This is a genomic window from Streptomyces sp. NPDC090119 (assembly GCF_044747085.1).
In the GTDB taxonomy this organism is placed as follows: domain Bacteria; phylum Actinomycetota; class Actinomycetes; order Streptomycetales; family Streptomycetaceae; genus Streptomyces.
The window spans coordinates 1,007,672-1,063,902 of sequence record NZ_JBIVDK010000002.1 but is presented as its reverse complement, the minus strand read 5'-3'; the positions used below and the strand labels follow the sequence as shown (position 1 = coordinate 1,063,902).

Here is a 56,231-nt window from a genome sequence, read left to right as displayed (position 1 = left end):
GTTCTCGTCCACGCGGGGAATCGTGCGCGGGCCCTGACCCGGCTGCGGAATCTCGGCCTGTGGTCGGTCTACCTGCGGGGAAACGCCGCCCCGCCCACCCCGGACGAGGTGACCGCCGTCCTCCACCACCCCGACGGGCTCATATGGCGCACGGCACCGGCGGAGGGGGCGGGACTGTGGCGGCCCATCCGGGCGCTGCGCTCGGCTCCGGTCCAGCGGTAGTCCTTCGGGCGCGGGTCCGCCGTGGCTGGTCGCGCCGTTCCCCGCGCCCCTGGTAGGCGGCGTGCGAGCATCTTCGGATGAGTGAGGGGAATTCCGCCTGGCGGCTGGGGATGGTGCGCGGGGCGCTGCTGGTGGTGGCGGCTTCTGCCGAGGAGCAGGTGGCGTGGGTGCGGCGGCATCGGGTGGGGCCCGACGAGATCGCGCTCACCTTCGACGACGCCTGGCGGGCCCCGCGGGGGGCGCTGGCCGCGGAGACCCTGGCCGGGCTGCGGGCCATCGACGCGGTCTTCGAGGAGATGAGTGCCGATTGTGCGGTGGACCGCTGGAGCGAGGTGGCTCTCGCCGAGGACGAGGGGTGGTGCCGGGCCCGGATGCTCGCGCGGGAGATCCTCGACCGTGAGGGTGTCGCTTTGGGCCCCTTGCCCGAGATCCGCGTCATCCGTTAGCGGTCGGGTGCGGGCCCGTCGTGGCTTGTCGCGCAGTTCCCCGCGCCCCTGAGGTAGCTGACCTGGGCCGGAACCCCCCAGCGGCCCCCGGGCCACGCATCGGACACCGACCAGCCCGGCCGACCCAGGGGCGAGGGCCACGCGCCGGACACCGGCCAGGCGGGCCAACCCACGGGCCCGGCCACGCACAGAACACCGCCCAGGTGGGCCGACCCAGGGGCGCGGGGAACTGCGCGACAAGCCACAGCGGGCCCGCAGGCCGAACGTCTGCACCGGCCATAGCAGGGGCGCGGGGAACTGCGCGACCGGTCACGGCGGGCCCGCGGGCTGGGGCTAGGCGTTCACCACCGGCTTGCCGGTCAGCTGGACGCCCGCCTCGCGGAGGGTGTCCAGGGCGCGGGCCGTGGTCTCCTGGGCGACGCCCGCCGTCAGCTCCAGCAGGACGTGCGTGCGGAAGCCCTCGGAGGCCGCGTCCAGGGCGGTGGCCCGTACGCAGTGGTCCGTGGCGATGCCGACCACGTCGACCTCCTCGACGTCCCGCGCGCGGAGCCAGTCCGCGAGGGACTGCCCGTTCTCGTCCGTGCCCTCGAAACCGCTGTACGCGGCCGAGTAGGCGCCCTTGTCGAAGACCGCGTCGACCGCGCCGGAGGCGACGGCGGGGGCGAAGTTGGGATGGAAGCCCACCCCTTCCGTGCCCGCGACGCAGTGCGCGGGCCAGGAGTTGACGTAGTCCGGGTTGTCGGCGAAGTGGCCGCCGGGCGCGATGTGGTGGTCACGGGTGGCCACCACGTGCCGGTAGCCGGAACCGGCCGCCTGCCCGATCAGCTCCGTGATCGCGGCGGCCACGTCCGCCCCACCGGCCACCGCGAGGCTGCCCCCCTCGCAGAAGTCGTTCTGCACATCTACGACGATCAAGGCGCGGCGCATGATGGTGTCCTTCGAGTGGGGTCCAAGGAATCGAGCCTAGAGACTTCCGGCCTCTTGCGGGAGGGGGCATGGCGGGGGCGTACGGCGGTCCCGCTCTAGCTACCCGAGCCCAGGTGCAGGTACTCCGTCGGAAGGACGGGTTCCCCGCGCGAGAGCTGGGTCGCGGACAGCGGGAGGTTCGCCCGCGCCGCGATGTGCCGCTCGCGCGCCGCGTCCAGCGGCTCACGCGCGACGACCTCGCCGCCCTTGACCAGCTCGACCAGCAGCTGCCGGTCGGCCAACTCGTCCGGCACCGGCCCGGTGCCCACGACCTCGGCCTCCGCGACCCCGTACCGGTCCAGCCGCCGGGCCGCCCACTTGCGGCCGCCGATGGAGGTCTTGCCGCCGCTGGACTTCTTCGCCACCGGCACCAGCTCCGCGGCGGGGTCGGCGGACTCCGCGCGGGCGACCAGCTTGTAGACCATCGAGCAGGTCGGGTGCCCGGAGCCGGTGACCAGCTGGGTGCCCACCCCGTACGCGTCCACCGGCGCCGCCGCCAGCGAGGCGATGGCGTACTCGTCCAGGTCGGAGGTGACCACGATCCGGGTGTCCGTCGCGCCCAGCTCGTCCAGCTGCTGGCGCACCCGGTGCGCGACCAGCAGCAGGTCGCCGGAGTCGATGCGCACCGCGCCCAGCTCGGGCCCGGCCACCTCCACCGCCGTACGGACGGCCTCCGCGACGTCATAGGTGTCCACCAGCAGGGTGGTGTCCGCGCCGAGGGCGTCGACCTGGGCGCGGAAGGCGTCCCGCTCCTGGTCGTGCAGCAGGGTGAAGGCGTGCGCGGAGGTGCCCACGGTCGGGATGCCGTACCGGAAGCCCGCCGCGAGGTCGGAGGTGGTGGCGAAGCCGCCGACGTAGGCGGCGCGCGCGGCGGCGACGGCGGCCAGCTCGTGGGTGCGGCGGGCGCCCATCTCGATCAGCGGGCGGTCGCCCGCGGCGGAGGACATCCGGGAGGCGGCGGCCGCGATGGCCGAGTCGTGGTTGAGGATGGAGAGGATCACCGTCTCCAGCAGCACGCACTCCGCGAAGCTGCCCTCGACCCGCAGCAGCGGCGAGCCGGGGAAGTAGACCTCGCCCTCCGGGTAGCCCCAGATGTCGCCCTGGAAGCGGTAGTCCGCCAGCCACTTCAGGGTCGGCTCGTCGACGATGCCCCGCTCGCCCAGGAAGGCGAGCATCTGCGCGTCGAAACGGAAGTTGGCCACCGCGTCCAGCACCCGGCCGGTGCCCGCGACCACGCCGTAGCGGCGGCCGTGCGGCAGGCGGCGGGTGAAGACCTCGAACACGCTGCGCCGCTCGGCCGTCCCGGCCTTCAGAGCGGCTTGCAGCATGGTCAGCTCGTACTGGTCCGTGAAGAGCGCCGTCGACGGGACTTCGACCGGCAGCCCAAGGTCCGCTGTGTTCATGACGACGGATGGTACTCCCATTTCGTCAGTGTGACGATTTCTGGGGTGCGTGGCAGCATGGCTGTGTGACGTCACCCGCGCCCGTAGAGATCGAACGCACCGAATCGGCGGAAGAGGTCTTCGCTGTACCCGAGCCGGACGTCCCCTGGATCACGATCGTCCACAATGATCCGGTCAACCTCATGAGCTACGTGACCTACGTCTTCCAGAGCTACTTCGGCTACTCGAAGGACAAGGCCACCGAACTCATGCTCGACGTCCACCACAAGGGCCGGGCGGTCGTCTCCAGCGGGAGCCGCGAGGAGATGGAGCGCGACGTGCAGGCGATGCACGGCTACGGACTGTGGGCCACCCTCCAGCAGGACCGGAAGTAAACCGACACAGATGCCCGGACACTTCGAACCGCTCCCCGGCGGCGGCGCGACCGTCGCGCTCGACGACGTCGAGATCTCCATCATCCGCTCGCTGTCCGTCCAGCTCCTGGAGCTGATCGGCCCCGGCCCCGCCGAGGACGCGGGCGGCGACCCGCTCGCCGAGCTGTTCGCCGAGGGCCCCAGCGAGCCGCCCGCCGACCCGGTGCTGCGCAGGCTGTTCCCGGACGCCTACACCGACCCCGAGCAGGAGCCGACCGACCCGGCCGAGGCCGAGGAACGGCACGCGCACTCCGCCGAGTTCCGCCGCTACACCGAGAACGACCTGCGCGCCGGGAAGCGGGAGAACGCCCTCGCGGTGATCCGCACCCTGGACCAGATCGCGTCCTCGGCCGAGGGCGGCGAGGCGGTGCTCAAGCTCTCCCCGGAGCAGTCCCGGCAGTGGCTCGGCGCGCTGAACGACCTGCGTCTGGCCATCGGCTCCCGGCTGGAGATCTCCGACGAGGAGGACACGGACCCGCTGTACCGCCTCCCGGACCAGGACCCGCGCAAGCCCATGGTGCTGGCCTACCTCTGGCTCGGCGGTCTTCAGGAGACCCTCGTCTCGACTCTGCTGCCGTAGACGCGGTTTTCGCGTTCGCTCAGAGGACGCTCAACTCCGGATAACGATCGCGTTACCGTTGCGGCCACTTTTGGTGCATTTGAGCGTACTTTGTCCGGTTCTTCCTGTGCGGTGTGCCACAGGACGCCCTCGGACCCCTCTTTGCTCAATATTGCGGCCGTGATAAATCTTCACGATCGCCCGGCGAACACCACCCATGTTCGGCCGGGTGCGCCACCGAGCCGGCGACCGCCGGCCAGGCACGAGCGGGTCGCTGACCTGCTCACTCCATCAGTTCCGGGGGGATCGAGACCCGATCCGAGGCCGAGTGAAGGCCACGGGTCGGCATGGAGAAAGGCGCACCACCATGGCCTCTGAGAAGGTCACCGAAGCCCCTGAAGAGGGTTACGAGCGAGGGCTCGGCAGCCGTCAGGTCCAGATGATCGCCATTGGTGGCGCCGTCGGAGTCGGTCTGTTCCTGGGAGCCGGGGCGAACATCGCCAAGGCCGGTCCCAGCCTCATCCTCATGTACGCGCTCGCGGGCGCGATCATCTTCTTCATCATGCGAGCCCTGGGCGAGCTGCTGCTCTACCGCCCGGTGTCGGGTTCGTTCGCCGAGTACTCGCGTGAGTTCCTCGGCGACTTCTTCGGTTACTTCACCGGCTGGACGTACTGGCTGATGTGGGTCGTGACCGGCATGGCCGAGCTGACGGCCGCCGCCATCTACGTCAACTACTGGTTCCCGGCCGTCCCGCAGTGGGTCACGGCGCTGGTCTTCCTGGTGGTCCTGTTCGGCGTCAACCTGATCTCCGTGAAGCTCTTCGGTGAGCTGGAGTTCTGGTTCTCGATGGTCAAGGTCACCGCCCTGATCGGCATGATCGTCATCGGCCTCGGCGTGCTGACCTTCGGCTTCAGCGCCGCCGGTGACACCGCCTCGGTGGCGAACCTGTACCAGTTCGACGGCTTCTTCCCCAAGGGCGTCGGCTCCTCGCTGATGACCCTCCAGGGCGTCATGTTCGCCTACCTCGCGGTCGAGCTGGTCGGCGTCACCGCGGGCGAGTCGGAGGACCCGGAGAAGACGCTGCCCAAGGCGATCAACACCCTGCCCTGGCGCATCGCCCTCTTCTACGTCGGTGCCCTCACCGTCATCCTCTGCGTGGTCAAGTGGACCGAGTTCGCGCCGGGCGTCAGCCCGTTCGTGAAGGCGTTCGCCATGATCGGCATCCCGGCCGGCGCGGGCATCGTGAACTTCGTCGTCCTCACCGCCGCCCTGTCCTCCTGCAACTCCGGCATGTACTCCACGGGCCGCATGCTGCGCACCCTGGCGGACAACGGCGAGGCCCCGCGCATGTTCGCCAAGCTGTCCTCCACCAAGACCCCGGCGCTCGGCATCACCGTCTCGGTGCTGTTCATGGGCATCGGCGTGGTGCTGAACTACGTGGTCCCGGAGAAGGCGTTCGGCTACGTCACCTCGGTCGCCACCGCCGCGGGCATCTGGACCTGGCTGATGATCCTGATCAGCCACGTCGTCTACCGCCGCAAGGTCGTCGCGGGCAAGCTGCCCGCCTCGTCCTTCCCGGCCCCCGGCGGCTCGGTCTTCTCCTACGTCGCCATCGTCTTCCTGCTCTTCGTCACCGGCATCATCGCGTACGATGCCGACTCCCGCGTCTGCCTGTACGTGATGGCCGTCTGGGCCGTCGCGCTGGGCATCGGCTGGAAGATCATGAAGTCCCGCACGCCGCAGACCGGCGAGCGTGACGAGCCGGCGCTGGAGAAGGTGGGCTAGACCCACCGCCAAGGGACCATCCAGGACGTCTGGCCGCCGGGAGTACTCGTGGCACCCCCGGCGGCCGCCGCTCAAGGCGTCCGCCATGCGGGCCGTCCCGTACCGCACTGCGGTACGGGACGGCCCGTCCCCCTATCCTGGCCCGCATGCTGACCCTCACCCAGGACCTGTACGACCGGATCGTCGCCCACGCCCGCGAGGACCACCCCGACGAGGCGTGCGGTGTGGTGGCCGGGCCGGAGGGCGCCGGACGCCCCGAGCGCTTCATCCCGATGCTGAACGCCGCGCGCTCACCCACGTTCTACGAGTTCGACTCCCAGGACCTGCTGAAGCTCTACCGCGAGCTGGACGACCGCGACGAGGAGCCGGTGATCATCTACCACTCCCACACCGCGACCGAGGCGTACCCCTCCCGCACCGACATCGGCTACGCGAACGAGCCCGGCGCGCACTACGTCCTGGTCTCCACGGCGGACTCCGACGGCCTCGGCGACTTCCAGTTCCGTTCGTTCCGCATCCTGGACGGAGCGGTCACCGAGGAGGAGGTCAAGGTCGTCGAGGCGTACTGATCCCACTCCCCGGTCGGAAAACGTCCATCATCCGGGACGGGATTCCGGAGGGTGGACCGGGAATCGATACGATGAGCTCATGGTTCTGACTGTGGTGCGCGCCTTCTGCTGACGTGCCGAGTCCGCAGCCCCCGACGACCCTTCGAGAAGGAGCCCGCAACCATGGCCATCGAGGTCCGCATCCCGACCATCCTCCGCCAGTACACCGACGGCCAGAAGGCGGTCGAAGGCACCGGGGAGACCCTCGCCGACCTGTTCGCCGACCTCGAGACCCGGCACGCGGGCATCCAGGGCCGCGTGGTCGACGGCGGCCAGCTGCGCCGCTTCGTCAACGTGTACCTGAACGACGAGGACGTCCGCTTCGTCGACGGCATCGACACCAAGCTGTCGGACGGCGACACCGTCACCATCCTGCCGGCCGTGGCCGGCGGCATGGTCTGACCGGCCCCCGCGCTCCCATGCGTTACGACTCCCCGCTGGCCGCGGTGGGCAACACCCCTCTGGTGCGCCTGCCGCGGCTCTCGCCGTCCCCCGACGTCCGGATCTGGGCCAAGCTGGAGGACCGCAATCCGACCGGTTCCATCAAGGACCGGCCCGCCCTGCACATGATCGAGCAGGCGGAGAAGGACGGCCGTCTCACCCCGGGCTGCACCATCCTGGAGCCCACCTCCGGCAACACCGGCATCTCGCTCGCTATGGCCGCCAAGCTCAAGGGCTACCGGATGGTCTGCGTGATGCCGGAGAACACCTCCCGCGAGCGCCGTGACCTGCTGGGCATGTGGGGCGCCGAGATCATCCCGTCCCCGGCGGCGGGCGGCTCCAACACCGCGGTCCGGGTCGCCAAGGAGCTGTCCGCCGAGCACCCCGACTGGGTGATGCTCTACCAGTACGGGAACCCCGACAACGCGGGCGCCCACTACAGCGGCACCGGCCCCGAGATCCTGGCCGACCTGCCCTCCGTCACCCACTTCGTCGCGGGCCTCGGCACCACCGGCACCCTGATGGGCGTCGGCCGCTACCTGCGCGAGCAGAAGCCGGACGTGAAGATCGTCGCCGCCGAGCCGCGCTACGACGACCTGGTGTACGGCCTGCGCAACCTCGACGAGGGCTTCGTGCCCGAGCTGTACGACGCCTCCGTGCTCACCACCCGGTTCTCCGTCGGCTCGGCGGACGCGGTGGCCCGCACCCGTGAACTCCTCCAGCAGGAGGGCATCTTCGCGGGCGTCTCCACCGGCGCCGTGCTGCACGCGGCGCTCGGGGTCGCCCGCAAGGCGGTCAACGCGGGGGAGAGCGCCGACATCGTCTTCGTCGTCGCCGACGGCGGCTGGAAGTACCTCTCCACCGGCGTCTACACGGCGGCCACCACCGAAGAGGCCGTCGAGACCCTGCAGGGCCAGCTCTGGGCCTAGAGCCTGTCGTGGATGCCCCGTAGGGGAGCCGTTCGGGGCGGTCGTGCGTCACACCGGTACCAGTGGTGCCGGTGTCCCGGCCGGCCCCGGACGGAGAGGCGGACCCCATGCGCCGTACGACACCCCTCGCTCTCGCCGCGCTCGCGGCGGCCCTGCTGCTGGCGGGCTGCGGGACCGGAGGGACGGAAGGGAACGACGCGGGCCGGAGCGTGTCGCCCTCACCCACCCACGAGAGCTGCGTGAGCGCGCTCCAGCTGACCGCCGCCGACTCCGGGCGCACCCTGTGCCTGGCCAAGGGCGGTCAGCTGCGGCTCTCCCTCGACGGCGACAAGGCCCGCCCCTGGAAGCCGGTCCAGGCGGAGGGTGGTGCGCTGACCGCGATCAACTCGGGCTTCGTCCTCCAGCCGGGCGACGCGAACGCCGCGTACCGCGCGGACAAGCCCGGCACCGTCGAACTGACCTCGGCCCACGGCGCCGAGCACTGGCAGGTCACCGTGCGCGTCCGCTAACCGGCCAGGTGCCGCACCCGGTCCCACAGGGCCGGGTCGGCCTCGCCCACCCGGTGCCGGAGATCCCCCACGGGCACCTCGTACAGCTGTCCGGGGTCGAGAAAACGGGGCCCCTCGCCGAGGACACCGCCCGGCAGCGGGATCAGTCCCGGCCGCTCCTGCTCCGGGCGGCCGGTGATCCGGGCGACCGTGGCGTGCCCGTCGCGCACCGCCAGCACCAGGCACGGCAGCGGCTCGGCCCACGAGATGTCACCGGCGCGCGGACGGTCGGTCAACTCACTTGCGGAGTGCGGGAGTCGGCGGCCCTTGCGCTGCCGGTGTCCCCGTCCCCAGCCGTCCACCAGCGTGGCGACCATGGCCAGCAGGACCACCGCCACCAGCGCCAGCCACCAGGTCGTGTCCATGCGCAGGACGTTACCGGCGCGCACCGTCAACCGCGCGCCCTCGGCTCATCCCCACGCGCCCCCGGTCCAGCCGAACCGGTGACAGCACAGGTGAGTTCGCCCACAACGGCCCCTGGCGAAGGAGCGACCCGTGCTTTCGCGCCTTACGCTCGACGAACCGCACAACCCTGCCCTGCTGCTTCCCGACCCGCTTCTGCCAACGGAGGTTTCCGCTCCATGAAGCTCACCGTCGTCGGCTGCTCGGGGTCGTTCCCGTCCGCGGAATCGGCCTGTTCGAGCTACCTCGTCGAGGCCGACGGCTTCCGGCTGCTCCTCGACATGGGCAACGGCGCCCTCGGCGAGCTGCAGCGCCACATCGGTCTGTACGACCTCGACGCCATCTTCCTCAGCCATCTGCACGCCGATCACTGCATCGACATGTGCGCGTACTTCGTGGCGCGGTACTACCGGCACGAGGGCGGCCGCTGCGAGCCGATCCCGGTCCACGGCCCCGAGGGCACCGAGCACCGGCTGACCACGGCGTACGCCGACACGCCCTCGGCGTCGTCCATGAGTGAGGTCTTCGACTTCCACACGGTCAAGCCGTCCACGTTCGAGATGGGCCCGTTCACCGTGCACACCGAGCGGGTGCGGCACCCCGTCGAGGCGTACGCCATCCGGATCGAGCACGGCGGCCGGACCCTGACGTACTCCGGGGACACCGGGGTCAGCGCGGCGCTGGACGAGCTGGCGCGGGACGCCGACCTCTTCCTGTGCGAGGCGGCGTTCACGCACGGCAAGGAGAACATCCCCGACCTGCACCTCAACGGCCGCGAGGCCGGGGAGACCGCCACCCGGGCGGGCGCCCGCAGGCTGGTCCTCACCCACATCCCGCCGTGGACCGACCCCGAGGTCAACCTCGCGGACGCCCGCGAGACCTTCTCCGGCCCGGTCGAGCTGGCGGTGCCCGGCATGACGTACGAGCTGTAGCCCCGCACACACACGACGAAGGCCCCGGAACCTCCTCAGGTTCCGGGGCCTCGCGCGTACGTCGGCCGGGTTACTTGGCCTCGGCCTTCTGAAGTTCGGCCAGCTCCTCGTCGGACTCGCGGCCCGGCGTGGGGAGGTTGAACTTGGTGATGGCGAAGCGGAAGATCACGTAGTAGACGGCCGCGAAGCACAGGCCGACCAGGATGAGACCCAACGGGTTCGACGCGATGTTCCAGTTCAGGCCGAAGTCGACCAGGCCGGCCGAGAAGCCGAAGCCGTCCCGCATGCCCAGCGACCAGGTCAGCGCCAAGGAGACACCGGTGAGCACCGCGTGGATCGCGTACAGCACCGGGGCGATGAACATGAAGGTGAACTCGATCGGCTCGGTGATGCCGGTGAGGAACGAGGTCAGCGCGAGGGAGAACATCATGCCGCCGACGACCTTGCGGCGCTCGGGGCGGGCGCAGTGCACGATCGCGAGGCAGGCGGCCGGGAGGCCGAACATCATGATCGGGAAGAAGCCGGTCATGAACTGGCCCGCGGTCGGGTCACCGGCCAGGAAGCGCGCGATGTCGCCGCTCTTGCCGTGGTACTCGCCCGCCTGGAACCACGGGAACGAGTTCAGCAGGTGGTGCATGCCGATCGGGATCAGCGCGCGGTTGGCGACACCGAAGATGCCCGCGCCGACCGCGCCCGAGCCGACCAGCCACTCGCCGAAGTTGTGCAGACCCGTGCCGAGCACCGGCCAGATGTAGCCGAACACGATGCCGATGAGCAGACCGGCGAGCGCGGAGAGGATCGGCACCAGACGGCGGCCGCCGAAGAAGCCCGCCCAGTCGGGCAGCTTGGTGCGGTAGAAGCGCTGGTAGAGCAGGGCGACGACGATGCCCATCACGACGCCGCCGAGGACCTTGGCGTCCACCGGGGCGTTCACCATGACGACCTTGCCGTCGACGGCGGTGGCCACCTTCGGCAGGTTCTTGTCGGTGAACGTGGCCAGCACGTTCTTGAAGACCAGGTAGCCGACGACCGCGGCGAGCGCGGTGGAGCCGTCCGACTTCTTGGCGAAGCCGATCGCGATGCCCACCGCGAACAGCAGCGCCATGTTGTCCAGGATCGCGTTGCCGCCCGCGGCCATGAAGGAGGCGATCTTGGTCAGGAACGCCGGGTACGAGGGGTCGCCCAGCATGTCGTTGCTGCCGAGTCGCACCAGGAGGGCGGCGGCGGGGAGCACCGCGACCGGCAGCATCAGGCTGCGGCCGATCCGCTGCAGGACGCCCATCACCTTGGCGCCCTTTTTGTTCTCGGCCGGGGGCGCGGCGCTGGCCGTGGTCACAACTTCCTCCAGATGGGCAGGGCGCCGCCCTGGGACCATGGAAGGGGACGGCAGCGTCTGTGGTCTACACCACTTGTGGTGTAGACCTGTTGTAGCACGATGGCACGGATATAAGTAACCCGTGAAATAGCGATCGCGGGGCTACGCGGAGTGCGGAACATGCCGGTGCCGGGGGGCGGTTTGGTGGGGCTACCCCTGGTGGTGTAGACCAGTCCGCGGACGTTTGGCGTTCGGATCAGGGAGAAGGATCATGGCCACCAAGGCTGAGAAGATCGTCGCCGGGCTCGGCGGCATCGACAACATCGACGAGATCGAGGGCTGCATCACGCGCCTGCGCACCGAGGTCCACGACTCCTCGCTCGTCGACGACGCCGCCCTGAAGGCCGCAGGCGCGCACGGTGTCGTGCGGATGGGCACCGCCATCCAGGTCGTCATCGGCACCGACGCCGACCCGATCGCCGCGGAGATCGAAGACATGATGTGAGCTTCCCGCTCACCTGAGGCCCACCGGGGCCTCACCGGAGTCTCACCGGCACGAGGGGCTTCTTCCCATGGGGGAGGAGCCCCTCGCGTCACTCCCGATAGGCTCACCCGCATGTCTCGCATCGACGGCCGCACCCCCGAACAGCTCCGCCCCGTCACCATCGAACGCGGCTGGAGCAAGCACGCCGAGGGCTCCGTCCTCGTCTCCTTCGGCGACACCAAGGTGTTCTGCACCGCCAGCGTCACCGAAGGCGTCCCCCGCTGGCGCAAGGGCAGTGGCGAGGGCTGGGTCACCGCCGAGTACTCCATGCTGCCCCGCTCCACCAACACCCGCGGCGACCGTGAGTCCGTGCGCGGCAAGATCGGCGGGCGCACGCACGAGATCTCCCGCCTCATCGGCCGCTCGCTGCGCGCCGTCATCGACTACAAGGCGCTCGGCGAGAACACCATCGTCCTGGACTGCGACGTCCTCCAGGCCGACGGCGGCACCCGCACCGCCGCCATCACCGGCGCCTACGTCGCCCTCGCCGACGCGATCGCCTGGGCCCAGCGCAAGAAGCTGATCAAGGCCAACCGCCAGCCGCTCACCGGCACCGTCGGCGCCGTCTCGGTCGGCATCGTGGACGGCGTCCCGCTGCTCGACCTCTGCTACGAGGAGGACGTGCGCGCCGAGACCGACATGAACGTGGTCTGCACCGGCGACGGCCGCTTCGTGGAGATCCAGGGCACCGCCGAGGCCGAGCCCTTCTCCCGCGAGGAACTGAACGCCCTGCTCGACCTGGGAGTCACCGGCTGCGCCGAACTCACCGAGTTCCAGCGGGCCGCCCTCGCCCTGACCCTGCCCGCTTAGGACCGGGCGGCACCGGCCGGGTAAAGGGAACACAAAAAACCCCTGGCCGTACGGGCAACCCCGCCCCGGTGGACGGCGTCTTGGACGGTACGGGCGCGCGGCTCGATCCCGCGTGCCCGGCCAGCCGTACCAGGGGAGGAACACCGCATGGCCGCCAGTCGCCGCCGAGGCCGTATCACCGTCATAGCCGCCGTCGCGGCCGTCACGCTCACCGTGGGCCTCACCACCGGCTGCGACGCCGTGAACAAGGCCCTGGACTGCGTGCGGACCGCCGACGCCATCGCCGACAGCGTCACCGACCTCCAGCAGGCCGTGGAGAACGCCGCGAACGACCCGACGCAGACCGACGCCTCCCTCGACTCCATCGAGAAGAACCTGGACAAGATCGGCGACCGGACGGACGACGCCGACGTCAACAAGGCGGTGGACGACCTGGACGCGGCCGTCTCGAACGTCCGGACCGCCGTCCGGAACGGCGACGACACCCCGGACATCACCCCGGTCACCCGCGCGGCCGGTGAACTCACCAAGGTCTGCACGCCGTAGCGGTCAGTGCCCGTCGCGGCGGCCCCGCCTGAGTTCGTGGCGGGCCTCGCGGCGGTCCAGGCGGTCCTGGCGGCGCAGCTCCTTCAGCCGCTGCCGCTCGGCCCGGGTGAGCTTGCGCTCCACCCCGACCCCGCCCCAGAACGCGAACCCGGTGATGATCACGCGCGGCGCCCCCGGGTCGCCGGGCTCGTCCGGGGCCAGGTGCTCGAAGCCGCCCATGATGCCGATGCCGCGCACCACCACCTCGACCCCCGGCGGCACGATCACCTCCAGACCGCCCATCACGGCAATGCAGCTGATCTCGACCTCGCGGTCCGCGAAGTACGCCTCGCGCAGGTCGATCTCGCCGCCGCCCATGAAGGCGAAGCAGCTGAACTTCTTCGGCATCGTCCAGCGCCCCTTGCGCTGGAACCCGGACAGCACCGCCACCGCCCCGGTCGACGTGCCCTCGCCGCCGACGATCCGGGACGCCCAACTCCCGTCGTCCACCGGCCGCTTGGTGAAGGAGACCGGGGGAGCGGACACGCCGGGCGCCGGGAGGTCGCGGGTCAGCGGGGCCAGCTCGCCGTAGGTGCGCGCCCGGTACGCCGACTCCAGCCGCTCCTCGAACTCCGCCATGTCCAGGCGCCCTTCGGCCAGCCCGTCGCGGAGGATCTCGGCGACCCGCTCCCGGTCGGCGTCGGAGGCGCGGAGGTCCGGGACGGGACCGGGGGAACGGCGGTCCGGGGCAGCGTCGTCGGTCATGACAGCAGACTACGAGACGGCCTTCTCCGCGTACATCTTCGCGATGACCGCCTCGATGTCGGGCTCGCGCACGGAGAGGTCCACCAGCGGGTACCCGGCCGCGATGTGCGCCACCAGCGGGGCCGCCGACTGCCCCGCCGGGAACGCCAGCCACTGCCGGGGCCCCTCCACCCGCACCACCCGCGCCGACGGCGCCTGGATCGGCGGCAGTTCGCGCTCCAGGTCCACCACCAGGGTCCGTTCGCCGTCCCCGGCGGCGTGCAGCCCGGTCAGCGAACCGTCGTACACCAGGCGGCCGTGGTCGATCACCATCACCCGCGAGCACAACTGCTCGATGTCCTGGAGGTCATGGGTGGTGAGCAGGACCGTCGTGCCGCGCTCGGTGTTCAACTCCTTCAGGAAACCGCGCACCTTGGCCTTGGAGACGACGTCCAGACCGATCGTCGGCTCGTCCAGGTACAGCACCTCCGGGTCGTGCAGCAGGGCCGCCGCGATGTCGCCGCGCATCCGCTGGCCCAACGAGAGCTGGCGTACCGGTACGTCCAACAGGGGGCCCAGCTCCAGCAGTTCGACGCAGCGGTCCAGGTTCTCCCGGTAACGGGCGTCCGGAATCCGGTACATGCGGTGCGCCAGCCGGTAGGAGTCGATCAGCGGCAGGTCCCACCACAGGGTCGTCCGCTGCCCGAACACCACCCCGATCCGGGACGCCAGCCGCGTCCGCTCGCGCGACGGGTCGATCCCGGCGACCCGCAGCGTGCCCGAGGTCGGGGTGAGGATGCCGGTCAGCATCTTGATCGTGGTCGACTTGCCCGCGCCGTTCGGCCCGATGTAGCCGACCATCTCGCCGCGCGCCACGGTGAACGAGATCGAGTCCACCGCCCGCACCTCGTGCCGCACCCGCTTGAGGAACCCCGCCTTCTTGCGCACCTCGAAGACCTTGCCGACCTTCTCCAGCGTGATGAAACCGTCGTCGTCCGCCATGCGGTTCAGCTCCCCGTGCTCCGGTACGAACGCAGTCCCGCCCGCCAGGCCAGCCCGGCGAGCGCACAGCAGGCCAGCGCCACCAGCGGGGAGGCGAACGCCGTCCACCCCGGCAGCCCCAGCGGGTAGGGGCGCCCCAGCACGAAGGCGGCGGGCACCCAGTTGACGAAGGCCAGCGGCAGCACGAAGGTCACCCCGCGCACCAGCTCCACGGTGAACACCGTCGGCGGGTACTGGAGCATCGTCGTACCGCCGTAGGTGAAGGCGTTCTGCACCTCCGAGGCGTCCTGCGCCAGGAACTGGAACGCCGCCCCCGCCACGAACACCGCGCAGAAGATCCCGCAGCCGCCCGCCACCATCAGCGGCATCAGCAGCAGCTTGGCCGCCGTCCACTCCACGTCCAGACGGCTCAGCGACCAGCCCAGCACCAGCACCCCCTGCGTCACCCGGCCCAGCCTGCGCAGCGCGAACCGGTCCGCCGCGACCTGGGCCAGCACCGGCGCCGGACGCACCAGCAGCGTGTCCAGCGTGCCGTCCCGCACCCGGCGCCCGAGCCGGTCCATCGAGCCGATCAGCAGGTCCGCCAGCCCGAACGCCACCGCCGACAGCCCGTACAGGAACGCCACCTCCGGCAGCGAGTAGCCGCCCAGGGCGTCCACGCGGGAGAACATCAGCATGATCGCGACGAAGTCCAGGAAGGTCGCCGCGAAGTTCCCGAACGTGGTCATCACGAACGACACCCGGTACGCCATCGTGGACCGCACCCACATCCCGGCGATCAGCCCGTAGGCCCGCACCCCCTCCCGGACCCGGCCGTACTCAGCCACCCTGGACCACCACCCGCCGGGTCGCCACCGACTGAAGCAGCCGCCCCGCGCCCAGCAGCGCCACCGCCCAGCCCGCCTGGAACAGCCAGGTGGCCAGGAGGTTCGCCCGGCCCAGCAGCACGTCCGCCGGGGCCTGGAGCAGCGCCGACCAGGGCAGCGCCCGGACCACCTCGCCGAGCGTGCCCGGGAAGACGTTCAGCGGCAGCAGCATCCCCGAGCAGAAGTGCCCCGCCAGCCACGCGATCCGGGTGATGCCCGCGCCGTCCAGCAGCCAGAACGTGCTCAGCGCCAGCAGATAGCGGATGCCGAAGCCGACCAGCATCGCCAGCGCCACCGTCACCAGCAGGGCCAGCCAGGTGCCCAGGTCCGAGGGCAGGTAGGCCGGGAAGCAGAGCATCCCGAAGAGGAACGGCACCACCCCGCGCCCCAGCAGCTGGAAGGAGGCCCGGCCCAGGTCCGCCGCCAGCCACCACAGTTGGAGATCGGCGGGCCGGTACAGGTCCACCGCGACGTCACCCGTACGGATGCGTTCCATCAGCTCTTCCTCGACGCCCCCGCCGCCGATCGCCAGCGTCGACAGCAGGGCCTGACCGAGCCACACGTAGGTCACGGCCTGCGCCTGGTCATATCCGCCCAAGTGCGGACGGGCGTCCCACAGGGCACGGTAGGTGCACACGATGATGAGACCGAAGACGGTGTTGGTGAACACCCCTGCCGCCGTGGCCGCGCGATAGGTCGCGTACCGTCTGAACCCACCTGCCGCGACGGCCCCGTACAACCGTCCAGCGCCCACGGCGGTCCACCTCCTCGGACTGCTCGAAACCGAAGCGCAGGAGCCTAGCCCCCGGCCCCGCGAACGGCCACGCGTTTTCCGTGACCGAAGCGTGCCGGAATCCGGGAACGGTTCACCAGGTGCGAGAGTCTTCAACCAGGGGGCGCAGAAGGCGTACGAGGCGTACGGGAACGTACGACGAAACAGGAGTCCGTGCACGACATGAGCGACGAGCCGCAGCCGCAGCAGCCGAACGAGGGCGGGGCGCGAGAAGAACCTCAGCAGGCTGGGGGGCCCGCAGCAGCGGAACCGCACGCGAAACCGGCCAAGAGTCCGGCCGACCGCGACGCGGCCAAGGCCGGGCAGCAGCCGGAGAGCGCCCCCGCGCGCGACTCCGCGACCCCGAACACCCCCCGCCCGGTGGCACCTTCGGCCCCGGCCGGGAAGTCCGACGCGGCGGCGGAGAAGACGGTCGGCAAGGGCACCCCGGCGGCCACCCCGGCCAAGGACACCGGGAACCCGGCCAGGTCCGGGCAGGCTCCCGCCGTGCCCGCCCAGTCCGGCGCCAAGGAGACCCCGGCGACCCCGCCCGCGGAGAGCACCCAGGTGCTGCGCCGGATCAACGCGCCGACCGGGTCGTCCAAGCCCCGCGTCGCGAGCGGCAAGCCGGAGCAGGCGCCCGAGAGCACCCAGGTGCTCCGGCGCGTCAAGGCCGACCAGCCCCCGCCCGCGGAGAGCACGCAGGTGCTGCGCCGGGTCAGCGCGCCCCGGTCCGGCGACACCGCCAGGACGGGCGCCGACGCGCCCGAGCCGGTCCCGGCCGCCGCCACCCCGGCCGCGGCCGCCGGAGCCACCACCGTGCTGCCCCGCACCCCCGCCGAGCCCACCGCCACCCCGCAGGCGAGCGGCAGCGGCAGCGACGGCGGCGAGGGCGGCGGCGGTGCCGGTGGCGGCAAGAAGCCCAAGCGGCCCAAGCGCACCGGCTGGCGGCGGATCTTCCCCACCTGGCGGATGGTGCTCGGCACCCTCGTGCTCGGCGCGGTGGTGATCATCGGACTGCTGTTCCTCGGCTACTCCATGGTGAAGATCCCGGCCGCCAACGCCCTGGCCATCAAGCAGGCCAACGTCTACCTGTACGCGGACGGCTCCCAGCTCGCCCGCGACGGCGAGATCAACCGCGAGAACGTCGGCCTCGCCCAGATCGCCAAGCCCGCCCAGTTCGCCATCCTGGCCGCCGAGGACCGCGACTTCTACACCGAGTCCGCCGTCGACCCCAAGGCGATGCTCCGCGCGGGCTGGAACACCGCCCTCGGCAAGGGCAAGCAGTCCGGCTCCACCATCACCCAGCAGTACGTGAAGAACTACTACCTGGCCCAGGAACAGACGGTCACCCGTAAGGCCAAGGAGTTCTTCATCTCGATCAAGCTCGACCGCGAGAAGTCGAAGAACGAGATCCTCGAGGGCTACCTCAACACCAGCTACTTCGGCCGCAACGCCTACGGCATCCAGGCCGCCGCCCAGGCGTACTACGGCCGCGACGCCATCGACCTCGACGCGCCCCGCGCCGCCTACCTCGCCGCGCTGGTCAACGCGCCCAGCGAGTACGACGTCATCGCGCACCCCGAGAACAAGGCGTCCGCGCTCGCCCGCTGGAACTACGTGCTGGACGGCATGGTCGCCAAGGGCTGGCTGCCCCAGTCCGAGCGCACCGGCATGAAGTTCCCGATGCCGAAGGAGCAGACCGTCTCCACCGGCATGTCCGGCCAGCGCGGCTACCTCGTCGAGGCCGTCAAGGGCTACCTCGCCGGGCACCACATCCTGACCAAGGAGCAGCTCGCCTCGGGTGGTTACCGCATCACGACCACCTTCCAGAAGCCCAAGCAGGACGCCTTCGTCAAGGCCGTCGACGACCAGTTGATCTCCCAGCTGGACAAGAAGAACCGCAAGGCCGACACCTACGTCCGCGCGGGCGGCGCCTCGATCGACCCGAAGACCGGCAAGATCGTCGCGATGTACGGCGGCATCGACTACGTGCAGCAGTACACCAACGGCGCGACCCGGGGCGACTACCAGGTCGGCTCCACCTTCAAGCCGTTCGTGTTCACCTCGGCCGTGCAGAACTCCTCCAGCACGCAGGACGGCCAGCGCATCACGCCCAACACGTACTACGACGGCACCAACAAGCGTGTGGTGACGGGCTGGAGCGGCACCCCCTACCACCCGGAGAACGAGGACCAGAAGTCGTACGGCCAGATCACCGTCCGCAAGGCCACCGACCTGTCCGTCAACGCGGTGTACGCGCAGATGGCCGCCGACGTCACCGGTGACAAGGTCAAGCAGACCGCGATCGACCTCGGCATCCCGGCCGACACCCCCGACTTCTACCCGTCCCCGTCCATGGCGCTAGGCACCGCCACCGCCAGCGTGCTGGAGATGACCGAGGCGTACGCCACCCTCGCCAACCACGGGCGGCACGGCACGTACACGATGATCGAGAAGGTCAGCAAGGACGGCGTCCCGGTCGACCTGCCCGGCCGCAAGACCAAGCAGGCCGTCACCCGTGAGGCCGCCGACACCACCACCTCCGTGCTGAAGAGCGTGGTCGAGGGCGGCACCGCCACGGCCGCGCAGGCCGCGGGCCGTCCCGCCGCGGGCAAGACCGGCACCGCCGAGGAGGACACCGCCGCCTGGTTCGCGGGCTACACCCCCGACCTGGCCACGGTCGTCTCCGTGATGGGCCAGGACCCGGTCACGGCCAAGCACAAGCCGCTGTACGGAGCCCTCGGCGCGGCCCGGATGAACGGTGGCGGCCCGCCCACCGAGATCTGGGCGCAGTACACGAAGGCCGCGCTGCGCGGTAGCCCCGTCGCCTCGTTCGACCTGGAGCTCCAGGCCGGTGCCGACGTCGTGGCGCCCAGCACCAGGCCCTCGACCTCGCCGGGCACCGACGCGGGCCAGGACAACGGCGGCACCACCGGTACTCCGAGCCAGGGCAGCACGCCGACCGACGGCGGCCAGGGCGAGGGCGGCATCCCCGGCACCCCGACCCAGGGCACCACGCCCGTCGACCCGACCACGGGCGGCGCCACCACCGACGGCGGTGTGGGCGGCGGTCCGGCCACCGACGGCGGGGCCACCGGCGGGGGCGCCACGGGCGGCGGTCCCGGCGGCCAGCCCGGCACGGGCGGCACGGACGGCGGCGCCGACCCCGGCACCGGCGGCCTGCCCGGCGGCTTCGTCGCCCCGCAGACGGCCCGGCGCCAGTAGCACCGGAACAGCGGAAGGGGCTGACGACCACGGTCGTCAGCCCCTTCCGGCGTTCTCGGGCGGGAGTGGCGCGGGGGCTAGAGATACAGCCCGGTGGAGTCCTCCGACCCCTCGAACCGGTCCGCGGCCACCGCGTGCAGGTCCCGCTCGCGCATCAGCACGTAGGCGATGCCCCGGACCTCCACCTCGGCCAGGTCCTCCGGGTCGAACAGGACCCGGTCGCCGGGCTCCACGGTGCGTACGTTCTGCCCGACCGCGACCACCGCGGCCCAGGCCAGCCGCCGCCCGACCGCCGCCGTCGCGGGGATCAGGATGCCGCCGCCCGAACGGCGCTCGCCCTCACCGGTCTCCTGCCGCACGAGCACCCGGTCGTGCAGCATCCGGATGGGCAGCTTGTCGTGGTGCGGGGTGTTCTGCTCGTCTCTGTTGGCGCTCACGCCCCCGAACCTACCTGCCCGCGCGACACCGACACGCCTCCGGGCCGCCACGGCTGTTCGCCACGGCGGCCCGGTCAAGGGTGTCGTACCGCCTACCGCCGGTGCCTGCGCTTGCGCGACCCCGCGACGATCAGCCCGAGCGTCCCGGCCACGATCAGCACGGCGGGCACCACGCGCTCCATCCGGGGCGCGCCGTCGTCGTCCACGAACTGGTCCCGTACCTCGGTCATCACGCGGTTGACCTGCACGTACGTCCGTCCGAAGACCCGGTCGACGCCTGCGACGGCCTTCGCCTTGGCATCCCCGACGATCGTCTTCGGGTGCACCCGCACCCCGATCTCGTCGAGCGTCTCGGCCAGCACTTCACGACGGCGCTTGATGTCCGCCTCGATCTGCGCCGGTGTTCTGGTGTCCGACGTCTCCGCCACCGTACGGCCTCCGAAATCTCCTGGTGCTGTTCCGGACAGTCTGTCAGCTCTTCACCACACCGCACGGCAGGGGCGCCCGGTTAGGCTTTGCGGATGAGCGAGCGACTTCAGCCCGGGGACGTTGCCCCCGCCTTCACCCTGCCCGACGCCGACGGGAACGAGGTGTCCCTGGCGGACCACAAGGGCCGCAAGACCATCGTGTACTTCTACCCCGCGGCACTTACCCCCGGCTGCACCAAGCAGGCCTGCGACTTCACCGACAACCTCGCCCTGCTGGCCGGTGCCGGGTACGACGTCATCGGGATCTCGCCCGACAAGCCGGAGAAGCTGGCCAAGTTCCGTGAGCAGGAGGACCTCAAGGTCACCCTCCTCGCCGACCCGGACAAGAAGGTCCTGGAGGCGTACGGCGCCTTCGGCGAGAAGAAGCTCTACGGCAAGACCGTCACCGGCGTCATCCGCTCCACGGTCGTCGTGGACGAGGACGGCAAGGTCGAGCGCGCCCTGTACAACGTGAAGGCCACCGGTCACGTGGCGAAGATCATCAAGGATCTGGGCATCTGAGGCCGCCGCCCGGCCGCTAGCATGGCCGGGCAGCAGCAGGCGGCCGTGGTGGAATTGGCAGTCACGCTGGGTTTAGGTCCCAGTGGGGTAACTCCCGTGAGGGTTCGAGTCCCTCCGGCCGCACCAGCATGCAAAGGCAGGGGCTCAGCCCAGCAGCTCCCGCACCACCGGGACCAGGGCACGGAACGCCTTCCCGCGATGGCTGATCGCGTTCTTCTCGTCCGCGCTCAGCTCGGCGCAGGTACGGCTCTCGCCCTCCGGCTGCAGGATCGGGTCGTAGCCGAAGCCGCCGCTCCCCGCCGGGGCCTGCCGCAGGGTGCCGCGCAGCTGTCCCTCCACCACCCGCTCGGTGCCGTCCGGCAGGGCCAGCGCGGCCGCGCAGGCGAAGTGGGCGCCCCGGTGCTCGTCCGCGATGTCGGAGAGCTGGGCGAGCAGCAGGTCGAGGTTGGCGGCGTCGTCGCCGTGCCGGCCGGCCCAGCGGGCGGAGAAGATGCCGGGGGCGCCGTTCAGCACGTCGACGCAGAGCCCCGAGTCGTCGGCGACGGCGGGCAGTCCGGTGGCCTGGGCCAGCGCGTGCGCCTTGAGCAGGGCGTTCTCCGCGAAGGTGACGCCGGTCTCCTTGACGTCCGGGATCTCGGGGAAGGCGTCGGCACCGATCAGCTCGTGCGGCAGTCCGGCGTCGGCCAGGATGGCCCTCAGTTCGGTGATCTTTCCGGCGTTACGGGTGGCGAGGATCAGGCGGGTCATGGGGGCCAGTATTCACCGGCCCCCTTCCGCGTACCTGCCAGGGGTTACAGGTCCGCCTGTCCGGCGCCCTCGAGCAACCGCAGGTTGAAGATGTCGGCCATCTTGCGGTACCCGAGGTCACTGGGGTGCAGATGGTCGCCGGAGTCGTACGCGGGGAGCAGCCGCTGCGGCGCGGCGGGGTCCTTGAGCACGCTGTCGAAGTCGACCACGGCGTCGAACACCCGCCCGGAGCGGATCTCCGCGTTGATCTGCCCCCGCATCAGCTCGCGGGCCGGGGTCCAGCCCCTGCGGCGCTCGAAGGGCGCCAGGGTGGCGCCCACGACCTTCAGACCGCGTGCGTGCGCCTGCCGGACCAGCACGCGCAGGCCGTCCAGGATCTCGTCCCGGTCGCCGGGCGTCTTGGCGTGCAGGATGTCGTTGACGCCGAGGTCGATGACCACGACCTTCACATTGGCGTGGCCGAGTGCGTCACGGCCGAAGCGGGACAGCCCGCTCGGGTTCTCGGCGGGCCTGCCCAGGCCGTCCGTGAGCACCCGGTTGCCGCTGATGCCCTCGTTGACGACGGAGTAGCGCGGCGCGTCGGTCCGGTGCCCGGCGGCGGAGCGCAGCCGGGAGGCCAGCACGTCGGGCCAGCGGTGGTTCTCGCCCGTGGTCGAGGTGATGCCGTCGGTTATGGAGTCGCCGAACACCACGACCGTGCCGTGCGCCTCCTCGGTGAGCACGTCGAGCGCGGTCAGATACCGCCAGAAGGTGGTCTGCTCCGCGTACGGGACACCCGTCGCCTCCTCCGTGCGGTCACCCTCCGCGACGTAGGAGATCTGGCGGGCGTGCGGGTGGTAGGTGACCGGGCCGGACGGGGCGGCGGCGTACGTGGTGACCAGGACGTCGGAGTCGTGCGGGACGGCGATCCGTACGGCGTCGCTGAGCACCTGCTCCCCGGCCGGGATGGTGACGGCGTGGGCGCCGTCGAACGTCAGGCGCCGCATCGTCTCCGCGCGGGCGGCGGCGGTGCCCTGGCCCGCCGAGAGGGCCACCGAGGCGTGAGTGATGGTCAGCGGCTCCTGCCCGTACAGGTTGGACAGGGTCACACGGACGCTCGTACCGCCGGTGCTGGCGTGCACGACGTTGCGCACCGAGCGGCCCGCCAGGCCCATGCTCTCGGTGCCGGGCTCGGCACCCACCGGGGAGGCGGCCCAGGAGCCGACCCAGTTCCCGGCGGAGGCGGGTGCGGCGGACGAGCCGTGCGGGCGCCGGCCCGTGGCCGTGGACCCCGAGGTGCTGTCACCGGCCGCCGACCTGATGAGGATCGTGACGGAGAAGGCGACGACGAGTGCGACGAACGCACTGAGCAGGGCATAACCGTGGCGCTTGGTCACGCTGGCGTTGTTCTCCTCGGGAGACGGAAGCCGGGAAGCGATCGGTTCACCATGATGCGGCATGGCAGCGACCGGAGTTGACGGGCACCTGCCCGGAACCTCGCTCCATTCTGACGCCGGGAAACCGTGGTCCGTTCCGCACGCCGAGGGGAAGGGACAATGTGTGTGCGGGATCACCGATCGGGCGGAGCGAGATGGAACGCGCGCAAACGGAAGAGGCGAAGCCGGGGCGTACTCCCCGGCCGGCCAAGGCTGCCGGACGGGCCGGGTCGTACCGGACCATGACCGCCTTCACGGCGGCCGACGAGGAGCGGCAGCGCGGTGTGCGGCGCATGAAGCTCACGGCGGCCGGACTGCTGCTGTTCGTCGCGGTCGTGTACGCCCTGGCCACCTGGGCCGGGCACGCGGGGGCGGGCCCCTGGACGGGTTATGTGGCGGCGGCCGCCGAGGCCGGGATGGTCGGCGCGCTCGCGGACTGGTTCGCGGTCACCGCGCTGTTCCGGCATCCGCTCGGCCTGCCCATCCCGCACACCGCGATCATCCCCACCAAGAAGGACCAGCTGGGCGTCTCCCTGGGCGAGTTCGTCGGGGAGAACTTCCTCTCCGAGGACGTCGTACGGCAGCGGCTCGCCGCCGTCGGCATCGGCAGCAGGCTCGGCGACTGGCTGGCCCAGCCCGAGAACGCCGACCGGGTCACCGCCGAACTGGCCACCGCGCTGCGCGGCGCGCTGACCGTGCTGCGCGACTCGGACGTGCAGGCGGTGGTGGGGGAGGCGATCACCCGGCGGGCAGACGCGCGGGAGATCGGGCCCGCCGTGGGCAAGCTGCTGGACCGGATCGTCGCCGACGGCGGCCACCGGCGCGTGGTCGACCTGGTGGTGGGCCGCGCCCACGAGTGGCTGGAGCGGCACCGGGACGACGTCATGGTGGCCATCGAGGGCGGCGCGCCCGGCTGGACCCCGCGCTTCGTGGACCGCAAGGTCGGCGACCGCGTCTACAAGGAACTGCTGCGCTTCGTCACCGAGATGAGGGAGATGCCCGCGCACCCCGCGCGGGCGGCCCTGGACCGCTTCCTCACCGACTTCGCCTCCGACCTCCAGTCCGACACCGAGACCCGGGCGCGGGTGGACCGGCTCAAGCGCGAGGTGCTGGCGCGGGACGAGGTGCAGGACCTGATCGCCTCCGCCTGGACCGCCGTACGGTCGATGATCGTCGCGGCCGCCGAGGACGAGCAGAGCGAGCTGCGTCTGCGGGTGCGGGCGGGGCTGCTCTCGCTCGGGCAGCGGCTGGCGACCGAGCCGAAGATGCAGGGCAAGGTGAACCACTGGGTGGAGGGCGCGGCCGTCCACGTGGTGACGACCTACCGCGACGAGATCACCTCCCTGATCACCGAGACGGTGGCGGGCTGGGACGCCGAGCACACCACCCGCAAGATCGAGGCGCACATCGGGCGTGACCTCCAGTTCATCCGGATCAACGGCACGGTGGTCGGTTCGCTGGCCGGACTGGTGATCTACACCGTCTCGCGGGCGCTGGGCGGCTGAACGCTCCTCCGGCGGGGTGAGCCTGCCCGCCCGGCCGGTCTGTTCCGGCGCGGCGCGGGCACCCGTAACTCGTCCTTCGACGACGAGGGGTGCCGATGAGCGAGGGGTGCCGATGAGCACAGCGACCGGGACACCGTCGGCGGCCGGCGGTACGACCAGCAGTGACATCCCGGCCCGGCTGGACCGCCTGCCGTGGTCCCGCTGGCACTGGACCATCGTGATCGGCCTGGGCGCGGTCTGGATCCTCGACGGCCTGGAGGTCACGGTCGTCGGCAACATCGCGAGCCGGCTGTCCGAGCCCGGCAGCGGTCTGTCGATCAGCTCCGGCCAGGTCACCGGCACCGCGGCCGCGCTGTACGTGGCCGGTGCGTGCGTCGGCGCCCTGTTCTGGGGCCGTCTGACGGACCATTGGGGACGCCGCAAGCTGTTCATGATCACGCTGGCGGTGTATCTCGCGGCGACCGCGCTGACCTCGCTGTCGACCGAGGCGTGGTGGTTCTTCCTGTTCCGGTTCCTGACCGGCTTCGGCATCGGCGGCGAGTACGCGGCGATCAACTCCGCGATCGACGAGCTGATCCCGGCGGCCTATCGCGGCCGGGTCGACCTGATGATCAACGGCAGCTTCTGGCTGGGCGCGGTGGGCGGCTCCCTGCTGTCCATCCTGGCGCTGGACACGGCCTTCCTGCCGGAGAACATCGGCTGGCGCCTGACGTTCGCCCTGGGCGCGGTCCTGGCCCTGGTCATCCTGCTGGTGCGCCGACACGTCCCGGAGAGCCCGCGCTGGCTGCTGATCCACGGGCGGGACCGGGAGGCGGAGGAGATCGTCTCCGGGATCGAACGGCGGATCGAGGAGGAGCGCGGGGAGCCGCTGCCCGCGCCGGAGGGCCGCCTGGAGATCCGGCGGCGCGGCGGCGTGACGTTCCTCGAGATCGCCCGCACCGTCTTCGGCCGCTACCGCAGGCGGGCGGTGCTCGGCTTCTCCCTCTTCATCGGGCAGGCGTTCCTCTACAACGCGATCACCTTCGGCTTCGGCGCCATCCTGACCCGCTTCTACGACATCCCGGCGGACCGTACCGGCTACTACTTCGCCGTCATCGCGGTCGGCAACTTCTTCGGCCCGCTGCTGCTGGGCAAGCTGTTCGACACGGTGGGCCGCCGGGTGATGATCTCCTCGACGTACCTGCTGTCCGGCGTCCTGCTGTTCGCCACGGCGTGGCTCTTCGACCGCGGCGCGCTGAGCGCGACCACCCTGACGGCCTGCTGGTGCGCGGTGCTCTTCTTCGCCTCGGCGGGCGCGTCCAGCGCCTATCTGACGGTCTCGGAGATCTTCCCGATGGAGACGCGGGCGATGTCGATCGCGTTCTTCTACGCCCTGGGCACCGCGGCGGGCGGCATCAGCGGCCCCCTCCTCTTCGCCGACCTCACGGGCACGGGCCGTGTCGGCGACACGGTGCTGGCCTTCCAGATCGGCGCGGCGCTGATGTGCGTGGCGGGCCTGGTGGCGGCGTTCCTGGCGGTCCGCGCGGAGGGCCGCTCCCTGGAGGACGTGGCTACGCCGCTGTCGTCCTCGACGGCTGCGGGGGCGGGGGAGAAGGGGGTGGGGGTGGGGTAGGCACCCCTGGGTCCCGAGAGGCCGGGCCAGGGGGTGGGGTAAGCACCCGTTGGCCCCGAGAGGCCGGGGCCGTCCGGGTGTTGCCGGACGGCCCCTTCCGTGCTGTTCAGCCCCGACGGTCGGCCAGGGCCCAGGAGGCGAGGGCGACGGCTCCGGCCACCCCGAGAACGGACGGCCAGGCCCCGACCTTCTTGGCGAGCGGATGCGACCCGGCGAAGCCGGCGAGGTAGGCACCGGTGAGCGCGGCGGCCGTGGGGGCCCCGGCCCGCGCGTTCCACTCCCGAGCGGCGACTGCCCCGGCAGCGGCGAGCACGACGCCACCGAGCGGCCGCTTCTTCGTCCAGCGGGCTGTGCCGTATCCGCCTACGAGACCGGCGGCGGCGATTACCGCGCTGGGAATCCTGGGCATGGGTGTCTCCTTGGTGCTTCTTCGTGGGTTTGTCCGCTCTTCTGTCTGCGCCGACACTAGCGCGCGGTCCTGCGACCGATCTCAGGGCTCCACGATCCCCGAGAAGAAGCCCAGGCCAGGCTCTTCCGGTGTGCCGACCAGAAGCGCGCGGTCGAGCAGGACGTTGTTGTGTTCGCAGCTCGTCTCCGGGAGCAGCACGCAGGCGTGGCAGGCCGCGAGGTTGGTTCCCGCCGTGCCGGAGGCCTCCGACTCGACGCAGAGGGGGTCCGAGGAACACCACTCGGCACGGTGGACGGCCGAACGGATCGTCCGGTCGAGGTTGTCCGGTTCGCCCTGGGCGACGAGGCCGCCGAGGCTGCCGGCCGAGTCGCTCGTGGCGGTGTAGACGAGGACCCCTGCCATGTCGTCCGCGGCGTACAGGCGTTCACGCAAGGCCGCTGCCGGATAGCCCGCCTCCAGGCTCCACTCGTTGATCAGGACGTGAGCCAGGGTGTGGAGCAGCACCATGCGGGGGGTGGCGGGGGAAGGGGCGACCCGGCTCGGATCGTCCGCGCGCTGCTCCAGCGCCCGCTGGTGCGCCGCACGCATCCGCTCGACCCGGGCCGCCACCGCGGGGACCTTCTCCCAGGCTTCGAGGCGGTCCTCGTCGAGACGGAGGAAGACGCCCTCGCCGTGCACTTGCATGGCAGGAAGCCACACGAGTCCTGAGTCGGAGAGCGGTACCTCGTTGGACTCGATCGGCGCGTCGGGGTCCGCGAGCCGGGTGAACGCCTTCAGGGCGCGAACCTCGCGCAGCTTCTTGACGAGCATGGGGCCGGCGACCCCGAGCGGGCGAAGTACGGCGGTGTCGCCCAGCGGGCTCTCGCAGATGAACTGCTCGTCGCGGGAGCGCTCACGCTCGTCGTTGCCCGAGCGGAGCCGCTCGTACTCCTTGTTGCGCAGGGCGCGGTAGCGGTGGTCGAAGGTGGGAGTGTTCTCGCCGGCGGGATCCTCCTCGCGTTCGGCGTCGAGGAGCGCCATCACCTCGTCGATCGGGACGGGGATCTCGCCCTTGAAGGCGAACTTGAGACACCTCTCGATGTCCGAGCGATTGTCGAGCTCGCGGAGTTCGTCCCAGTACTCGGCGAGCGGATCGGCGCGGCCGTCGCTCCACGGGGGGATCGAGAGCGCCGACTTCAACACGGGCTGCCACACGGCGGATGAACCGCGCTGGAGCGTGCGCGGGGTCAGGCCGCAGCTCTGGGCGACGGCGGACGTGCCGAGCCAGGGGCGGGTGCCGCGGCAGCGAAGCCCCAGGTCCTTGAGCGCGCTCCTTCGGAAGGAACCCTCCATGGACACCTCGGGCACCCCGCAGGTACAGGAGACGAGAACGGAACGGAGCGAGGAGCTACGTCCGGACGAACGCAGCTTGAGGGTTCCACCGCACTGGCCGGCGGTCGTGGTACCGCGGCCGGAGGCGCGATGGACCCACTGCCAGTACGGGAACTCGTCGAGATGTCCGGCCTCGCAGGCGAGTACGAAGCGGGAGGGCACCAGGTCGACCTCGCACGTACCGCAGACGCTCCGGCCGGGAGGCGGGGCGAAGTCGCGATGCCGACGCAGGTCGTCGCACTCGGGACAGGAATGCATGAGGGGGAAGCGGCGAACCCGGAGACCGTCCTTGCTCGCGTCGTCGGACGCCGGCGGCAACCGGAAGTGCTGGACGCCCAGGAGACGAGCGAGGCGGCGTTCGAAGATCCGAGGGGACTCGTCGACGCTCCAGTGCTCGTCGGCCCCGTCCAGGCCGGAGACGACGAACGACTCGTGGTCGACGGCGACGAGCGAGCCGATCCCGTACGTGGTGATGGCCTGGGCGCGACGGATCGCGCCACGTCGGGGCAGGTTGCGTGCGGGGGCGGCGCCGCCCGGGAGGGCCCGGCGGCGGCGTGCGGGGGGCGGTGTCATCGGGATGCCTCCATGAACAGGGCGGACTCGGCGTCGACGTCGCGCAGGCTCCACAGGGTGGACCACGCCTCGATGTGCTCCGACTCGTCGTCGTACGACTTCAGGAGCGAGGGGACGCGGCTGCCCCTGCGCGGCTCGAAGAGCAGTCCGCCGTGGGTGTCGGCCTCGTCGCACCACCAGTCGACGAACTCGTCGAAGGCGTGGGACACGGCGTCGACCTCTGCGGGGGCGACCCTCTGGACGCGGCTCAGGAGGATGGGCTTGATCTCCTCGCGGAGGAGGTGCTCGTACGAGTCGACGCGACCCGCGGCCTCGTTGGGGCGGGCGGCCGGCACGAGGATGCGGGTCAGGGCGACGACGACCGCGTGCAGGCCTCGCTCACGGGCGCGGGCGGAGAAGGGCGTGACGGAGGTGGACTCGACCTGACGGTAGAGGGCGGAGTGGAAGTGCAGGAAGTTCTCGTAGTGGGAGCGGTCGCGGGAGCGGGTGGCGTTCAGCATGACGGCGACCAGGCCGGGGTGCGCGCGGCCGACACGGCTGCCGGCCTGGATGTACTCGGCGGTTGTCTGTGGCTGACCCATCACGGCCATCAGGCCGAGACGGTCCACGTCGACACCCACCGCGATCATGTTGGTGGCGAGGAGGACGTCCACGGCGTCCGGGTCGGGGAGCCTCTTCTCGATGCCCTTGAGCCGGGCGGGGATCTCGCTGGCGTCGATCCGGCTCGTCAGCTCCGAGTAGTTGGTGACGGCGCGGGCCGCCACCCCTTCCCGCTCGGCGAGCAACTCCAGGTACGCCACCACGTCGTCGTGGACCTGGAGTTCGGCGGCGGACAGCAGGCGGAGGCTGTTGAAGTAGCCGACGAGACTCCAGTACGCGTCCCGCACCTCGTCCTCGGTGCGTGCCTGCTTGGCCCGGTGCAGCAACGTCGCGTACGTACGGATGAGGAGGGTGGACTGACTGGTGCCGGGGGCCAGCAGGCCGACATAGCGGCGGCTCGCCTTCTCCTCGCGCGGCGTCTCCACGGCGAACCACGAGTCGCGGGCGTCGAGGCCGGCGGGCGGGAACTGGCGGACGTCACGCGCGAAGAGGTTGCGCCCCTGCTCGGAGGCGCGGCGGATGGTCGCCGTGGAGGCGATCACCTTCGGGCGGCCGGCGAGCGCGTCCACGGCGGTCTCGTAGAGACCGGTGAGTGTCCCCAACGGTCCGGATATCAGGTGGAGTTCGTCCTGGACGATCAACTCCGGAGGCGGCGTGCGGTCGCTCGGGTCGTCACGGTTGAAGAGCGCCGCCGTGGCAGGGCGCCACGGCATCGAGGCGAACTTGTCGACGGTGGCGATCACAAGGGTCGGTCGGGCGTCGTACACCGCCTCGTCGATCAGGTGGACCGGCAGGCCGTCGATGAAATCGCAGTCGGTCCCGGGGCAACGGACGTGCATCCGCCTCGCGTCCTCGTCGACCTCGTAGGCGCGGGCGTCGAGGCGGGTGCCGCACCACGGGCACGCGTGCAGCTGGACGGGGTTCTCCGTGGCGAGACGCTTGTCGGGGGCGCCACGCAACTCGGCCAGCTTCTTCTCGGCCTGCGCCAGGGTGTTGGGAGTGGCCGAGCGGCCCACCCACATGCCGAGGGAGAACTCCTCGTCCCCCAGATCGGGTGTGTCCCGACGCATGCGCTCCATGGCGCACAGCAGGATCGCCGCGCGCTCGAACTGCTGGAGAGTGAGCAGCCGCAGCGTGTAGCGCATGAGCACGGTGACACCGCCGCCCTCCGCGCCCTTGCGGATGCGACGCAGGAACGAGGTGAGGGCGATCAGCCCGAGGTATGCCTCCGTCTTGCCACCACCCGTGGGGAACCACAGGAGGTCGGAGACGCCGCGGTCGCGATGGTCGGGGTCGTCGATGCCGGCCAGACAGAGCAGCACGAACGCGATCTGGAAGGGACGCCAGCGGCCCGCGGCCGGATCGGGTACGCCGGCGCGGCCGCTCTTCACCCAGGCGCTGCGGGCGCGCTGGTCGGCCATGGCGCGGTTGGCGAGTCGGAACGCTCGCATCAGATCGGGCTCGGAACCGAGCAGCGCGATGCCCTCGCGGATGCGGCCGAGCGCCTCGCGACAGGCCTCCACCTGGTTGCGTGCCGACTCCTCGTACGTGCTGCCGGCCAAGGCGTCCGCCTCGGCGCCCTTGCGGTCGATCCAGTGCTCGTAACCCGTGGCGAGCGCCTCCAGGGCGGCCAGGACCTCGGCCTCGGGGCGCTCCGCCAGGCCGAGCATGGACAGGGCGGAGTCGTCGATCTCCGGGTTGGAGTCGGTGAGCAGCACCTCCACGGTGGGCACGAACTCGCTGTGGACCTCGGTGACGGCGGCCAGGACCGTGTCCGTCACGCCGATCGGCGGCGGCACCCAGTCCCACTCGGCGGCGCAGCCGTGGCCGACGGCGAAGGTCGGGGCATGGCGGTGCAGCAACCGGCTCGTGGCCACCTCGACGTCGTGCGCGGCCATCGGGGCGGGACGCTCGACGAAGGCGCCGGCGCCGTTGGCCGCACGGACCGTGAGACCGCACTGGAAGAGGGAGAACGCGTCCTGGAGTTCCCGCTCGCCGACCTGGTGGGTGTTGACCAGGGTGACGGTGATCGTGACCGTGCCGGTGGTCGGGTCGGGACGTCGCACGTTCACACGCAGCGCGGCTCCGCCTCCGAGGTCCCACGTCCGGTCGGGTCGGGGCACCGTCACGTCGACCGCGGTCTCGGGCAGCGGAAGCTGCTCGCGCCGCCACTGCTCGCGTTGGTCGGACGTGGTGCGGGCCTCCGCACGGCGGGCGGGGATCGGCCGGCCCTCGCCATCGGTGGGCTTGTAGACGGCGGCTCGCGCCGAGATGACGACGGTGTCGCTCACGTCCGGGGACACCGCGAAGGTGAGACCCATCGACGAGGGACGGCGGGCACCCGCGGAGCCCACCTCCTGGGCGGTCCCGGACTCCTCGTCGCCGCCGCCCCGCAGCGGGGTGTCCTGGTCCCCGCGCTCCTGGTCGTCCTCGTCCAGCCGCTCTCGGGCGGCGGCGTTCGCGGGACGCGGATAGAGCACGCCGGTCAGGTACCGGTCGATCGGCGCGTCCTGGGTCAACACCTCGTCCCGGTCCTCCGGCGCGCCGTCCGGCGCCGGGCCGAGCAGCTCTCGGCGAAGTCCCGCCAGGAGTTCCTCGTCCCGCACGCGGTAGTGCTCGGAGTGTCGGCCTGTCACGTGCGTCATGCGCGCTGCTCCTCGTCGATGTCGGCCCGGCGGTACCTTCCGATGCCGGTGATCCGGGGGGCGATCCACACGCCTCGGTCACCCAGCCCGGCGTTCGCGCCCGCCGCGGTGCTGCCCGTCACCGTCTCCAGGGTGTCGACCCGCAGACCGTGGATCTCGTCCGGCCACCACGGATCCCATGTACGGCTCACCTTCTGCACCTGGAACAGCTCCTCGCGGAACCGCTCCGACGCCTCACCGATCATTCGTCCGTCGTGCACCAGGGCGTAGGGCGGACTCTGGCGCTCGCCCATCGGCAGCTCGTGCATCCGGCGCAGCACCACCTCGTGCCCGGAACGCACCCGTTCCAGGAGATACGTCTGCACCGCCGGGGCATCGAGATCGCGACCCGGCGGCTCGTCACGGCAGACGTCGGCCGCCTCGGCGACGATGCCGAACCGGTCGTACGACCGCCACCCGCCCACGTACCGTCGACCGCTCCTCCTGCCTCCCGCTCTCCTGAGGATCGGCAGCTCGGGAGGTGCCACGTGGTAGAGGTCCTGGCGGGCGCGGGTCATCGCCACGTACAGGGCTCGGGCCTCCGCGGGGAGGTCCAGCTCCTCCTTGTACCGCTTGTGGAGTTCGGCGACGCTCGGCGGCGCCAGAATGATCACCCGGTCGAACTCCAGGCCCTTGGCCCGGTGCACGGTGGAGACGACGACCGGGGCGCTCTCCGGATCGGATGCCTCGTCGGGGAACCTGCCGTCGGCGACGGAACGGCGCAGGCGTTCGAGATCGAGCACGTCGCGCGCCGCGCCGCGCGCGGTCCGACGCAGCACCGCCCACAGGGCCGCCGCGTTCGGCTCGTACGGCAGGGGGATCTCCGCGAGCAGGGAACGGAAGCGATCCTCCGTGAGGCCGGTCGCCTCGGTGCGGCGCAGCAGCTCGCTCACCCAGTACGGGACCGGACGCTCCTCGAGAGGGCGCCGGAGCCGATGGTCGACACCGTGCTCGTGGAGCAGACCGGAGACCACGAGGGCCTCCCGGTTGTCGCGGGTGAGGATCGCGCAGGTGTCGGAGAGAGTACGCAGCCCGTCCAAGGTGAGCCGATCGGTGAGGCCGCTCATCGCGTTGGTGGGCTCCAGGAGCAGATCGCGCAGCTCCTCGTAGAGCGCGGCGGCGTCGTCCGCGTCGGTGGTGCGCTGGATCCGGGGCCCGTGGGCCAGCGCGATCCGGGCCTCGGGGGTCGCGGCGCGGAAGTTCCGGGTGAGGCGCAGTTCCACCAGGTCGTCGGGATAGGAGCAGCGCAGCCAGTCGAAGAACCGACCGGTCTCGTCGGCACGTTCGGCCGGGTCCTCGATCTGGAATCCGTAGACGGCCTGTGCGGCGTCGCCGACGACGGTGAATCCGCAGCTGTCCTGGTACCGGTCGAGCAGCGTCTCCACCAGTTCACGGCGGGTACCCAGCAGGTCCTGGACCTCGTCGATCACGACATGGGCGGGCGGAACGGCGTCCCCGGCCTCCAGCGCGCCCTTCTCGATCGCCCGGGCCGCGGCGGTGATCCGCTCGTCGAGGCCGACCGTGCTCCACTCGCCGTCCGGGTGGGCCTGGCGGAGCACGCCGTAGGCCCAGGCGTCGAAGGTCTGGGCACGGACCCGGCGGGCCCGCTCCCCGTGCCGGGCTATGCGCTCGCGCAGCTCCCGGGCGGCGGCACGCGAGAACGTGAGAACGAGTATCTCGGCGGCCTCCAGTGCCTCGTCGGGGTCCTCGTGGCCGCACAGGGCTTCGAGCCGGCGCACCAGGGTGTGCGTCTTGCCCGCCCCGGCTCCGGCGGTGACCAGTACCCGGGAGTCCCAGGGCTGCTCGACCACGGTCCGCTGCTCGTCGGTGAGCGGCGGACTGTCGAGGTAGGCGTCGGTCACTTACGGCTCCAGAGGTGCTCGAACTGGGTGAAGGCGAGCTTGTTGTCGAAGTTCGCGATGTTGTCGCTGACGTTGAGGATCAGGCAGGTGTCCTTGCCACCGTTCCTGGGACCACGCAGGCCGCGACCGATCATCTGCTGGTAGACGTTGGTGCTGTAGACGGGGCGGGCCACCACGACCACCCGGGTCGCGGGGGCGTCGAACCCCTGGGTCAGGACGCCGTAGTTGGCGAGCACCCGGATACGTCCGGCACGGAAGTCCTCGATCCGGCGGCGGCGATCCTGGGCGCTGGTGGTCGAGTCCACCGCGGCGGCGGGGACACCTCGGTCGTTCAGCATGGCCGCCAGGTACTTGGCGTGATCCACGGAGGTGGCGAAGAGCAGGGTCGGCCAGTCCGCCGGGAGAGCGACCACCTCGTCGACGATGCGGCGGCTGCGCGCGTGGTCGTCGGCGAGGCGCTGTTCCGCGGCGCGGGAGAGGATGGCCATCCGGTCGGCCTGTGCCCTCTCCTCACGGGTCAGTTCGATCCGGCCGCCTTCCAGGGTGCGATGCTCGACCTGCGCGAGCATCCCCCAGTCCTGGAGATCGCGGTACGGGTCGCCGGAGGGGAAGACGCCCTCGTCGAGACGCCGGTTGCCGAAGCGACCGACCAGCCGGCGGGTCTCCTCCTCGTTGGTGTTCCGGAACGGGGTGGCGGTCAGACCCAGCAGGTGTCGCCTGGTCTCGTACTGGGTGAGACCCAGCTGTCCGAGGATCTCCGTGTACCGCTTGGAGACGGCGGTGTGTGCCTCGTCGACGATCACCAGCGCTGCCTGCCGCAGCCAGGCGTACGCGTCGGTGCCCAGGCAGCGCTCCAACTTGGCGTCCGTGGCCACGACCAGGTGCGGGTGGTCGACGACGTCCCCCACCTCGTTGGTGCTCCACAGTCGGCTGATGGTGAGCGGTCGCTCCGCGCCCACCTTGCTCCACACGAACTTCCAGCTCTGCACGGCCTGCTCGCACAGCTCCTCGGTCTGCGCGATCCACAGCAGAGGGCCCTCCAGGTCGCCGGCCTGCTTGACCCAGCGGATCACCGCCTCCGCGGTGACGCGGGTCTTGCCCGCACCGGTGGGCAGCGACAACATCGCGCGCTGGGGGGCGAGCCGGTCGAGCAATGCCGTGATGTTCCGTACCAGGTCCTCCTGGTAGTCGTGGAGGCGCGGGAAGTCCCGAGGACCGTCGACGGTCTCGAAGGCGGGCGGAGTGGGCGTCCGGGAGCCGGCGAAGGCGGTGGGGAGGCCCAGGTCCGACACGAAGGTGACCGCGGCCGACGAACCGCCGTATGCCACCGGCGCGTTGGGGAAACGGCTCTGGATGTCCCGGGCGTGCTGCTGGAGAACGCCGTCACCGTGCGCGTTGAAGGCCATCTGCGCGATCCTGTGTCCGGAGGGCTCGGCGCCGGTCTCCTGCACCTCGGCGTCCATCAGGCCCTCGGGCAGGCCCGACCGCAACGCCTCGGCGCCGATCAACAGCTCGATCTTGGCGACGACGTCCTCGGCATCGCGCACGGCCTTGACGGCCGCCCTGGTCGCGCTGTCCCGGGCCATGCGCTCCTGCTGCTCCAGGACCGCGCGGCAGCCGGCGGCGCCCAGCCCGAGCTCCAGTTCGCGGTCGATCAGCCGCAACATCGACTCGGGGGCCAGGGGTACGCGCACCTTGACCGTGCTTCCCTGACGCACCGCGTCCAGCGGGCGGGGCTTGGTGCCGTTGGGGGTCCGGGTGACCTCCTCCAGCTCGGTGCAGCGCTGCACCACGCTGTTCCGGTTGCCGCTGTTCAGTCGCTGGCGCAGCGCCGGGTACAACTCGACCAGGGGGACCGGGTCGCCCTCGAGGACCTCGCGGGTCTCCAGGCTGATGACGTCGGCATAGCGGAGCATGCCCCACTTCTCGACCATCAGCTCGGCGTCCGCGGCGTCCGCGACCAACAGGGCGGGAAGCTGTTCGGCGCGCAGTGCCCGGTACTCGGCGGACCCGACGGCGACGGTGATCTCGTCGTCGGGGCGGGTGTCCCAGCTGTCACCGACGCGGCAGCGGGTGAGCGAGTCCTCGGGGAAGTCCGCCTCGAACCGCGTCAGCATCACATAGGTGGCGCCCACGAAGACATCGTCCTCGCTGCGCGACACCTCGGTCAGCAGTGCGTTCCAACGGTCCTTCGGCACCTCCTCGACCGTGATCGGCAGCCGCAGCTTGCGAGCCTTCTCGGGCGAGATGTCGGCGACCGGCAGCACGTCGCGGTACGCGGCGAGCTGGGGGCCGACGGCTTCCTTCAGCGGCTTGACCCCCTGGGAGGTGGCGACGGTCCCGTACTTCCAGAGCATCCAGCGGATGGGCGAGGCCACGGCCTGCCGGGTGGCGGACTGCGCGCCGACCTGACGCGTCCAGTTGTCGACCACGGCGTCGTCGGGCAGGGCCTTGAGGAAGGCCGCGCGCGACTCCTCCGACAGGGAACGGAACAGGTGCAGGGGGCCACCGATGGGGGAGCCCTCCACCTTCACGCGGTTGAGGGCGGTGCGAGGCGTGCGCTGATCCAGTCCACGCAGGTAGGCGGAGTGGACGGCCTCCCGGTACTCCTCGAACCACGCCTCGCCGTCCGGCCGCACCGAGGAGGAGGGCCGCTCGCGCAGGCCGATCTCCGGGAAGAACGAGAGGTCGTCGGAGTGGAACTTCTCGTCGACGGCGATGCTCGGGTCACGTCGCGTGTCGACCACCGCACCGGGCAGCATGCAGTCCCGGGCCGGCCGGAACCTTCCGTCCGCCGTGCGGACCCGCAGCGTCTCGCGCGGGTCGGGCACGCGCTCCAACACCTTGTGCGCCAGTCGGCGTCCACCGGCCTGACGGAACAGCTCCCAGAACCGCTCCCACTCGGAGTCGCCGTAACCGTCGAAGCCCTGGTCCAGGACGCTGGTGAACCGGCCCTCGGCGTCCGCCTCCCGGACGCCCAGGACGTTGAGCGCGTGGGCGAGGGACGGGTCCTGGGCGATGTCGCCGACCACGTACCTCGTGGACTCGCGCAGGCCATTCTCGTCGGCGCGACGGAACACCAGACCGGGCACCGGGGCGACGAGGCCGTGCTCCTCGGTGAGCACGATCTCGGCCTGTCGGGCCTCCTCGGCGTACGGCGAACGGATCTCGACCATGTCCGCGAGGATGCGGATCGCTGTCGCGGATGCCTCGGCGGTGCCGCAGGCGACGAGCGCCTCCAGCCACTCGCGCACCCGAGTCCGTTCGTGTCCGGCCGCCGCGAGGATGTGCTCGACCTTGCCGGAGCGCAGGACGTCGGCCTCGGCGCTGGGATGCAACCAGTTCGCGGGGCGCCCCGGGCACTCGTGCCACATGCGGAGCCAGCCGGCGAGGCGCTTGAGATCCTTCTCGAACCGAGGGTGCACGCGCAGCTCGGTCGGCACGCGCAGCACTCCGTCCTGGTCCGGAAGCGAGGGCCGCACCGCTGACCTGGCCCAGATCTCCCGGGTCAGGAACTCGTCGGCCCAGCTGATCGCCTCCTTCACCCGGCCGGGCAGCAGCGGGAGGTGGGCGGCGGGGTCCTCGGCGGGCGCCAGGCGGGGGAGCGAATCGATGACGAGTGCCGCGGCCTGCTCGATCATCTCCTGGTTGAACGGCGAGGAGTCGAGCAGGTTCTGCCGGTCCTCGTTGGTCTTCCACGCGCCGTTCAGGATGCCGCTCAGGGACATCTCGTACTTGGTCGGGAAGAAGGACCAGAACTTGCCGCGGCCGCGCACCCGCGAGTTGACGTACAGGCCGCTCACCGGGTCCTTCTCCAGGGCGGGGACGCCCCAGGAGAGGTCGAGCGCCACCCGGTCGTGGAGTTCACCGGCGTCGGCCCGTGCCTTCGGGCCGGGCGTGTGGGTGGTGGTGAACACGCGCCAGCCGATGGTGGCCATGGCCTTCCCGGTCCGCTCCTCGGTCACGCTGTGCAGGTCACCGACCTGCCGTGCCGTCAACACCCGCCGCATCAGGGGCCGGGGACGCCGGTCCTCCAGGACGACCTTCGCGACGTGCGGGGAGAAGAGCTGGAAGCCGACCGGGAACTCCTCGCGGAGTTCGCCGCCTTCCTTGGCGCGGTTGCCGTGCATGTCCCGACCCAGTCGGTCGTCCGCCCTCGGGAGCAGCGGGAGGCGTACGACGGTGGTCGCCCAGGTCAGCAACTCGTCGAGGACGGGATCGGCGGCACGCTCGGTCGGAGCGTCGAGCGGGCGCGCCATGCGCAGCACGGGAGCGTCGAACTCCGGGCCGTAGCGCTCGGCGACACCGGGCACGGACTTGATCTGCTCGTACGACCAGGCCCGGTCGAAACCGAAACTCCCGGTACTGCTGAAGAATTCGGGGGCGTCACTCACCACGAGAACGGATTTCACACCGACACCGAATCGCCCGATCTGGCCGCCGCGCTTCTTCGACATGCTCATCCGGAGAATGGTCTCCGCGCCCTCCGAGGTGACCGGTTCTCCTTCGTTGGCGCAGTAAAGATGTGTCTCGGTGAGTACGACATGAATCTTCCCGCCCGGCTGGCCGGCGATTTCGTCGGCCGCGTTCTGGACGAGCTCGAAGAGCTGACGGTCGCCGTATCCTCCTTGAGTGATGCGGCGTTCTCCGTTGGCGTGTTCATTCACCAGGCCGGGGTCCACCGCATATGTCTGCAGGACGCGCGTGGACTGCTCGAGGACGGTTCTGGTCACCGGTGAGGAAGAAGGCGACACTGCTTCTGCGCTCCTGCGATGTTGAGGTCCGGAATACTGGTGCTCCGCAGGCCGGCCGCTCTGTCATCACGCGGCCGGCCCATGAGCGTGCATCGACCATCTATTAGCTTCTCGGTGCATGGACCAAGCCAGGCCAAAGCTGCTGAAGGTCTCGGTGGACTGCGAAAATGTTGTCAGTCGTCCTGTTCTTCGGGCAGGTCCCAGAAATACTTCGCGAGCCCGGGAGCATCGGCGACGAGATCAGCGACGGAAATATCGTGCCGCTGAAGCGTTTCGCGTGCCTGATGCTTGTTCTTGAGTCCGTAGAAATCGAGCTTGAATGCGCTCAGTTCGCGGAACGAGGCCAAGTGGCCAATAGGGCCGTCTTCGTCATCCATCGCGTGGTCCACCCCCACAGTGTCGACTTTTCGCGTCGCGTTACGCATGCGGACAGGCGTATCCCCCACGACCGGGTCGCACTTCTCGGACGAGAAGCTTTCCCGTGAAATAAGCTAGCGGTACGAGGGTCCGCTCCGCCAGCGTCTTTCGAGCTTTCTTTCCGGATCGACCTGTGAGCGCTTACTACCCGCGGGTCGAGTAAATGGACAGAGCTCCGCCCGGTCGCCCACTGCATCGAATTCGACCCTGTGTGCGAGACGGCACTTCCGCCATCATGAACGCTATCGGGCGCGCCGTGGAATCGCAAGGCCTCATTCCCGTGACTGGGCGCGGAATTGGTTTTTCCGATTGCAAAGACATTGCGAATAGGTGAATAACATGCCGTACCGGACATGTTGGACACAAGGATGCGGCATCCCGGAAGTCGAGAGCGGTCAACTGTTGTTTGACACGCTGTCATTCGTCAAATTAACCTCCTGATCTGCCACACGCGAGCGGCGTGCGGTCCGGAGGGGAAGAGCAGGTGGCACGTGGAGACAGGCGAGGAATTCGGGCCCTGGCTCGCCCGGCAGCTGAAGCTCGCGGGGAAGACACAGGCCGAGTTGGCCGACGAGCTGCATTTGACCCGCGCCGCTGTCTCCGCCTGGGTCACCGGACGATCCACCCCACGCCCGACCGTGATGACGGACATCGCCAGGGCACTCGGCACGGATGTCGGCACCGTGCACACCCGCACCACGGACACCCAGGTCGGCCTGCCCATCGCCTGGTACCACCGCCCCGGTCACCCCGACGGCGGCCGTGAGCTGGGCAATGCCGCGGCTTTCGCCTTCGACGCGGACGTGCAGGTGCTCGCTCGGGAGACCTGCCAGAACAGTCTCGACGAACGTCTGGTGGACAACGGAAGGCCCGTCAGGGTCCGCTACACACTCCATGAACTGACCGGGGAGAAGCTCGACGCCTTCCGTGAGGCGATCCTCTGGACCGACCTCTTCCCCCATTACTCCGCCGTCTCGGAGAGTGCCGGTAACCAGAAGGTCGGCCGGGTCGTCGACGCCGGTGTGCGCGACATGTACGAGAAGGGTCGCCTGGTCCTGTTGCGGATCGACGACTACAACGCCTCCGGCCTCGTCGGCGACGACTACGCGGACGGTAAGTTCGCCGCGGTGGTGAGGCGTCAGCTGGAGAGCCTCAAGTCGACCCAGGGCGCCGGTGGTTCGTACGGTCTGGGCAAGGCGACCCTGTGGGCCAACAGTGCCCTGGGGCTCGTCCTCATCAACTCGACCCTGTCCGTGCCGCATGAGGGACGGACGGAGCGACGGCTCATCGGGCGGCTCGAACTGCCCTGGCGAGAGGTGGGTGGGCAGCAGTACGCGGGGCCCGCTTGGTTCGGGCGCCCCGATCCCGACTCGCTCGGCGCCCAGGTCGCCCGTTCCTGGTGGGCGGACGAGGAGACGGTCGACCGCCTGCACCTGACCCGGGAGAACGACGAGCCCGGCACCTCCTTCCTCGTCGTCGGGGCGCACGACGTGGCCAGCCTCGACGAGAAGAGGTCGGACGTCGACGACGAAGCGGTGGACGAGGACGGCGACGAGGACACGCGTGACATCGCGCGCATGCACCGGCGGCTGGTCGAGGCGTTGAGCCGCGACTTCTGGGCCGCGATGATCGGGGGCGGCGGCAGGCCACCCCTGTTGGAGGTGTTCGTCCGTTCCTTCCGCAACGGGGTCGAGGTCGTCGCGGAGGAGCAGGTCGACCCGTCCGACATGCAGCCGTCCCGGACCCGCGCGCTGCGGGCGCACTTCGAGGGTGCCACCGTCGATCGGCTGACCGAGGCGGGGCAGGTGGCGGCTCGTGGCGTCCCGCTGAGACTGCCGCTCTCCGGAGGTGCGCGGGGGACTCTCGGCACGCACGAAGCGATCCTGCTGATCACCGAGGCCGAGGACAAGGACGGGCTCAAGAACCAGGTCCACTCGTTGCGTGGCAATCGCATGACGGTCAAGAACACGACCGTGCCGAACCTGCCGGTCGGTACCAATCCGTTCCAGGCCGTGCTCCTGGCGGGCGAGGCCGCCGGGGAGTCGGCCCCCTTCGCGAGGGAGGCGGAGGAGTTCCTGCGCGCGGCCGAGCCGCCCGAGCACGACCGCTGGGGACAGACGGAGGAGTTGTCCCTGCGGTGGTCCCCTTCCGCATACCGCCGGATCAACTCGTTGACCACCGAGGTCAACAAGACGGTCAAGGAACTTGTCGCACGCCCGAAGCGCGGCGATCGAGCCGGGGGAGAGGCGCTGCGCAAAGCTCTCACCGTGAAGACGAGGCCCAAGGCCAAGGTGCCTTCCGGGCCGGTGGCTCCGGTTCTCGACGACATCGAGGCGACCGTCGGAGAGGGCGGCGAGTGGCGGATCGCCGCGGAGGTGAGCATTCCCCGGGGGGACGAGATCACCCCGATGGTGCCGGTCGCGCTGTTGGACGTGCGCTCGGGAGGTCGTCCGCGGCTGGACTGGGCCGAGCTCGTGGCCGTCGAGGGCTGCGAGGTTGAGGACGGAGTCCTGCGGTTCGCGCCGGGCGCTCGTCGAGCGAGGTTCCATGGGGCGACCGATGTCACCAGCCATCCGGTCAGGACCGCGCTCACCAGCCTGGTCGTCGAACTCCGCGCGGACAAGGGGGAATGACGCGTGAGGATCTACCCGTACAAGCGGCTCAAGCGGCCGGTCGCGCTCAGGGTGACCTCGGCGTCGCTGAAGCTTCCCGACGGTACCCGTGACCAGTTGGAGACCTCCGCGTACTCGACCCAGCAGCAGGCCGTGGCGCTCGGCAGCGCGGGCCACACCGACTGGGTGACCGCCACCGTCGGACTGTCCGCGACTCTGCCGCCCGGAGTGGACGCACCGGACGCGGCCTGGTCCGATCTGCAGGTCCTGGCCGTGCTGACCGACGGCGAGACCAACAAGCGCACCACGGTGCGGTTGAAGCAGGACAGGGACGACGGCCGGGACTGGTCAGGATCCCTGGAGGTGCACCGGGACGATCACATGGGGCGCGCGTCCCTCGCCGTGCACGCCGTCGCGACCGTGGACGGCGTACGGGGCCGCGCCATCACGGAGACCGACCGGAGCTGGATCATCGACACGGTCTCCGACGAACCGGTTCGTGGGCTCCAGTTGGACGTCCAGAGGGCTTCGTTCAGCAAGACCTCCAGGGAGTGGCTGCACGCCTACACGGACGCTCCCTGGATCGTGGACACCTCGGCCCGCGTTCCCACCGTGTTCGTGAACACCGACGTCGAGGGGGTCATGGGGCTGCTGGACAGCGGTGGCTCCGGCGTGGAGGGCAAGGTGCGAGACCTCCTGGTCGCGCAGATGTCGACCGATGCCTGGACCGCCGTCTTCCACGCGGCCATCGGCGATCTGGAGGTGGAGCCCGGTGGCGGCCCGGTCTTCCCGACCGACTGGAAGGGAGAGGTGCTCCGGGAGATGCTCCCCGACGTGGTCCCCGGTGCGCATGTGGAGCAGGCGCTGCGAGAGGTCCACCGCCGGCGCACCGGCGAATCGGGCTGGGTGGAGCTGCAGACCCGCATCCACTACGCGGCGGTCCGCCGTGCCGACGCCGCCAAGGCGCTCGGCTACGCCATCCGCGGCCTGGAACAGCTGAACCGTGGGAGTGACGCGTGATCACCAGACCGAACCACGTGCCCGAGCGCTTGGCGTTGCTGGCCGCCTCGGCCGCCGAGCCGTTCCTCACGGAAGAGCTGCTCAAGGCCGAACAGGTGCACGCCGGCATCGATCTCGCCAAGGTCGTCGAGCCGCTCCCCGAGGACGACGCCAGATGGTCGGTCGAGCCGATGCGGGCTCTGGTGGAAGACGCCATGTTCGAGTTCCGGGATGACCGCACCCGTGCCGACGCCTGGCTCGCTCCCCGGCTCCACGCCACGCTGCGTCTGTCCCGACGCGAGGCGGCGGACAGGCGTCTGTGGAACCACCTCGCCGTAGCCGTCGCCCCCGACTACGTCGCCTGGCGCCATCTGCCGGAGCCGACGGCGAAGAAGCCGGTGCCTCGCATCGCCGCGGAGCGCTTCCGCGGTCCCGGCGACCGGCAGTGCTTCTCCCGTCTGTGGTGGGCGGCCGAGCTCTTCCGGAACGGACCGGACTACGAGCCCGTCGAGGTCGCCTGCGGCAACCAGGACCTCGTCCACACGGTTCTCCGGCTCGAACTGATCGACCACCGTCCCACCGCCCAGGCCATGGTCCGTCTCCTGAAGAACGGCCGGGTCACCAACGGCAGGGAGATCAACGGTCTGAGCACGGCGATCAACGCGGCCGGTGCGACGCTCGTCTACGACGTCCTGGCGCCGGACGAACCCCGAGATCCCGCCCCGTTGCGGGACTGGATCGCGGGCGCGGCCTCCGCACCACCGGTCGCGCGGCGCGGACTGCCGCAAGGGCCGGACGAGGCTCCCGTGCCGGAGGAATCCGTGGCCGCGCTCACCGAGTACTTCGCGGAACTCTTCGAGAGCGCGCCCGTCAGGGGCCGGGACATGCGCTGACCGACCTACTGCTTCGCCGAGGCCGTCCTGCGCGGGCGCGAGGAGGGCGGCGGAACCTGGTCCTGGGCGCGTGGACATCTGTCCGTGCACGCGTCCGGGTCCCCGCAGCCGTGACTCCGCAGCTTGGCCCGCTGTTCCTCCGTGGCGGCGGACCACGGTCTCCTCAGGGCCTCGGTGTCGGGCACGGGAAGACCGAGCGCCGCGCAGAGGAGGTGCATGCCGAACGCGGGAGGCACGGCATTGCCCACCTGCTGTGCCTGCGCCGTGCCCGACCAGGGGTAGTCCGGTGGGAAGCTCTGCAGCATCCCCGCCTCGTTCATGCTGAAACGCGCGCCCTCGTGCACGACTTTCTCGTTCAGGTGCTCGAAGACCACGAAGCGGGAGATCCGCCCGGTGACGGTGGCGGCGGGCTGCTGGTCGGTGCGCACGCCGCGGCGTCCCGGTACTCCGGAGCTGCCGTAGTTCGAGCGGACCAGGAAGGGCGCCGGGCGGCCGGGATGAGTGCCCACCGGCTCGCGCAGCACGTCGGCCATCGAACGCCACGGTTCCCGGTGCCCGTCCGCGTCTTGCCGACGCCGCTCGGGTGTCGATCCGTCGGCGTCGTCCAGGCTGGCCTGGTGGACCTCGGCGCCGGTCGAGGCGGCCCTCCGGTTCCATTCCTTGGGCACGTAGGCGCGGTGTGTCGCCGACGGCAGTGAAGGACGACCGAGCCCCACCCGCCGGGCGATCAGCACCGCACGTGATCGGGTCTGAGGTACCCCGTACATCTCGGTGGCGAGGACGTCGAAGGTGACCTCGTACTTCGTCCCGTCGGGCAGCCCCTTGTCCCTCAGCGCCTCGGCGTAGCGCGTCCAGACCGGGGCGACCGTGGGCACCTGTTCCAGGACGATGACGTCGTAAGGGCGGTTGTCCCGGTTCGGACTCCGGGTCGCCCGGATGGCATAGCGAAGGGGCTCCAGGATCAGGCCGGTACGCGGATCGTCGCTGAACCTCGCCAGCTCGGCGTCGATCTTCTCGTCGGACGCGCCCGCCACGAGTTCGTCGATGTACCGCGTGACCTCGTCCAGGGCCGCACGGCCGGCGCCGTGCCCGGCCACCGAGTAGGTCTGGCACGGAGGACCCCCGGCGAGGACGTTGATCTCCGGCGGCAGCGACTCGAAGCTCTCCCGGCGGAACGCGCTCACGTCGGCGTGGAGCGTGTCCAGCCCCGCCGCGTACCGGGTCAGGCAGGCACTCTTGTCCCACTCGATGCCGAGGCTGGGGATGTCCAGGGCGTGCGCCGCCACGTCCAGTCCTCCGGGGCCCGCGAACAGATCCAGGACGAACGGTCTGTCGAGGATGTGCTGGTAGGGCGCCGTGCTGGTCATGAGGGTGAAGTCTAGCCGGCCGCGTGGGGTGCCGGATCACCGTTCAGCGCCTTGGCGACGGCTCGCCCCAGTGCCCTCCCCACGGGTGGTGGGGTCGCGTGGCCGACCTGGCGGTAGCGAGCCGTCTTGCGCCCGCTGATCCGCCAGGTGGTGGGGAAACCCTGCAACATCGCGGCCTGCTCGACCGTGAGCTTCACCATGTTGTCCCTGCCGAGTTCCGGGGCCCAGACGAAGTCCGGACCGGGGACCCGATCACCCACGGTATGAGCGTTGACACCCATCGTCGCCCATTTCTGTTTGGCTCTGGTGGGTCCGAGGTCGGCGCCGCCCCGGTTCTTCGAGCCGCCGACCAGGGTCGGAGCGGGCCGGTCCGCTCCGGCGGCCCAGCGGTCGGCGTCCGCCCAGCCGCGTACGGCCATGGACGACCCCAGCGCGGTACCGACGGTCACGGGTTCCTCGACCGTCGGTACCGGCGGTCGGAAGGCCGCGGCCCACTCCTGCCGTACGGCCACCAGCACGCCGTGCTTCCGGCTCTGGGGGACACCGAAGTCGACGGCGTTCATGACGAACCAGGTCAACGCGTATCCCAGGTGATCCAGCTCGGAATGCACGAAGTCGCGGAAGCGCTGGTGAGCGTCCGAGTGGATCAGCTCGGGGACGTTCTCGATCAGCACCGCGCGCGGCCTGATCGCGTGGACGAGATACACGGCCGCTTCCAGGAGCCGTTCCTCCGAGCCGGTGGCCACTCGTCGGGCGGTCGCACTGGACCTCACCCGAGGAAGGCCGGCGGCGAGGAGATCCACGTCGTGACTCACCGGATGCTCGGCCGGGTCGAAATCCAGCAGATCCGCCGTCAGTACGTTCCACAGCGGCCGGTTGCTCCGCAGGGTCGTCACGGCGAGCTCGTCGTCGTCCAGCAACAGGCGCGGTTCGAATCCCGCCTGCTCCAGCCCGAGCGCCAGGCCGCCCGCTCCGGAGCACACGTCGACGAACGTCAGACTTCCCACTGTCTCCCCCTTCGGGCCCGCTCCGCCAGGCGTTGTTCCACCGCCGCCTGCACCCGCACCGCCACTTCCGCGGGAGCCTCATGCTCCCAGAAACGCAGTACCGTCCACCCCTGTGCGATCAGATGGTTCGTCGTCTCCAGATCGCGGGCCATGTTCCGGTCGAGCTTCTGGCGCCACCACTCGGCGTTGGCCTTCGGGTGCGTCGCGTGTACCGGGCACCCGTGCCAGAAGCACCCGTCGATCAGGACGGCCACCTTGGCCCGGGTGAACGCCACGTCGATGCGCCGACGGGCCATGCCCGGCACCGGATATTCCAGGCGGTAGCGCAGGCCGGCCGCGTGCAGCAGACGTCGCACGGCCAGTTCGGGCTTCGTGTCCTTGCTGGCCTGGCGCGACATGCGTGCCGACACGGCGGGGGAGAAGGGCCTCACGTCGTCCAATGGTGTCGCGCCTCAGATGTTCGTGTCGTCCCGGTCGATGACGATCGCGTTCTCTCGGCCCGAGTCCTTCGTCCGGAACCGGACCAGGGCGCGCCCGGCCCCCACCGACGACGGCGGTGCGACGAAGGAGAACGCCATCACGACCTCACCGGCTGCCAGGGCGCCGTCGGGCGAGAGGCGGGGCTCCGACTCCACGACCGGGTAGAGCAGGAGCGCTCCTCGACGGGGACGGGCGAGCTGCTCGACGGACGCGTTCCCCGGCGTCTCCATGGCGCCCGCGATCCGCAGGGCGGCGGCCCGGTGCTTGGGTTCGCTGATCGCGCCGAAGAGGGACCCGCGTCGTCGAGTACGACGGGCCGGCGTGAGCGGGCCGTACCCCAGGAGACTCGCCTCCACGCGCTTCGCCGAGGTCTGCGACGGGGCGATCACGACCCAGTCGTCGATCGCGAGCGGCCCGCCCTCCGCTGCCAGCAGGAACTCCAGGTGCGGGGAGAACTGGCTCGGGGTCGACCAGCGCAGGTCGCACAGCACACCGGTCAGCGTCTGGTGCGACACCGTGCCCACGCGCGCCTCGTACTCGGCTCCACCTCCGGCCGACAGTCGCACCGGGTCGCTGCCCAGGGCGGCGAGCACCGGTTCCCAGCACTCGGCGTTGTGCGCCAGGTCGCCCGGGGTGTCCGGGTAGGCAGTCGGTTCCACCCATGTGCCCGGCGACCGGACCTCCACCAGCTCCGCGTTGAACATCTTGTTGCGGGCGGACGGCTTCACCCACGGCAGATGCTGGGCCACCAGTGGCGGGATCCGGGCCGGTGTCACCTGCGGGAGACCGTCCACCAGCGGGGCGTAGCGGGTCAGCTCGGCACGGAAGATCTCCTCGTCGCGGCAGATCGCCTCGAAGGCCTCGTACAGGTCGACGGTCTTGGCGTTGGCGCCCTTGCCGAGTTGCTCGGCACGGCCGATGTACAGGCGCACGAGGTCCCGGTAGCCCGGCCGGAAGCCGAACCAGCGGCCCATCTGCATCAGGGTGTCCGCCTGCTGTGTCGTGCGGCGGTAGTACGAGACGGTCAGGCCCTCGACCGTGAAGCCGCGGGACAGTTTGGTGCCGCCGACGAGGATCTTCCACACGTTCGGCGTGCGGTCGAAGTCCAGGGCGGCCTGGGCGTAGTCGCTCTCGCTCTCGCCGTTGACGACCAGGACGGGGCCGCCGCCCTGGTTGATCAGCCTGCGGGCCCCGTGGACGTACGGTTTGAGTTCCGCGTACGTCGCGGGGGTGGGAAGCGCGTCGTCCGCGTGCCGGCGGAAGTCCTCCTCGAACACGGTCGCCAGACGGGCGTGTCCCTCCGGGCCGGTGTAGGCGGCGGTGCGCCACATGGTCTCGATGCGCCCGGCGAGCGCGGCGTGCTCCGCCATGCGGACCGACTCGTGCACGAGCATCGTGTGGTGCCGGAACGGCCCGTCGGGGACGCCGTGATCGGCACGGTAGAGCTTCAGGGCACCCGCGAGGACGAAGGAGTCCAGCGCCTCCCGGAGACGGTCGCCGGAGCCGTCGTCGATGCCGCGGACGTGCTTCTCCTCCGCGTCGCCGTCGACGACGTCCAGGTCGTGGAAGTCCTGCACGCCCATGTAACCGGTGGGGCGGGGGAGGGAGATGAGGAAGTCGCGGGGGAAGAGGTCCTCCTCGTCCCCGGGGTCGATGAACACGTTGGCGAACGGGGTCGCCGTGTAGCCGACGTACTGGGCGCGCGGCAGGAGCTCTAGCAGCTTGCTGATCCGACCGTTGATGGCGGTGCGGGTGACGGTGCCCGCCTCCCACTTCTTCGGGTCGGTCGTGTTCACCGATGCCTGGTCCGACTCGTCGTCGATGATCAGGGCCGGGATCTCGCCGAGGATCGGCCCGATCTTCTTGAGGTCCTTGACCAGCTTCTCCAGCACCGACTTGTTCTTCTTCACGACCAGGACACGGGCGGGAGCCGTGTGCAGGTTCGCCGGGTCGTGGAAGGGGCGGGTGTGGTCGGACCTCTTGAACTCCAGGGCGCTGATGCCGTTCTCCAGCGCCATGTAGTCACGGTCGCGAGAGGTGAGGCGCTCGATGTCGAAGGCACCCAGCAGGGAGGGTCGGGCGCCGAAGGAGACGAACTTCGCCGGCCAGTCCTCGTCGTCCTGGTAGTCGATGTCGATCAGGGCGTCCGGGTCGTCCGGGTCGGCGGCGCCCAGGATGTTCTCCTGGCCGATCAGTTCCATGTCGAGCCGGCGCTGGGTCTGGTCGCGCAGCAGGTTCAGGGTGCCGCCCAGCACGATGACGAGACGGTAGCCCGCGTCCACGGCCTTGGCGGTGACGCCGGTGAAGTTGGCGGTCTTGCCGGACTGCACGTAGCCGACGACGAGTCCCCGCGCGCCGTAGGGCTCCTTCCGGGTGGGATCGGCGAGGCGTTCCACGACCGCGTGGGCGGACTCGTCCAGACCGGAGACCGCCGCGTCGCTCCAGCCCTTGCGACGCAACAGGCGCTCGTACGAGGTCCAGTAGAAGGAGCGGTTCGCGGCCTGCTCGCGGGTGTACCAGGGCTCGAACTTCCCACTGATGGTCACGGGGCCCGGCTCGGCGTGGACCGCGACCGCCGCGTCCAGGGCCTTGCGCAGGTCCGCGCCGAACGCGAGCTTGTCGTAGACCTCGACGCGCCGCTCCACGGTGCGAGGCGCGGTGGCCGACCACGTGGGGGACTGTTCGAAGTCCCACGCCGTGAGCTTGCGTCGCCACAGGGCCAGCAGCTCGTCCCCCGCTCCCGCTGTCAGGACACGGTCACGGAAGTGGGTCATGTCCGTGTCCGCGGGCTCGTCGGCATCGGACAGCACGAAGGCGAGCTTGGCGAAGTGCTTGGGCCCACGGCGGCTCATCGCGTCGAGCACCTCACCGTGCAGGGTGGCGAGATGGTCGACGACGGGGGTGGTCTCGGCGGTCACGGTGGTGGGGTCGGCCTCTCCGGTCGTGCGGGCAGGTGCGGTGGGCAGGCGGACTAGTTCTCGGCGCGGCCGAGTTCCGCCCTGACCGCGGACACGAGGACGCTGTTCCACAAGGCGACCCTGTCCGTCTGGTTGGCCCAGACCCGTTCCTTCTGGAAGATCTCGTTGAGCATCAGATAGAGAAGGCTCTTCAGGACCGGGGCGTCGTTGGAGCCGCCACGTCGGCCGCCGTTGAAGGCGTGCCGGTAGTCCTTGTTGAGGACGACCAGGCGCTCCTTGTGGTCGATCGTGAACAGCAGTTCGGCCGGGTCGACGCCGGGCGGCACGTCGAGCCTGGCCCAGGTGAAGGTGATGGGATCGTCACCTTCCAACTGCGGCAGCTCGTCCCGCAGTGTCCGCTTCAGCTTGGGGTCCATGCCCTTGCCGGGCGGGATGACGGCGGTGCGCCTGACCTCGGTCCGGCGCTTGGCGGCCTCCCGGTAGGTGGTCTCGGCCTCGTGGACGTATTCGGTGAAGGCGTGGCCGGTCTCCGGGAACACCGCCCGCTCCAGCCCTCGGGCGAAGGCCGGTGTGACCTGGACACCGTCCTTCTTGACGGTCAGGGCGAACACGTCGTTGCGCTCGGTGGGCAGGTCGATGGCGACACGGGCGAGGGCGAGATGGCCCTCCGGGGTCCGAGTGTCGTTCCAGCCGCCGGCCTGGACCAGACGGTCGTTGCGGTAGAGGTAGAAGCCCTGGCGTTCGGCGAGCGGTCCGATGCCGCGGTAGGCGACCAGCGGCGACTTCGGCGGCCATATGTGTGCGGTGAGTTCGACCTCGCCGACGCCCTCGACGGGCGCCACGTACGTCCGTGGGTACCCGGCCCGGCCCGGTACCCGGTAGCCGAAGGGATCGATCGGCTCCACGCCGCGATGGTCCAACTCCTCGCGGGTGTGGACGTCCTCGACGACGATGTCGATGTGGAAGCCGTCACGGGCGAGGAAACGGTGCAGGTAGAGGCCGAGATGGGTTTCCAGGCGCTCGATCGCGTCGTCGAGGTAGCGGTCCGTCTGGCCGTCGGTGATGGTCTCGAAGGCGCGTACCTGGTCCCATCGCACGATCGTGCCGTGCCAGCCGATGACGCCGTCGTAACGGTCCACCAGGCTCTGGCAGTACGTCGCGTCGACGATGTCGCAGGTGAAGTCGGCCTGTGCGCGGGCGGTGAGCCATCGGCGGCCCGCCGACGGGCTGCGCTTGGTCCGGCTGATCACGGTGAGGGAGTCCGCGTGGGAGAGGGAGGCGGCCTTCAGGCCCGCGCCGAAGTGCCCCAGTGCCCCGGCGGCGTACTCCTCACGGCCACCGACGGTCATCGCCGTGTCCAGGCCCTCTTCGTCCATGCCCCGGCCGTCGTCGATGATGAGCAGACCGACGAGTCGATCGCGGCCTCCCCGCTCACCGGTGTCCCTGAGGAAGCTCACGACGACGTTGGCGGCCCCCGCGTCGATCGAGTTGTCGATCAGGTCGGCGATGGCAGCCTCGAAGCCGTAGCCCTGGTGCGAGAGCGATTCGAACGACCGGGCCGCGGGCGGGAGCCGCTTGCTCCCGTCCGTGGGTACGTCGAACTGCCAGTCGGTGGTGGGCTGGAAGGGCATGCAGGTGTTCCTCGCGGGCCGGGACACGCCCAGATCGCATGCGGGCGTGCCAAGTCAACCGATCATATGTGACGCATATGTGAGCGACTGGTGGAGGAGTGGCGTGAGGGGGGAGTTCAGATCGCGGCCGGCGGCTCCGCCGCCCCATGGCACTCCCCGTACTCCCGCCCGCTCGCGCACCAACACCCCGCCCCCCGCTGCGGCGGCCAGGCCACTGCCAGTCCCCGCGCCGCCAGAGTCGTCGCGTACTGGGGAAGCAGCGCGGGGTCCGCCGGGGACGTGCCCTCGGAGGCGGCGAAGGCTTCGTAGGAGGGGACGGTGCCCGTGACGATGCCGAGGTTGGGGGTGCCGGAGGTGGCGAGTTCGGTGAGGGAGGTCTCTATGGTCGCGAGGTGGCCGGAGTGGGAGGGGTACTCGTCGGACAGGGTCGGGTACGCCGCCACGAGTTCCGTCAGTTCCGTGGACGGCCAGTGCAGGACCGCCACCGGGTACGGGCGGGACAACGCCTCGCGAGCCGTGGTGAGTTCGGCGCGGAGGCGGGAGAGTTCGGCCTCCAGTTCCGCGGGGTTCTCCGAGCCGAGGGACCAGACCCGCTTGGGGTCGTGGAGTTCGTCCAGGGAGACCGGGGAGGTGTGCAGGGTGTCGGCGAGGGCGTCCCAGGTGTCGTGCGGCAGGCCCAGCATGCGGCGGACGCGGTGGCGGCCGAAGAGCAGGGGGTGCGTGGCGTACGGAGGCTCCGGCACGTCCGTCAGGAGCAGCACCGCGCCCTCGTGGAACGTCTCGTGCGCCGCCTGGAGTTCGTCGTGCGACTCCAGCGCCTCCGCGACGATCACCCAGGGCGCCGCCTCCCGCGGAGCGGTGACGCGGATGCCGTCGATGATCGCGCGGGCCTCGGCCTCGTGGCCGTACTCCCACAGGTTGGCCGCCTTCAGGGCGCGGACGAGCTGCGGATGCTCCAGCGGGCCCGCGGAGGACAGCAGGCGGTCGTAGAGCGCGGTCGCCGCGGGGCGGGCGCCGGACAGTTCGAGGTGGGCCGCGGCGCGCAGCAGCAGGGCCTCCGCGTCCTCGGGGTACAGGCCGGCGGTCCGCTCCAGGCGTGCCGCTTCGGCGGTGTGGTCGACGTTCTCGGCAGCGGTGTCGGGGCGCATGGATGACACCGTACTGCCGAGGGGTGACAGCCGAGGAGGGCGCCCGACGAGGAGATTTCCCCAACTCCCGGCGAAGATCGGGAACCGGGCCGCGGCCCGCGCGCGTTGTACGGGGTGAACGGGCCTGTACAGCCTGTGGTCATGGGGTCGGGGAGCGTAGGGGGGGGTGCCGTCGTGACGAGTGGTCGTTCCGTCGTCGTGCGCGCCCTGCTGCCGCTGTTCGCCCTCGTCCAGCTGCTGGTGCTCCAGGCCGCGCTGCTCGGGTCGGGCGGTCTCACCACCGCCGTCGCCCTCGCCGCGACCACCGCCGCGGGCACCGCCCTCGTCCTCTGCTCGATGCTCACCGCCCGCCGCGTCCCCGCCGTCCCGCCGACGCGCGTCCGTACCGCGATACGCGACCGGGCCCGCCGCACGGCGTTCCTGGCGCAGCGCGACCCCGACGCGAGGGGGCGGCGCAGGCCACGGGCGCCCGGCAGGGTCCTGTCGACGACCTGCGCGTAGGGCCCGCGCGGCGAGCTCCGGCTCCCCGCCCCGCACCACTCTTCCTCCGCCCCGCCCGCGCGGGTCGTCCTGCCGTCGGCCGTTCCCGGCCGTATTCCGCATCCGGCACGACGCCACCCCGTTCGGAGGGCCACCCATGTCCGTCTTCGCCCGCCTGGTCGAGCAACTCGCCGACCTGCTCCAGCCGTTCTTCCACGCCTCCGCGACCGCCGCCGCGATCGTCCTGTTCACCGCGCTGGTACGACTGGCCGCCCATCCCCTCGCCCGCGCCGCCGCCCGGGGCCAGCGGGCCCGCGCCGCGCTCCAGCCGAGGATCGCCGAGCTGCGCAAGAGGCACGCCCGCGATCCCGAGCGGCTCCAGCGGGCGGTGCTGGAGCTGCACACCGAGGCGAAGGTGTCCCCGTTCTCCGGCCTGCTGCCCGGCCTGCTCCAACTCCCCGCGTTCTTCCTGCTCTACCACCTCTTCTCCAGCCCCACGATCGGCGACGGACCCAACACCCTGCTCGGCCACGACCTGCTCACCGCGCCCCTCGACGGCCACTGGGCCGACACCCTGAACACCGGGATGTCCGGCGGGGCCGGGCTGGTCTACCTGGTCCTCTTCGCCGTCGTCGCGGCCGTCGCCACCGTCAACTACCGGCGGGCCCGGCGGACGGCGGCCGAGAACCCCGTACCCGCGGGCGACACCGTGCCGGGGCTCGGCGCGGTCGGCAAGGTGGCCCCGTTCCTGTCCTTCCTCACCCTGGTGACCGTCGCCGTCGTCCCGCTGGCCGCCGCGCTCTACGTCGTCACCAGCACCACCTGGAGCGCGGCGGAGCGGGCGATGCTGACATGAGCGCAGGGACGGTCAGAAGAGAATGCCCGCCAGCTTCCGCCAGGCCGCGCGGGGCAGGTCATTCGGGGAGCCCTCGTGCACGACCTGGAGGGCGACATGGTCGGCGCCCGCGGCGAGGAAGGAGTTCACCATGTCCCGGATGCGGTCGTCGTCGCCCCAGGCATACAGCGCGTCGATCAGCCGGTCGCTGCCGCCGTCGCGCAGATCGTCCTCAGTGAAGCCGATGCGCAGGAAGCTCTTGGTGTAGTTGGGGAGCGTGAGGTACATGGCCAGGTGTTCGCGGGCCAGCGCGCGGGCGCGGGCCGGGTCCGTCTCCAGCACGACGCCCAGCTCGGGGGCCAGCAGGGGCTCCTCGCCCATCATCTCGCGGGCCTCTGCGGTGTGTTCGACGGTGGTGAGGTACGGGATCGAGCCGAGGGCCCGGTCGGTGGAGAGCATCAGGGCCTTCGGGCCGAGCGCCGCCAGCACCCGGCGCTCGGGCGGCACACCGGCGCCGTCGAGCTGGTAGAGGTACGAGACGAGCGCGGTGAAGGGGCGGTTGTACTGCTCGGCCAGCTTGGCGTGGCTCATGCCGAGGCCGAGGAGGAAGCGGCCGGGGTGAAGGGCGTCGACCTCGAAGTAACCGGCCGAGCTGGCCTTGGCGTCGTACTGCCAGATGCTCTGGATGCTGGTGCCGACGATCAGCCGGTCCGTCGTCTCCAGCAGCGGCAGCGCGTTGACGGGGGCGCTGGAGCCGCCGAGCCACGCGGTGCCGTAGCCGAGCTCCTGGAGTTCGGCCGCCGCCTCACCGATCTCGCCGCGCCGGGCCGGGTCCTCGTCGCGCAGGCCCACGCTCCAGATGCCGTACCGGCCGATCCGGGCCTTGGAGATGCTCCTGCTCGTCGCGTCGCTCATCGGATGGTTCCCTCCGGCTGGGTGTCGTGCCGTCGATCGTCGTGCACGACAGGGCCAACCGGAGGGAGCCGCGCGGTAGTCCCGCGCTACGGATCACTCGCCGAGGAACCGCTCCAGGGCCTCGACCACCAGGCGGTGGTCCTCGATCTGCGGCAGACCGGAGACGGTCACCGACCCGACGACACCCACGCCCGCCACGGTGATCGGGAAGGAGCCGCCGTGCGCCGCGTAGCGGTCGGGGTCCAGCCGGGACGAGTCCTCGAAGGTGGTGCCCTTGGCGCGGAAGCGCGAGCCGACCAGGTAGGAGGCGGAGCCGTAGCGCTCCACGACCCGGCGCTTACGGGCGATCCAGGCGTCGTTGTCCGGGGTCGAGCCGGGCAGCGCCGCGTGGAAGAGCTGCTGGCCGGAGCGGTGGATGTCGACGGCGATCGGCGCCTGCCGCTCCCGGCCCAGCTCGACCAGGAGGGAGCCCAGTGCCCAGGCGTCGTCGTGCGTGAAGGTACGGAAGACCAGGCGCTGTTCCTGCGCCTCCAGGTCCGCCACGCTCGGAGCGTTCTGCTGCTGTGCCATCAGAGGGTCACCGTCACCTTGTCGCGGGCGGAGCGGCGGGCCGCCTCGAGTACGTCGAGGGTCTCGGCGGCCTCCAGCGCGGTCACCGGGTTGGGGCCGGTGCCCCGGACGGCGGCGGCCACGGCCGCGTAGTAGGCGGGGTAGTCGCCGGGCAGCGTCTCGACGGCGGTGCCGCCGCCGGTGACCGGGGACTCCCCGGCGCCCAGGCGGCCCCACAGCGACTCCTCCTCGACGCCCCACGCGGCCTCGGTGCCGGGGCGGTCGCCGTCACGCAGCGCCGCCTCCTGCGGGTCCAGGCCGTACTTCACGAACCCGGCGCGCGAGCCGAGCACCCGGAAGCGGGGGCCGAGCTGGGCGGTGGCGGCGGAGACGTAGAGGTGCGAGCGGACGCCGCTCGCGTGGGTCAGGGCGAGGAAGGTGTCGTCGTCCGTCTCGGCGCCGTCCCGGCGGACGACCGCCTCGGCGTACACCTCGGTGACCGGGCCGAACAGCACCAGGGCCTGGTCGACGACATGGCTGCCGAGGTCGTAGAGCAGACCGCCGATCTCCGCCGGGTCGCCGGACTCGCGCCAGCCGCCCTTGAGCTGCGGGCGCCAGCGCTCGAAGCGGGACTCGAAGCGCCAGACGTCGCCCAGGTCCCCGTCGGCCACCAGCTTGCGCAGGGTGAGGAAGTCGTTGTCCCAGCGGCGGTTCTGGAAGACGGAGAGCAGCACCCCGTGCTCGTCGGCGAGGGCGGCCAGCTCGCGGGCCTCGGCGGCGGTGCCGGAGATCGGCTTGTCCACGACGACCGGCAGACCCGCCTTGATCGCGGCGGTGGCGAGCGGGACGTGCGTCTTGTTCGGGGACGCGATGACGACCAGGTCCAGCTCACCGGCGCGCTCGAGCAGCTCCTCGGGCGTGGCGGCGACGCGGACGTCCGGGAACTCGGCGCGCGCCTGCTCCTGGCGCTCGGGGTTCGAGGTGACGACCGTGTCCAGGACGAGGCCGTCCGTGGCGGCGATCAGCGGGGCGTGGAAGACGGAGCCGGCGAGGCCGTAGCCGATCAGGCCGACGCGGAGGGGTGTACCAGTCATGCCTCCTACTTTCGCAACGCTGTTGCCAAAGTGCAAGCGGCGGGGAGAATGGACCCGTGAACAGGACTGACAGGACGGGGCGCGACCCGGCGGGGGCGAATCTGCTCGCGGTGCGGTCGCACAACACCGCACTCGTGCTCGATCTGCTGCGCGGCGCCGGGCCGGACGGCATCAGCAGGCTGGAACTCGCCGAGCGCACGGGCCTCACCCCGCAGGCCGTCAGCAAGATCACCGCGCGGCTGCGGGAGGACGGCTTCGCCGCCGAGGCCGGCCGCCGGGCCTCCACCGGCGGCAAGCCGCGCACCGTGCTGCGGCTGGTCCCCGAGGCCGGGCACGCGGTGGGCGTGCACCTGGACCGGGACGAGTCGCGGGTGGTGCTGCTCGATCTGAACGGCACCGTGGTGGGGGAACGGCGCGGTGCGGTCGGCCTCGGCGGCGGCGCGGAGACGGTGCTCGCGCTGGTCGCG

At 70.9% G+C, this 56,231-nt stretch carries 50 protein-coding genes and 1 tRNA gene (2 of these 51 running past the window's edge); 24 read left to right on the top strand and 27 right to left on the bottom strand.

Going from position 1 to position 56,231, the window contains the following annotated elements:
• Both ACIPPM_RS12215 and ACIPPM_RS12210 read left to right on the top strand, forming a co-directional pair.
• Window positions 1-222 carry the 3' portion of a hypothetical protein gene (locus ACIPPM_RS12215; RefSeq protein ID WP_401446144.1) on the top strand. Its footprint begins 84 nt before the window's first position, so only the last 222 of its 306 coding nucleotides appear in the window; the start codon falls outside the window, past its left edge; the stop codon is at window positions 220-222.
• 77 nt (window positions 223-299) lie between these two features.
• On the top strand, window positions 300-668 hold the full coding sequence (locus tag ACIPPM_RS12210) for a hypothetical protein (protein WP_401446142.1): 369 nt from the start codon (window positions 300-302) through the stop codon (window positions 666-668).
• 333 nt (window positions 669-1,001) lie between these two features.
• Here the strand turns inward: ACIPPM_RS12210 and ACIPPM_RS12205 are convergent, their stop codons facing one another.
• Window positions 1,002-1,595 (bottom strand): isochorismatase family protein, encoded by a 594-nt coding sequence (locus ACIPPM_RS12205; protein WP_401446139.1) that lies wholly within the window; start codon window positions 1,593-1,595, stop codon window positions 1,002-1,004.
• A gap of 95 nt (window positions 1,596-1,690) precedes the next feature.
• Window positions 1,691-3,037: a nicotinate phosphoribosyltransferase gene (locus tag ACIPPM_RS12200; protein ID WP_401446136.1), complete on the bottom strand. Its 1,347-nt coding sequence runs from the start codon at window positions 3,035-3,037 to the stop codon at window positions 1,691-1,693.
• Between the two features lie 8 nt (window positions 3,038-3,045).
• Here ACIPPM_RS12200 and clpS point away from each other — a divergent pair, with 8 nt between their 5' ends.
• The 7 genes from clpS to ACIPPM_RS12165 all read left to right on the top strand — a co-directional run bounded on the left by clpS (window position 3,046) and on the right by ACIPPM_RS12165 (window position 8,282).
• Window positions 3,046-3,411 carry an ATP-dependent Clp protease adapter ClpS gene (gene clpS / locus ACIPPM_RS12195; RefSeq protein WP_393596645.1) on the top strand — a complete coding sequence of 122 codons (366 nt, stop codon included), beginning with the start codon at window positions 3,046-3,048 and terminating at the stop codon, window positions 3,409-3,411.
• A gap of 10 nt (window positions 3,412-3,421) precedes the next feature.
• Window positions 3,422-4,030, top strand: coding sequence for a DUF2017 domain-containing protein (locus tag ACIPPM_RS12190; protein ID WP_401446134.1), 609 nt, complete (start codon window positions 3,422-3,424; stop codon window positions 4,028-4,030).
• Between the two features lie 346 nt (window positions 4,031-4,376).
• Complete coding sequence (locus ACIPPM_RS12185) at window positions 4,377-5,795, top strand: amino acid permease (protein WP_393596647.1); 1,419 nt, start codon at window positions 4,377-4,379, stop codon at window positions 5,793-5,795.
• Between the two features lie 146 nt (window positions 5,796-5,941).
• Complete coding sequence (locus tag ACIPPM_RS12180) at window positions 5,942-6,364, top strand: Mov34/MPN/PAD-1 family protein (protein WP_401446131.1); 423 nt, start codon at window positions 5,942-5,944, stop codon at window positions 6,362-6,364.
• A gap of 162 nt (window positions 6,365-6,526) precedes the next feature.
• Window positions 6,527-6,805, top strand: a complete 279-nt coding sequence (locus ACIPPM_RS12175; protein ID WP_030810866.1) for a MoaD/ThiS family protein — start codon at window positions 6,527-6,529, stop codon at window positions 6,803-6,805.
• A 17-nt stretch (window positions 6,806-6,822) separates the two neighbouring features.
• On the top strand, window positions 6,823-7,773 hold the full coding sequence (locus ACIPPM_RS12170; protein ID WP_401446128.1) for a PLP-dependent cysteine synthase family protein: 951 nt from the start codon (window positions 6,823-6,825) through the stop codon (window positions 7,771-7,773).
• 107 nt (window positions 7,774-7,880) lie between these two features.
• Window positions 7,881-8,282, top strand: a complete 402-nt coding sequence (locus ACIPPM_RS12165) for a hypothetical protein (RefSeq protein ID WP_401446126.1) — start codon at window positions 7,881-7,883, stop codon at window positions 8,280-8,282.
• On the opposite strand, the gene ACIPPM_RS12160 is transcribed toward ACIPPM_RS12165, so the two are convergent.
• Window positions 8,279-8,686: a type II toxin-antitoxin system PemK/MazF family toxin gene (locus ACIPPM_RS12160; protein ID WP_401446124.1), complete on the bottom strand. Its 408-nt coding sequence runs from the start codon at window positions 8,684-8,686 to the stop codon at window positions 8,279-8,281. The genes ACIPPM_RS12165 and ACIPPM_RS12160 overlap by 4 nt on opposite strands.
• Window positions 8,687-8,902: 216 nt before the next feature.
• Here ACIPPM_RS12160 and ACIPPM_RS12155 point away from each other — a divergent pair, with 216 nt between their 5' ends.
• Entirely contained in the window at window positions 8,903-9,655 is a 753-nt protein-coding gene (locus ACIPPM_RS12155; protein ID WP_401446122.1) for an MBL fold metallo-hydrolase, read from the top strand.
• A 70-nt stretch (window positions 9,656-9,725) separates the two neighbouring features.
• Here ACIPPM_RS12155 and ACIPPM_RS12150 read toward each other — a convergent pair whose 3' ends face one another.
• Window positions 9,726-10,991, bottom strand: a complete 1,266-nt coding sequence (locus ACIPPM_RS12150) for a PTS transporter subunit EIIC (RefSeq protein ID WP_401446120.1) — start codon at window positions 10,989-10,991, stop codon at window positions 9,726-9,728.
• Between the two features lie 250 nt (window positions 10,992-11,241).
• Here ACIPPM_RS12150 and ACIPPM_RS12145 point away from each other — a divergent pair, with 250 nt between their 5' ends.
• The 3 genes from ACIPPM_RS12145 to ACIPPM_RS12135 all read left to right on the top strand — a co-directional run bounded on the left by ACIPPM_RS12145 (window position 11,242) and on the right by ACIPPM_RS12135 (window position 12,870).
• A complete protein-coding gene (locus tag ACIPPM_RS12145) occupies window positions 11,242-11,475 on the top strand; it encodes a glucose PTS transporter subunit EIIB (protein WP_393596653.1) in 234 nt (77 codons plus the stop codon).
• A 111-nt stretch (window positions 11,476-11,586) separates the two neighbouring features.
• A complete protein-coding gene (rph, locus tag ACIPPM_RS12140) occupies window positions 11,587-12,324 on the top strand; it encodes a ribonuclease PH (RefSeq protein ID WP_401446117.1) in 738 nt (245 codons plus the stop codon).
• A 147-nt stretch (window positions 12,325-12,471) separates the two neighbouring features.
• Entirely contained in the window at window positions 12,472-12,870 is a 399-nt protein-coding gene (locus tag ACIPPM_RS12135) for a hypothetical protein (protein WP_401446115.1), read from the top strand.
• 3 nt (window positions 12,871-12,873) lie between these two features.
• Here the strand turns inward: ACIPPM_RS12135 and ACIPPM_RS12130 are convergent, their stop codons facing one another.
• Genes ACIPPM_RS12130 through ACIPPM_RS12115 form a run of 4 tightly spaced genes read right to left on the bottom strand, consistent with a single transcriptional unit; the run spans window position 12,874 to window position 16,215 of the window.
• Window positions 12,874-13,614, bottom strand: coding sequence for a DUF1707 domain-containing protein (locus tag ACIPPM_RS12130; RefSeq protein WP_401446113.1), 741 nt, complete (start codon window positions 13,612-13,614; stop codon window positions 12,874-12,876).
• Between the two features lie 9 nt (window positions 13,615-13,623).
• Window positions 13,624-14,595 (bottom strand): ATP-binding cassette domain-containing protein, encoded by a 972-nt coding sequence (locus ACIPPM_RS12125; RefSeq protein ID WP_401446111.1) that lies wholly within the window; start codon window positions 14,593-14,595, stop codon window positions 13,624-13,626.
• 5 nt (window positions 14,596-14,600) lie between these two features.
• Entirely contained in the window at window positions 14,601-15,365 is a 765-nt protein-coding gene (locus ACIPPM_RS12120) for an ABC transporter permease (protein ID WP_401446468.1), read from the bottom strand.
• A 49-nt stretch (window positions 15,366-15,414) separates the two neighbouring features.
• A complete protein-coding gene (locus ACIPPM_RS12115; RefSeq protein WP_401446109.1) occupies window positions 15,415-16,215 on the bottom strand; it encodes an ABC transporter permease in 801 nt (266 codons plus the stop codon).
• 837 nt (window positions 16,216-17,052) lie between these two features.
• On the opposite strand from ACIPPM_RS12115, the gene ACIPPM_RS12110 reads away from it, so the two are divergent.
• Entirely contained in the window at window positions 17,053-19,461 is a 2,409-nt protein-coding gene (locus ACIPPM_RS12110; protein ID WP_401446465.1) for a transglycosylase domain-containing protein, read from the top strand.
• Window positions 19,462-19,538: 77 nt separating this feature from the next.
• On the opposite strand, the gene ACIPPM_RS12105 is transcribed toward ACIPPM_RS12110, so the two are convergent.
• Together ACIPPM_RS12105 and ACIPPM_RS12100 are read right to left on the bottom strand one after the other, a co-directional pair.
• Window positions 19,539-19,841 (bottom strand): co-chaperone GroES, encoded by a 303-nt coding sequence (locus tag ACIPPM_RS12105; protein WP_388994505.1) that lies wholly within the window; start codon window positions 19,839-19,841, stop codon window positions 19,539-19,541.
• Window positions 19,842-19,990: 149 nt separating this feature from the next.
• Window positions 19,991-20,326, bottom strand: coding sequence for a DUF3618 domain-containing protein (locus ACIPPM_RS12100; protein WP_393596659.1), 336 nt, complete (start codon window positions 20,324-20,326; stop codon window positions 19,991-19,993).
• Window positions 20,327-20,419: 93 nt separating this feature from the next.
• Here ACIPPM_RS12100 and bcp point away from each other — a divergent pair, with 93 nt between their 5' ends.
• Window positions 20,420-20,887, top strand: coding sequence for a thioredoxin-dependent thiol peroxidase (gene bcp / locus ACIPPM_RS12095; RefSeq protein ID WP_388994127.1), 468 nt, complete (start codon window positions 20,420-20,422; stop codon window positions 20,885-20,887).
• Window positions 20,888-20,926: 39 nt separating this feature from the next.
• Window positions 20,927-21,013 (top strand) — tRNA-Leu (locus ACIPPM_RS12090).
• An 18-nt stretch (window positions 21,014-21,031) separates the two neighbouring features.
• Here ACIPPM_RS12090 and rdgB read toward each other — a convergent pair.
• Window positions 21,032-21,634: an RdgB/HAM1 family non-canonical purine NTP pyrophosphatase gene (gene rdgB, locus ACIPPM_RS12085; protein ID WP_393596661.1), complete on the bottom strand. Its 603-nt coding sequence runs from the start codon at window positions 21,632-21,634 to the stop codon at window positions 21,032-21,034.
• Window positions 21,635-21,678: 44 nt separating this feature from the next.
• Window positions 21,679-23,010, bottom strand: a complete 1,332-nt coding sequence (locus ACIPPM_RS12080; protein WP_401446106.1) for an SGNH/GDSL hydrolase family protein — start codon at window positions 23,008-23,010, stop codon at window positions 21,679-21,681.
• Between the two features lie 194 nt (window positions 23,011-23,204).
• Between ACIPPM_RS12080 and ACIPPM_RS12075 the strand changes: the two genes are divergently transcribed.
• On the top strand, window positions 23,205-24,554 hold the full coding sequence (locus tag ACIPPM_RS12075) for a DUF445 domain-containing protein (protein WP_401446104.1): 1,350 nt from the start codon (window positions 23,205-23,207) through the stop codon (window positions 24,552-24,554).
• Between the two features lie 112 nt (window positions 24,555-24,666).
• On the top strand, window positions 24,667-26,166 hold the full coding sequence (locus ACIPPM_RS12070; protein WP_401446101.1) for an MFS transporter: 1,500 nt from the start codon (window positions 24,667-24,669) through the stop codon (window positions 26,164-26,166).
• Between the two features lie 106 nt (window positions 26,167-26,272).
• Here ACIPPM_RS12070 and ACIPPM_RS12065 read toward each other — a convergent pair whose 3' ends face one another.
• The 6 genes from ACIPPM_RS12065 to ACIPPM_RS12040 form a co-directional block, all read right to left on the bottom strand.
• Window positions 26,273-26,575: a hypothetical protein gene (locus tag ACIPPM_RS12065; protein WP_401446098.1), complete on the bottom strand. Its 303-nt coding sequence runs from the start codon at window positions 26,573-26,575 to the stop codon at window positions 26,273-26,275.
• An 81-nt stretch (window positions 26,576-26,656) separates the two neighbouring features.
• Window positions 26,657-28,519, bottom strand: a complete 1,863-nt coding sequence (gene drmB / locus ACIPPM_RS12060; RefSeq protein ID WP_401446096.1) for a DrmB family protein — start codon at window positions 28,517-28,519, stop codon at window positions 26,657-26,659.
• Window positions 28,516-31,764 (bottom strand): helicase-related protein, encoded by a 3,249-nt coding sequence (locus tag ACIPPM_RS12055; protein ID WP_401446094.1) that lies wholly within the window; start codon window positions 31,762-31,764, stop codon window positions 28,516-28,518. The genes drmB and ACIPPM_RS12055 overlap by 4 nt, the downstream gene beginning before the upstream one ends.
• The gene (locus ACIPPM_RS12050) at window positions 31,761-33,665 is read right to left on the bottom strand and encodes a UvrD-helicase domain-containing protein (RefSeq protein ID WP_401446091.1); all 1,905 of its coding nucleotides are present in this window, start codon (window positions 33,663-33,665) and stop codon (window positions 31,761-31,763) included. The genes ACIPPM_RS12055 and ACIPPM_RS12050 overlap by 4 nt, the downstream gene beginning before the upstream one ends.
• Entirely contained in the window at window positions 33,662-38,419 is a 4,758-nt protein-coding gene (locus tag ACIPPM_RS12045) for a DEAD/DEAH box helicase (RefSeq protein ID WP_401446089.1), read from the bottom strand. The genes ACIPPM_RS12050 and ACIPPM_RS12045 overlap by 4 nt, the downstream gene beginning before the upstream one ends.
• Before the next feature lie 173 nt (window positions 38,420-38,592).
• Window positions 38,593-38,808, bottom strand: coding sequence for a hypothetical protein (locus ACIPPM_RS12040; protein ID WP_401446087.1), 216 nt, complete (start codon window positions 38,806-38,808; stop codon window positions 38,593-38,595).
• 519 nt (window positions 38,809-39,327) lie between these two features.
• Here ACIPPM_RS12040 and ACIPPM_RS12035 point away from each other — a divergent pair.
• The 3 genes from ACIPPM_RS12035 to ACIPPM_RS12025 are packed head-to-tail and all read left to right on the top strand — an operon-like array spanning window position 39,328 to window position 43,340.
• A complete protein-coding gene (locus ACIPPM_RS12035; RefSeq protein WP_401446085.1) occupies window positions 39,328-41,469 on the top strand; it encodes a helix-turn-helix transcriptional regulator in 2,142 nt (713 codons plus the stop codon).
• A 3-nt stretch (window positions 41,470-41,472) separates the two neighbouring features.
• Window positions 41,473-42,468: a hypothetical protein gene (locus ACIPPM_RS12030; protein ID WP_401446082.1), complete on the top strand. Its 996-nt coding sequence runs from the start codon at window positions 41,473-41,475 to the stop codon at window positions 42,466-42,468.
• The gene (locus ACIPPM_RS12025; RefSeq protein ID WP_401446080.1) at window positions 42,465-43,340 is read left to right on the top strand and encodes a DUF6339 family protein; all 876 of its coding nucleotides are present in this window, start codon (window positions 42,465-42,467) and stop codon (window positions 43,338-43,340) included. The genes ACIPPM_RS12030 and ACIPPM_RS12025 overlap by 4 nt, the downstream gene beginning before the upstream one ends.
• Before the next feature lie 5 nt (window positions 43,341-43,345).
• On the opposite strand, the gene ACIPPM_RS12020 is transcribed toward ACIPPM_RS12025, so the two are convergent.
• The 6 genes from ACIPPM_RS12020 to ACIPPM_RS11995 form a co-directional block, all read right to left on the bottom strand.
• The gene (locus tag ACIPPM_RS12020; RefSeq protein ID WP_401446078.1) at window positions 43,346-44,707 is read right to left on the bottom strand and encodes a DNA cytosine methyltransferase; all 1,362 of its coding nucleotides are present in this window, start codon (window positions 44,705-44,707) and stop codon (window positions 43,346-43,348) included.
• Between the two features lie 11 nt (window positions 44,708-44,718).
• Window positions 44,719-45,714, bottom strand: coding sequence for a DNA cytosine methyltransferase (locus ACIPPM_RS12015; RefSeq protein WP_401446075.1), 996 nt, complete (start codon window positions 45,712-45,714; stop codon window positions 44,719-44,721).
• Complete coding sequence (locus ACIPPM_RS12010) at window positions 45,702-46,112, bottom strand: very short patch repair endonuclease (protein ID WP_401446462.1); 411 nt, start codon at window positions 46,110-46,112, stop codon at window positions 45,702-45,704. Before ACIPPM_RS12010 ends, ACIPPM_RS12015 begins: the two co-directional genes overlap by 13 nt.
• A 54-nt stretch (window positions 46,113-46,166) precedes the next feature.
• A complete protein-coding gene (locus ACIPPM_RS12005) occupies window positions 46,167-49,046 on the bottom strand; it encodes a Z1 domain-containing protein (protein ID WP_401446459.1) in 2,880 nt (959 codons plus the stop codon).
• 119 nt (window positions 49,047-49,165) lie between these two features.
• Window positions 49,166-50,743, bottom strand: a complete 1,578-nt coding sequence (locus ACIPPM_RS12000) for an ATP-binding protein (RefSeq protein WP_401446072.1) — start codon at window positions 50,741-50,743, stop codon at window positions 49,166-49,168.
• A 116-nt stretch (window positions 50,744-50,859) separates the two neighbouring features.
• Entirely contained in the window at window positions 50,860-51,891 is a 1,032-nt protein-coding gene (locus tag ACIPPM_RS11995; protein WP_401446070.1) for an SEC-C domain-containing protein, read from the bottom strand.
• A 141-nt stretch (window positions 51,892-52,032) separates the two neighbouring features.
• Between ACIPPM_RS11995 and ACIPPM_RS11990 the strand changes: the two genes are divergently transcribed.
• The gene (locus ACIPPM_RS11990) at window positions 52,033-52,392 is read left to right on the top strand and encodes a DUF6412 domain-containing protein (protein WP_401446068.1); all 360 of its coding nucleotides are present in this window, start codon (window positions 52,033-52,035) and stop codon (window positions 52,390-52,392) included.
• A gap of 136 nt (window positions 52,393-52,528) precedes the next feature.
• Entirely contained in the window at window positions 52,529-53,227 is a 699-nt protein-coding gene (gene yidC, locus ACIPPM_RS11985) for a membrane protein insertase YidC (RefSeq protein WP_401446066.1), read from the top strand.
• Between the two features lie 12 nt (window positions 53,228-53,239).
• Here the strand turns inward: yidC and ACIPPM_RS11980 are convergent, their stop codons facing one another.
• The 3 genes from ACIPPM_RS11980 to ACIPPM_RS11970 form a co-directional block, all read right to left on the bottom strand.
• Complete coding sequence (locus tag ACIPPM_RS11980; RefSeq protein ID WP_401446064.1) at window positions 53,240-54,121, bottom strand: LLM class F420-dependent oxidoreductase; 882 nt, start codon at window positions 54,119-54,121, stop codon at window positions 53,240-53,242.
• A gap of 93 nt (window positions 54,122-54,214) precedes the next feature.
• Window positions 54,215-54,691 carry a heme-degrading domain-containing protein gene (locus ACIPPM_RS11975; protein ID WP_401446062.1) on the bottom strand — a complete coding sequence of 159 codons (477 nt, stop codon included), beginning with the start codon at window positions 54,689-54,691 and terminating at the stop codon, window positions 54,215-54,217.
• The gene (locus ACIPPM_RS11970) at window positions 54,691-55,764 is read right to left on the bottom strand and encodes a Gfo/Idh/MocA family oxidoreductase (protein ID WP_393603351.1); all 1,074 of its coding nucleotides are present in this window, start codon (window positions 55,762-55,764) and stop codon (window positions 54,691-54,693) included. The genes ACIPPM_RS11975 and ACIPPM_RS11970 overlap by 1 nt, the downstream gene beginning before the upstream one ends.
• Before the next feature lie 56 nt (window positions 55,765-55,820).
• Between ACIPPM_RS11970 and ACIPPM_RS11965 the strand changes: the two genes are divergently transcribed.
• Window positions 55,821-56,231 carry the start of an ROK family protein gene (locus ACIPPM_RS11965; protein ID WP_401446060.1) on the top strand. The gene runs 720 nt beyond the window's last position, so the window shows 411 of its 1,131 coding nt (coding positions 1-411); it begins with the start codon at window positions 55,821-55,823; its stop codon lies beyond the right edge, outside the window.

What these genes read in the sequence shown, in the direction of transcription:
- ACIPPM_RS12210 (WP_401446142.1), top strand. Translation starts at nt 300, where the DNA reads ATGAGTGAGGGGAATTCCGCCTGGCGGCTGGGGATGGTGCGCGGGGCG.
- ACIPPM_RS12205 (WP_401446139.1), bottom strand. Translation starts at nt 1,595, where the DNA reads ATGCGCCGCGCCTTGATCGTCGTAGATGTGCAGAACGACTTCTGCGAG.
- ACIPPM_RS12200 (WP_401446136.1), bottom strand. Translation starts at nt 3,037, where the DNA reads ATGAACACAGCGGACCTTGGGCTGCCGGTCGAAGTCCCGTCGACGGCG.
- clpS (WP_393596645.1), top strand. Translation starts at nt 3,046, where the DNA reads ATGGTACTCCCATTTCGTCAGTGTGACGATTTCTGGGGTGCGTGGCAG.
- ACIPPM_RS12190 (WP_401446134.1), top strand. Translation starts at nt 3,422, where the DNA reads ATGCCCGGACACTTCGAACCGCTCCCCGGCGGCGGCGCGACCGTCGCG.
- ACIPPM_RS12185 (WP_393596647.1), top strand. Translation starts at nt 4,377, where the DNA reads ATGGCCTCTGAGAAGGTCACCGAAGCCCCTGAAGAGGGTTACGAGCGA.
- ACIPPM_RS12180 (WP_401446131.1), top strand. Translation starts at nt 5,942, where the DNA reads ATGCTGACCCTCACCCAGGACCTGTACGACCGGATCGTCGCCCACGCC.
- ACIPPM_RS12175 (WP_030810866.1), top strand. Translation starts at nt 6,527, where the DNA reads ATGGCCATCGAGGTCCGCATCCCGACCATCCTCCGCCAGTACACCGAC.
- ACIPPM_RS12170 (WP_401446128.1), top strand. Translation starts at nt 6,823, where the DNA reads ATGCGTTACGACTCCCCGCTGGCCGCGGTGGGCAACACCCCTCTGGTG.
- ACIPPM_RS12165 (WP_401446126.1), top strand. Translation starts at nt 7,881, where the DNA reads ATGCGCCGTACGACACCCCTCGCTCTCGCCGCGCTCGCGGCGGCCCTG.
- ACIPPM_RS12160 (WP_401446124.1), bottom strand. Translation starts at nt 8,686, where the DNA reads ATGGACACGACCTGGTGGCTGGCGCTGGTGGCGGTGGTCCTGCTGGCC.
- ACIPPM_RS12155 (WP_401446122.1), top strand. Translation starts at nt 8,903, where the DNA reads ATGAAGCTCACCGTCGTCGGCTGCTCGGGGTCGTTCCCGTCCGCGGAA.
- ACIPPM_RS12145 (WP_393596653.1), top strand. Translation starts at nt 11,242, where the DNA reads ATGGCCACCAAGGCTGAGAAGATCGTCGCCGGGCTCGGCGGCATCGAC.
- rph (WP_401446117.1), top strand. Translation starts at nt 11,587, where the DNA reads ATGTCTCGCATCGACGGCCGCACCCCCGAACAGCTCCGCCCCGTCACC.
- ACIPPM_RS12135 (WP_401446115.1), top strand. Translation starts at nt 12,472, where the DNA reads ATGGCCGCCAGTCGCCGCCGAGGCCGTATCACCGTCATAGCCGCCGTC.
- ACIPPM_RS12130 (WP_401446113.1), bottom strand. Translation starts at nt 13,614, where the DNA reads ATGACCGACGACGCTGCCCCGGACCGCCGTTCCCCCGGTCCCGTCCCG.
- ACIPPM_RS12125 (WP_401446111.1), bottom strand. Translation starts at nt 14,595, where the DNA reads ATGGCGGACGACGACGGTTTCATCACGCTGGAGAAGGTCGGCAAGGTC.
- ACIPPM_RS12120 (WP_401446468.1), bottom strand. Translation starts at nt 15,365, where the DNA reads ATGTGGGTGCGGTCCACGATGGCGTACCGGGTGTCGTTCGTGATGACC.
- ACIPPM_RS12105 (WP_388994505.1), bottom strand. Translation starts at nt 19,841, where the DNA reads ATGCTGCACGACCGGGTGCTCGTGCGGCAGGAGACCGGTGAGGGCGAG.
- bcp (WP_388994127.1), top strand. Translation starts at nt 20,420, where the DNA reads ATGAGCGAGCGACTTCAGCCCGGGGACGTTGCCCCCGCCTTCACCCTG.
- rdgB (WP_393596661.1), bottom strand. Translation starts at nt 21,634, where the DNA reads ATGACCCGCCTGATCCTCGCCACCCGTAACGCCGGAAAGATCACCGAA.
- ACIPPM_RS12075 (WP_401446104.1), top strand. Translation starts at nt 23,205, where the DNA reads ATGGAACGCGCGCAAACGGAAGAGGCGAAGCCGGGGCGTACTCCCCGG.
- ACIPPM_RS12070 (WP_401446101.1), top strand. Translation starts at nt 24,667, where the DNA reads ATGAGCACAGCGACCGGGACACCGTCGGCGGCCGGCGGTACGACCAGC.
- ACIPPM_RS12065 (WP_401446098.1), bottom strand. Translation starts at nt 26,575, where the DNA reads ATGCCCAGGATTCCCAGCGCGGTAATCGCCGCCGCCGGTCTCGTAGGC.
- drmB (WP_401446096.1), bottom strand. Translation starts at nt 28,519, where the DNA reads ATGACACCGCCCCCCGCACGCCGCCGCCGGGCCCTCCCGGGCGGCGCC.
- ACIPPM_RS12055 (WP_401446094.1), bottom strand. Translation starts at nt 31,764, where the DNA reads ATGACGCACGTGACAGGCCGACACTCCGAGCACTACCGCGTGCGGGAC.
- ACIPPM_RS12020 (WP_401446078.1), bottom strand. Translation starts at nt 44,707, where the DNA reads ATGACCAGCACGGCGCCCTACCAGCACATCCTCGACAGACCGTTCGTC.
- ACIPPM_RS12010 (WP_401446462.1), bottom strand. Translation starts at nt 46,112, where the DNA reads ATGTCGCGCCAGGCCAGCAAGGACACGAAGCCCGAACTGGCCGTGCGA.
- ACIPPM_RS12005 (WP_401446459.1), bottom strand. Translation starts at nt 49,046, where the DNA reads ATGAGCCGCCGTGGGCCCAAGCACTTCGCCAAGCTCGCCTTCGTGCTG.
- ACIPPM_RS12000 (WP_401446072.1), bottom strand. Translation starts at nt 50,743, where the DNA reads ATGCCCTTCCAGCCCACCACCGACTGGCAGTTCGACGTACCCACGGAC.
- ACIPPM_RS11995 (WP_401446070.1), bottom strand. Translation starts at nt 51,891, where the DNA reads ATGCGCCCCGACACCGCTGCCGAGAACGTCGACCACACCGCCGAAGCG.
- ACIPPM_RS11990 (WP_401446068.1), top strand. Translation starts at nt 52,033, where the DNA reads ATGGGGTCGGGGAGCGTAGGGGGGGGTGCCGTCGTGACGAGTGGTCGT.
- yidC (WP_401446066.1), top strand. Translation starts at nt 52,529, where the DNA reads ATGTCCGTCTTCGCCCGCCTGGTCGAGCAACTCGCCGACCTGCTCCAG.
- ACIPPM_RS11980 (WP_401446064.1), bottom strand. Translation starts at nt 54,121, where the DNA reads ATGAGCGACGCGACGAGCAGGAGCATCTCCAAGGCCCGGATCGGCCGG.
- ACIPPM_RS11975 (WP_401446062.1), bottom strand. Translation starts at nt 54,691, where the DNA reads ATGGCACAGCAGCAGAACGCTCCGAGCGTGGCGGACCTGGAGGCGCAG.
- ACIPPM_RS11970 (WP_393603351.1), bottom strand. Translation starts at nt 55,764, where the DNA reads ATGACTGGTACACCCCTCCGCGTCGGCCTGATCGGCTACGGCCTCGCC.